This is a genomic window from Wolbachia endosymbiont of Oedothorax gibbosus, from assembly GCF_936270435.1.
Classification (GTDB): domain Bacteria; phylum Pseudomonadota; class Alphaproteobacteria; order Rickettsiales; family Anaplasmataceae; genus Wolbachia.
In genome coordinates this window covers 173015-230685 of record NZ_OW370567.1, presented here as the reverse complement: position 1 = coordinate 230685, position 57671 = coordinate 173015, and the positions used below count along the sequence as shown (strand labels likewise).

44 protein-coding genes, 1 tRNA gene and 17 pseudogenes are annotated in these 57671 nt (G+C 35.1%); 23 read left to right on the top strand and 39 right to left on the bottom strand.

Features of this window, described 5'->3' with window-relative positions; genetic code table 11:
• Window positions 1–84 precede the first annotated feature (84 nt).
• On the bottom strand, window positions 85–1149 hold the full coding sequence (locus tag NBW39_RS01180) for an AI-2E family transporter (protein ID WP_250295375.1): 1065 nt from the start codon (window positions 1147–1149) through the stop codon (window positions 85–87).
• A 486-nt stretch (window positions 1150–1635) separates the two neighbouring features.
• On the opposite strand from NBW39_RS01180, the gene ispD reads away from it, so the two are divergent.
• The 4 genes from ispD to NBW39_RS01160 all read left to right on the top strand — a co-directional run bounded on the left by ispD (window position 1636) and on the right by NBW39_RS01160 (window position 5646).
• A complete protein-coding gene (gene ispD / locus NBW39_RS01175; protein ID WP_458695379.1) occupies window positions 1636–2847 on the top strand; it encodes a 2-C-methyl-D-erythritol 4-phosphate cytidylyltransferase in 1212 nt (403 codons plus the stop codon).
• 509 nt (window positions 2848–3356) lie between these two features.
• A complete protein-coding gene (locus NBW39_RS01170) occupies window positions 3357–3581 on the top strand; it encodes a hypothetical protein (RefSeq protein ID WP_250295373.1) in 225 nt (74 codons plus the stop codon).
• A gap of 244 nt (window positions 3582–3825) precedes the next feature.
• On the top strand, window positions 3826–4425 hold the full coding sequence (gene recR, locus NBW39_RS01165; RefSeq protein WP_250295726.1) for a recombination mediator RecR: 600 nt from the start codon (window positions 3826–3828) through the stop codon (window positions 4423–4425).
• 3 nt (window positions 4426–4428) lie between these two features.
• Window positions 4429–5646 carry a KAP family P-loop NTPase fold protein gene (locus NBW39_RS01160; RefSeq protein WP_250295372.1) on the top strand — a complete coding sequence of 406 codons (1218 nt, stop codon included), beginning with the start codon at window positions 4429–4431 and terminating at the stop codon, window positions 5644–5646.
• Window positions 5647–5691: 45 nt separating this feature from the next.
• Here the strand turns inward: NBW39_RS01160 and NBW39_RS01155 are convergent, their stop codons facing one another.
• Window positions 5692–5859 (bottom strand): hypothetical protein, encoded by a 168-nt coding sequence (locus tag NBW39_RS01155; RefSeq protein ID WP_250295371.1) that lies wholly within the window; start codon window positions 5857–5859, stop codon window positions 5692–5694.
• Window positions 5860–5897: 38 nt separating this feature from the next.
• On the opposite strand from NBW39_RS01155, the gene NBW39_RS01150 reads away from it, so the two are divergent.
• Window positions 5898–6757, top strand: a protein-coding gene (locus NBW39_RS01150) for an IS630 family transposase (protein WP_250294642.1) whose coding sequence is annotated in 2 segments (ribosomal slippage) — window positions 5898–6222 and window positions 6222–6757 — 861 coding nt in all. Because the reading frame shifts where the segments join, the coding sequence is not laid out codon by codon here.
• Here the strand turns inward: NBW39_RS01150 and NBW39_RS01145 are convergent.
• Window positions 6730–7257 carry a hypothetical protein gene (locus NBW39_RS01145; protein ID WP_250295370.1) on the bottom strand — a complete coding sequence of 176 codons (528 nt, stop codon included), beginning with the start codon at window positions 7255–7257 and terminating at the stop codon, window positions 6730–6732. The genes NBW39_RS01150 and NBW39_RS01145 overlap by 28 nt on opposite strands.
• Before the next feature lie 78 nt (window positions 7258–7335).
• Window positions 7336–8664, bottom strand: coding sequence for a dihydrolipoamide acetyltransferase family protein (locus NBW39_RS01140; RefSeq protein WP_250295725.1), 1329 nt, complete (start codon window positions 8662–8664; stop codon window positions 7336–7338).
• A gap of 73 nt (window positions 8665–8737) precedes the next feature.
• Here NBW39_RS01140 and NBW39_RS01135 point away from each other — a divergent pair, with 73 nt between their 5' ends.
• Window positions 8738–9208, top strand: coding sequence for an SH3 domain-containing protein (locus tag NBW39_RS01135; protein WP_250295369.1), 471 nt, complete (start codon window positions 8738–8740; stop codon window positions 9206–9208).
• Here NBW39_RS01135 and NBW39_RS01130 read toward each other — a convergent pair.
• From NBW39_RS01130 to NBW39_RS01100, 7 genes are all read right to left on the bottom strand, one after another.
• Window positions 9205–9690 (bottom strand): WBM0748 family T4SS-associated protein, encoded by a 486-nt coding sequence (locus tag NBW39_RS01130; protein ID WP_250295368.1) that lies wholly within the window; start codon window positions 9688–9690, stop codon window positions 9205–9207. The genes NBW39_RS01135 and NBW39_RS01130 overlap by 4 nt on opposite strands.
• Window positions 9691–9802: 112 nt before the next feature.
• Window positions 9803–12769 (bottom strand): hypothetical protein, encoded by a 2967-nt coding sequence (locus tag NBW39_RS01125; protein ID WP_250295367.1) that lies wholly within the window; start codon window positions 12767–12769, stop codon window positions 9803–9805.
• A complete protein-coding gene (locus tag NBW39_RS01120; protein WP_250295366.1) occupies window positions 12750–15104 on the bottom strand; it encodes a VirB4 family type IV secretion/conjugal transfer ATPase in 2355 nt (784 codons plus the stop codon). Before NBW39_RS01120 ends, NBW39_RS01125 begins: the two co-directional genes overlap by 20 nt.
• A gap of 48 nt (window positions 15105–15152) precedes the next feature.
• A complete protein-coding gene (locus tag NBW39_RS01115) occupies window positions 15153–15542 on the bottom strand; it encodes a hypothetical protein (RefSeq protein WP_250295724.1) in 390 nt (129 codons plus the stop codon).
• Window positions 15543–15643: 101 nt separating this feature from the next.
• On the bottom strand, window positions 15644–16963 hold the full coding sequence (locus NBW39_RS01110; RefSeq protein WP_250295365.1) for a hypothetical protein: 1320 nt from the start codon (window positions 16961–16963) through the stop codon (window positions 15644–15646).
• Window positions 16964–17086: 123 nt separating this feature from the next.
• A complete protein-coding gene (locus tag NBW39_RS01105) occupies window positions 17087–18115 on the bottom strand; it encodes an NAD(P)H-dependent flavin oxidoreductase (RefSeq protein ID WP_250295364.1) in 1029 nt (342 codons plus the stop codon).
• A gap of 5 nt (window positions 18116–18120) precedes the next feature.
• Window positions 18121–18642 (bottom strand): cytochrome b, encoded by a 522-nt coding sequence (locus NBW39_RS01100; protein WP_250295363.1) that lies wholly within the window; start codon window positions 18640–18642, stop codon window positions 18121–18123.
• 550 nt (window positions 18643–19192) lie between these two features.
• On the opposite strand from NBW39_RS01100, the gene NBW39_RS01095 reads away from it, so the two are divergent.
• Window positions 19193–19456 carry a hypothetical protein gene (locus tag NBW39_RS01095; protein ID WP_250295362.1) on the top strand — a complete coding sequence of 88 codons (264 nt, stop codon included), beginning with the start codon at window positions 19193–19195 and terminating at the stop codon, window positions 19454–19456.
• Window positions 19457–19477: 21 nt separating this feature from the next.
• Here NBW39_RS01095 and gyrA read toward each other — a convergent pair whose 3' ends face one another.
• The 3 genes from gyrA to NBW39_RS01080 all read right to left on the bottom strand — a co-directional run bounded on the left by gyrA (window position 19478) and on the right by NBW39_RS01080 (window position 23250).
• Window positions 19478–22168, bottom strand: coding sequence for a DNA gyrase subunit A (gyrA, locus tag NBW39_RS01090; RefSeq protein WP_250295361.1), 2691 nt, complete (start codon window positions 22166–22168; stop codon window positions 19478–19480).
• 52 nt (window positions 22169–22220) lie between these two features.
• Window positions 22221–22293 (bottom strand) — tRNA-Val (locus NBW39_RS01085).
• A gap of 81 nt (window positions 22294–22374) precedes the next feature.
• Window positions 22375–23250 (bottom strand): tetratricopeptide repeat protein, encoded by an 876-nt coding sequence (locus NBW39_RS01080; protein ID WP_250295360.1) that lies wholly within the window; start codon window positions 23248–23250, stop codon window positions 22375–22377.
• 381 nt (window positions 23251–23631) lie between these two features.
• Between NBW39_RS01080 and NBW39_RS01075 the strand changes: the two genes are divergently transcribed.
• On the top strand, window positions 23632–24504 hold the full coding sequence (locus tag NBW39_RS01075; RefSeq protein WP_250294632.1) for an IS982 family transposase: 873 nt from the start codon (window positions 23632–23634) through the stop codon (window positions 24502–24504).
• On the opposite strand, the pseudogene terL reads toward NBW39_RS01075, so the two are convergent.
• Window positions 24443–25462, bottom strand: a pseudogene (terL, locus tag NBW39_RS01070) (phage terminase large subunit); the annotation flags it as partial. The gene NBW39_RS01075 and the pseudogene terL overlap by 62 nt on opposite strands.
• Before the next feature lie 55 nt (window positions 25463–25517).
• Between terL and NBW39_RS01065 the strand changes: the two are divergent.
• Window positions 25518–26310, top strand: a protein-coding gene (locus NBW39_RS01065; protein WP_250294670.1) for an IS5 family transposase whose coding sequence is annotated in 2 segments (ribosomal slippage) — window positions 25518–25781 and window positions 25783–26310 — 792 coding nt in all. Because the reading frame shifts where the segments join, the coding sequence is not laid out codon by codon here.
• 6 nt (window positions 26311–26316) lie between these two features.
• Here the strand turns inward: NBW39_RS01065 and NBW39_RS01060 are convergent.
• The 3 genes and pseudogenes from NBW39_RS01060 to NBW39_RS01045 form a co-directional block, all read right to left on the bottom strand.
• Window positions 26317–26802, bottom strand: a pseudogene (locus NBW39_RS01060) (phage terminase large subunit); the annotation flags it as partial.
• 889 nt (window positions 26803–27691) lie between these two features.
• Window positions 27692–28081 (bottom strand): DUF1284 domain-containing protein, encoded by a 390-nt coding sequence (locus tag NBW39_RS01050; protein WP_370273678.1) that lies wholly within the window; start codon window positions 28079–28081, stop codon window positions 27692–27694.
• Window positions 28078–28605: a biotin transporter BioY gene (locus tag NBW39_RS01045; RefSeq protein WP_250295357.1), complete on the bottom strand. Its 528-nt coding sequence runs from the start codon at window positions 28603–28605 to the stop codon at window positions 28078–28080. Before NBW39_RS01045 ends, NBW39_RS01050 begins: the two co-directional genes overlap by 4 nt.
• 85 nt (window positions 28606–28690) lie before the next feature.
• On the opposite strand from NBW39_RS01045, the gene NBW39_RS01040 reads away from it, so the two are divergent.
• The 5 genes and pseudogenes from NBW39_RS01040 to NBW39_RS01020 all read left to right on the top strand — a co-directional run.
• Window positions 28691–29278, top strand: a complete 588-nt coding sequence (locus NBW39_RS01040; protein ID WP_250295722.1) for a nitroreductase family protein — start codon at window positions 28691–28693, stop codon at window positions 29276–29278.
• On the top strand, window positions 29259–30047 hold the full coding sequence (dapF, locus tag NBW39_RS01035; RefSeq protein ID WP_250295356.1) for a diaminopimelate epimerase: 789 nt from the start codon (window positions 29259–29261) through the stop codon (window positions 30045–30047). Before NBW39_RS01040 ends, dapF begins: the two co-directional genes overlap by 20 nt.
• 460 nt (window positions 30048–30507) lie before the next feature.
• A protein-coding gene (locus NBW39_RS01030) for an IS630 family transposase (protein ID WP_250294642.1) occupies window positions 30508–31367 on the top strand; the annotation gives its coding sequence in 2 pieces (ribosomal slippage) (window positions 30508–30832 and window positions 30832–31367; 861 coding nt in all).
• Window positions 31368–31658: 291 nt separating this feature from the next.
• Window positions 31659–31904 (top strand): annotated as a pseudogene (locus tag NBW39_RS08800) (PD-(D/E)XK nuclease family transposase); the annotation flags it as partial.
• A 656-nt stretch (window positions 31905–32560) separates the two neighbouring features.
• A pseudogene (locus NBW39_RS01020) lies at window positions 32561–32825 on the top strand (integrase core domain-containing protein); the annotation flags it as partial.
• Window positions 32826–32861: 36 nt separating this feature from the next.
• Here NBW39_RS01020 and NBW39_RS01015 read toward each other — a convergent pair.
• Entirely contained in the window at window positions 32862–34460 is a 1599-nt protein-coding gene (locus tag NBW39_RS01015; protein WP_250295355.1) for an ABC transporter permease, read from the bottom strand.
• Between the two features lie 129 nt (window positions 34461–34589).
• Here NBW39_RS01015 and trhO point away from each other — a divergent pair, with 129 nt between their 5' ends.
• Complete coding sequence (trhO, locus tag NBW39_RS01010) at window positions 34590–35417, top strand: oxygen-dependent tRNA uridine(34) hydroxylase TrhO (protein WP_250295354.1); 828 nt, start codon at window positions 34590–34592, stop codon at window positions 35415–35417.
• Window positions 35418–35870: 453 nt separating this feature from the next.
• On the opposite strand, the gene NBW39_RS01005 is transcribed toward trhO, so the two are convergent.
• From NBW39_RS01005 to rsmH, 5 genes are all read right to left on the bottom strand, one after another.
• Window positions 35871–36059 carry a hypothetical protein gene (locus tag NBW39_RS01005; RefSeq protein ID WP_250295353.1) on the bottom strand — a complete coding sequence of 63 codons (189 nt, stop codon included), beginning with the start codon at window positions 36057–36059 and terminating at the stop codon, window positions 35871–35873.
• 59 nt (window positions 36060–36118) lie between these two features.
• Window positions 36119–36439 (bottom strand): transposase, encoded by a 321-nt coding sequence (locus tag NBW39_RS01000; RefSeq protein ID WP_370273739.1) that lies wholly within the window; start codon window positions 36437–36439, stop codon window positions 36119–36121.
• A gap of 143 nt (window positions 36440–36582) precedes the next feature.
• Window positions 36583–36972, bottom strand: coding sequence for an IS630 transposase-related protein (locus NBW39_RS00995; protein WP_250295351.1), 390 nt, complete (start codon window positions 36970–36972; stop codon window positions 36583–36585).
• Between the two features lie 229 nt (window positions 36973–37201).
• Complete coding sequence (gene ftsL, locus NBW39_RS09140) at window positions 37202–37507, bottom strand: cell division protein FtsL (RefSeq protein ID WP_458695378.1); 306 nt, start codon at window positions 37505–37507, stop codon at window positions 37202–37204.
• Entirely contained in the window at window positions 37504–38448 is a 945-nt protein-coding gene (rsmH, locus tag NBW39_RS00990; RefSeq protein ID WP_250295350.1) for a 16S rRNA (cytosine(1402)-N(4))-methyltransferase RsmH, read from the bottom strand. Before rsmH ends, ftsL begins: the two co-directional genes overlap by 4 nt.
• 220 nt (window positions 38449–38668) lie before the next feature.
• On the opposite strand from rsmH, the gene NBW39_RS00985 reads away from it, so the two are divergent.
• Complete coding sequence (locus NBW39_RS00985) at window positions 38669–39916, top strand: MFS transporter (RefSeq protein ID WP_250295349.1); 1248 nt, start codon at window positions 38669–38671, stop codon at window positions 39914–39916.
• Window positions 39917–39943: 27 nt separating this feature from the next.
• On the opposite strand, the gene map is transcribed toward NBW39_RS00985, so the two are convergent.
• From map to NBW39_RS00965, 4 genes and pseudogenes are all read right to left on the bottom strand, one after another.
• Window positions 39944–40726, bottom strand: coding sequence for a type I methionyl aminopeptidase (map, locus tag NBW39_RS00980; RefSeq protein ID WP_250295720.1), 783 nt, complete (start codon window positions 40724–40726; stop codon window positions 39944–39946).
• A 374-nt stretch (window positions 40727–41100) separates the two neighbouring features.
• Window positions 41101–41262: a nucleoside triphosphate pyrophosphohydrolase family protein gene (locus NBW39_RS00975; protein WP_250295348.1), complete on the bottom strand. Its 162-nt coding sequence runs from the start codon at window positions 41260–41262 to the stop codon at window positions 41101–41103.
• Window positions 41263–41303: 41 nt separating this feature from the next.
• Window positions 41304–41570 (bottom strand): annotated as a pseudogene (locus tag NBW39_RS00970) (cell division protein FtsA); the annotation flags it as partial.
• 21 nt (window positions 41571–41591) lie between these two features.
• Window positions 41592–42383, bottom strand: coding sequence for a hypothetical protein (locus NBW39_RS00965; RefSeq protein WP_250295347.1), 792 nt, complete (start codon window positions 42381–42383; stop codon window positions 41592–41594).
• A 169-nt stretch (window positions 42384–42552) separates the two neighbouring features.
• On the opposite strand from NBW39_RS00965, the pseudogene NBW39_RS00960 reads away from it, so the two are divergent.
• From NBW39_RS00960 to NBW39_RS00950, 3 genes and pseudogenes are all read left to right on the top strand, one after another.
• Window positions 42553–42762: pseudogene (locus tag NBW39_RS00960) on the top strand (IS66 family transposase); the annotation flags it as partial.
• An 89-nt stretch (window positions 42763–42851) separates the two neighbouring features.
• Window positions 42852–43724 (top strand): IS982 family transposase, encoded by an 873-nt coding sequence (locus NBW39_RS00955; RefSeq protein ID WP_250294632.1) that lies wholly within the window; start codon window positions 42852–42854, stop codon window positions 43722–43724.
• A pseudogene (locus NBW39_RS00950) lies at window positions 43725–44544 on the top strand (IS66 family transposase); the annotation flags it as partial.
• 34 nt (window positions 44545–44578) lie between these two features.
• Here the strand turns inward: NBW39_RS00950 and NBW39_RS00945 are convergent.
• Together NBW39_RS00945 and NBW39_RS00940 are read right to left on the bottom strand one after the other, a co-directional pair.
• Window positions 44579–44849, bottom strand: a pseudogene (locus tag NBW39_RS00945) (integrase core domain-containing protein); the annotation flags it as partial.
• A gap of 33 nt (window positions 44850–44882) precedes the next feature.
• Window positions 44883–45506 (bottom strand): annotated as a pseudogene (locus NBW39_RS00940) (IS256 family transposase); the annotation flags it as partial.
• Between the two features lie 93 nt (window positions 45507–45599).
• Here NBW39_RS00940 and NBW39_RS00935 point away from each other — a divergent pair.
• Window positions 45600–46472, top strand: a complete 873-nt coding sequence (locus NBW39_RS00935; RefSeq protein WP_250294632.1) for an IS982 family transposase — start codon at window positions 45600–45602, stop codon at window positions 46470–46472.
• A 14-nt stretch (window positions 46473–46486) separates the two neighbouring features.
• Here the strand turns inward: NBW39_RS00935 and NBW39_RS00930 are convergent.
• Window positions 46487–47107 (bottom strand): annotated as a pseudogene (locus NBW39_RS00930) (IS256 family transposase); the annotation flags it as partial.
• A 71-nt stretch (window positions 47108–47178) separates the two neighbouring features.
• A pseudogene (locus NBW39_RS00925) lies at window positions 47179–47478 on the bottom strand (DDE-type integrase/transposase/recombinase); the annotation flags it as partial.
• Window positions 47479–47539: 61 nt separating this feature from the next.
• Between NBW39_RS00925 and NBW39_RS00920 the strand changes: the two are divergent.
• A protein-coding gene (locus NBW39_RS00920) for an IS630 family transposase (protein ID WP_250294642.1) occupies window positions 47540–48399 on the top strand; the annotation gives its coding sequence in 2 pieces (ribosomal slippage) (window positions 47540–47864 and window positions 47864–48399; 861 coding nt in all).
• Window positions 48400–48426: 27 nt separating this feature from the next.
• On the opposite strand, the pseudogene NBW39_RS00915 reads toward NBW39_RS00920, so the two are convergent.
• From NBW39_RS00915 to NBW39_RS00885, 5 genes and pseudogenes are all read right to left on the bottom strand, one after another.
• Window positions 48427–48922 (bottom strand): annotated as a pseudogene (locus NBW39_RS00915) (helix-turn-helix domain-containing protein); the annotation flags it as partial.
• Between the two features lie 132 nt (window positions 48923–49054).
• Entirely contained in the window at window positions 49055–50794 is a 1740-nt protein-coding gene (recJ, locus tag NBW39_RS00910) for a single-stranded-DNA-specific exonuclease RecJ (RefSeq protein ID WP_250295346.1), read from the bottom strand.
• 73 nt (window positions 50795–50867) lie between these two features.
• Window positions 50868–51185 (bottom strand): annotated as a pseudogene (locus tag NBW39_RS00905) (Rpn family recombination-promoting nuclease/putative transposase); the annotation flags it as partial.
• Window positions 51186–51540: 355 nt separating this feature from the next.
• Window positions 51541–52686: pseudogene (locus tag NBW39_RS09135) on the bottom strand (IS3 family transposase).
• A gap of 221 nt (window positions 52687–52907) precedes the next feature.
• Window positions 52908–53409: pseudogene (locus NBW39_RS00885) on the bottom strand (integrase core domain-containing protein); the annotation flags it as partial.
• Between the two features lie 105 nt (window positions 53410–53514).
• Between NBW39_RS00885 and NBW39_RS00880 the strand changes: the two are divergent.
• Window positions 53515–54582: pseudogene (locus NBW39_RS00880) on the top strand (IS3 family transposase).
• A 480-nt stretch (window positions 54583–55062) separates the two neighbouring features.
• Window positions 55063–55449 carry a reverse transcriptase N-terminal domain-containing protein gene (locus NBW39_RS00875; protein WP_250295345.1) on the top strand — a complete coding sequence of 129 codons (387 nt, stop codon included), beginning with the start codon at window positions 55063–55065 and terminating at the stop codon, window positions 55447–55449.
• 234 nt (window positions 55450–55683) lie between these two features.
• Here the strand turns inward: NBW39_RS00875 and NBW39_RS00870 are convergent, their stop codons facing one another.
• Both NBW39_RS00870 and NBW39_RS00865 read right to left on the bottom strand, forming a co-directional pair.
• Window positions 55684–56556 carry an IS982 family transposase gene (locus NBW39_RS00870; RefSeq protein WP_250294632.1) on the bottom strand — a complete coding sequence of 291 codons (873 nt, stop codon included), beginning with the start codon at window positions 56554–56556 and terminating at the stop codon, window positions 55684–55686.
• Between the two features lie 69 nt (window positions 56557–56625).
• Window positions 56626–57657: pseudogene (locus NBW39_RS00865) on the bottom strand (IS3 family transposase).
• Window positions 57658–57671 lie beyond the last annotated feature (14 nt).

Below are 57671 nucleotides of genomic sequence, written 5' to 3'. Positions count from 1 at the left end.
GAAATTTACTTACGCTCCTCAAATATCTCAGGTATTCTGGGCTCATTTCTCTTCTTACCATAAATTGATTATGCAAAAGGTCTGTTAGCCGTTTTTATAAAGGTCACTTTTAAAATATTTATTGATTGCATATTCTACTGATACATTGAACATTGCTATTATTGGAATAAAAAGTAATATACCTGTAAATCCAAAATATGAAGCGCATATAGTAATTCCCAGAATAATTACAGTTGGATGTATATGAACTTTTTTTCCTATTAATAAAGGAACTAATATGTTTGAATCTATTAATTGCCCAACACCAAATAATAGCAAAACAGCAGCACTTTCAAACCATCCACTAAATTGAGTGATAGCGCTCAAAAACCCAATAATGGTATATAATAATGGCCCTACGTAAGGTATGAACGTTAACATTCCTGATAAAATTCCAATAACAATAGAGTGTTCCAATCCGATTATGCTCAGGCTCACAGAGTAAAAGACCATCATGACAATACATACATTTACCTGCCCCTTTAGATAATTAGATATAATGAAATCCACTTTGGAAAAATAATTTGCAACTTTTTCTCTATAAGGCATAGGAATTAATTTACTAGCTTTTTCTATAATTAAAGGCCAATCACGTAATATATAGAAAAACACTACAGGAGTAATTACCATTAATGATAACGTGTTAAAGCTTGAACTTAACACTTGGATTATAAAGTTACTAGCAATATCAAGAGCATTCATGAAATAAGATACATAGTCGCTGTAATTTTCTGCTAGATTTTTAGATAAGTGATCAAATAAGCTATCCTCGATTTTTATATTAAGAAATTCTAATACAGAGGGGATTACTTTAAGCTTTAATGAAGGCACTTTACTCACTAAGAAATTTAATATTGAAGTAATTTGAACATATATAATAGGCAAAACAAATGTTATAACTAGTATAAAAGCTATTAATAAAACAAGTATTATAAAAATAACAGAACATGAACGCGGTATTCTATACTTTTCAAACTTGACCACTAGCGGATTAAACAAATATGCAATAATAATAGATATTAAACATGGAAAAATCATAGGACGCATCAGGAATAACATCCCTATTATAAAAAGCAGTATAAAACAAATAGTTATATGACGTTTTTGCATGCTTTTAGCATAGCTAATTTACTGAAAAATATGCAATTTATTTTTCCTATGTTGAAAGTATTTTACGATTTGTAATACTATTTATTACTTCTGTTAAGTAGTAGTTTTTTGTTAAGAATATGGAATTTTAGGCATAGAATTCCCCCATGTGAAAAAAAATTCAGAAAAAATGCAGTGCCATACGACAGAGATTAAGCATGTGTGTGCACCCACATACGCTGAAGAAGATACGCTACATTTTTAACTGAATTTTAGATGCGTAATAGAAAGGCCTGCAGGCAAAGATAGATTTTGAGCTCTCTAAATATCTCTTTTGCTATTATAATTATGCTAATTAAGTAGGGGAAGTAATTTTTTATATAAAGTCAAAAATTTTTTTTGAAAAGAATTTGGGGTAAAGAGGGAAGCCTCTGCAAAGAGAAAATAGGCCTCTTCTTAATCCTATTGAAATTTTAGATAGCCTGCTATTATACACTCACGCTAAAAGTGATAAATATGCACACTAACAGACTTAAGAAATACAAAATAGCAGCATTAATAGTTGCAGCGGGAATAGGCAGTAGATGCAGTTCTACGATTCCTAAGCAATATGTAAAACTTGCAGGTAAATCTGTTTTATTTCATACAATTAAAAGATTTCTGGCTAACCAATATATAGATTACATAAGAATAGCAATTAATAGAGACCATGAAAATTTCTATGAGAAAGCTATATCGCCAATTACAGATACTAAATTACTAAGCCCTGTATACGGAGGAGAAAACAGGCAAAGTTCAGTTAAACTAGGGCTTGAAAGCTTACAAAAAGTTAACCCAGATTTTGTAGTTATACACGATGCTTGTAGGCCTTTTGTGTCAGATGTTCTGATAGATAACTTGGCTCAGTTCATGATTAATGATCAATATACAGGAGTAGTTCCAGCAGTAGAAGTCGAAGACACTATGTCATTGGTGAGTAATAGTTTTATTGAATCTACGATTTCGAGAGAAAAGCTCAGAGCCATACAAACTCCTCAAATTTTTAATTTCAAAGAATTATTATCATGCCATCAATCAGTCAAAGAATTTACTGACGATTCATCACTAATGGTAGAGCACAAAAAACATGTTGCGATTATTAAAGGTGAGAAAAGCAATTTTAAGTTAACCACAAAAGAGGATATCAATATGGCAAAGCTTCTCTTTGAAGAGCCAAAATTTCGTGTCGGAGCTGGTTATGATATACATAAGTTCATTAAAGTTCAAAATGGTGCTGAGAGCTTTATAAAAATTTGCGGTGTGAAAATTGAGCACAACATGGCAATAGAAGCACATTCAGATGGTGATGTTGCAATACATGCAATCGTTGATGCAATACTCGGAGCACTAGGATGTGGCGACATAGGAGAGCACTTTCCTCCTAGTTCCTCTGAATGGAAAGATTGCAATTCATCTCACTTTCTTGACTTTGCTGCTAAAAAAGCAAAGGAAAAAGGGTACAGCGTGTCTAATTTAGATATTACTATAGTTTGTGAGGAGCCTAAAATATCGCCTTACAAAGTAGAAATGAAGAAATTCATATCAAAAGCATTAGAGATTGATGATGAATTTGTAAATATCAAAGCAACCACTGCAGAAAAATTAGGTTCTCTTGGAAGAAATGAAGGAATAGCAGCATATGCTTCTGTGTTATTGCATACAAACTTTTATTGGGAATAGAAACGAAAAAATTACTTTACAAACTCCGCCAGCCTTCTTATCATGAAACTGAAGGTATTCAGTTATCTTCATCTGTGCAGATTAAACAGCAAGAAAACAACGTAGTTGGCGTCTTATTTTTAATTTTTTGCACTATGTGCACCTTATGTCTTTATCAAATTTCTAGGTTTTTGCCTACACAAGCTGAAACGCGCTGTTTAAGACAGTATAGTACGCCAATTTGCAGGATTAGAGAGTGAACACTAATTACCACGGGGTTTCTTTTGCCTTTTTTTCTGCTTAGTAAATTTCTTAAACATTTTAGCTAAGGTTAGTTGCATTTAAAAGCAGCTAAATTGCAGTGTTTAAGACTTAAAAAACGCCAAATACTGAAAATAAACAATGACCAGGGCTTCTTTTGCCTTTTTTTTGTTTGGTAAATTTTTTAATATTTATAGCAACATGAACTGGGCAGGAAGGTGTCATTCCAGTGCTCCTTTTTTTGTCATCCCAGTGTCTGGGCTACTTTGATGACACCATTCTTTCTTCTGGATCCAAGTAGTCAAGCTACTTTGATGACGGGAGAAGGAGGCACTGGAATGACAGGAGAAGGAAGCACTGGGATGACAGAAGAAGGAGGCACTGGGATGACACCCTTTTGGATAGATCCCAGTGTCAAGCACTGGAATGACATCATAGGGGCTTGCATGACATCATTCTTTTTTCTGGATCCCAGTGTCTGGGCACTGGGATGACAAAAAAGGAGGCACTAGGATGACAAAGGAGAGATACTCGGATGATACCTTTTTTCTACTTAGTTTGGGTTATGCAAGAAGTCTATTATAATCAGGCTTTAAGTATGCGGAAGTAATTTTTTTCGTTAGAGTAAAAAATTTTTTCTATAGCTAATCAAAGTGAGATTAAGAGAAACTTACCACTTTCTTTACAAAGGGTTTGATGTTACCATTTGACTGCCTATTTTGAATTTATTGAATGAACATTAACATAAAGAATCTAGTTCATGCTTTTTCTAAATTGCCAAGTTTAGGGCCATCATCATCACGCAGGTTAGTTATACATTTACTCCAAAACAAAGAAAAAGTTATGCTACCGCTTGCATCTTTGATTAAAGAGCTAGCAGATCTTATAATAGAGTGTGAAGTTTGCGGAAATCTAGATACTAAGTCACCTTGTTCTATTTGTACTAACCCAAAACGTGACACTAAGTTACTGTGTGTAGTAGAAGAATTAGGTGATCTATGGGCATTTGAAAAAGGAAGTATATATTCAGGTTTATACCATGTTTTGGGGGGCAGATTGTCTGCAATAAACGGCATAGGTCCAAAAGAACTTAACCTTGATACTATTCTGGAAAGAGTGACAAAATCTAAAGTTGAAGAGATAATTATTGCAATTAATCCGACATTGGAGGGTCAAGTTACTGCACAATATATAATTGAATTGCTAAAAAACTTGAATGTGAAAATATCACGTCTTGCTTGCGGCATACCAATGGGCGGAGAAATTGACTACCTAGATGAAGGAACGCTGAGGATAGCACTTACTTCAAGACAAGAATATGAGTTAAATGTAAAATAAGGTATGTACTTAAAAAAACTTATATCATGGATGACATTTAAAAAGAAAGAAGCAGCACCACTACCCGAGGTGGTGTGGGAGAATGACTATCTTGGCTATAAGCAATTTTCAGGCAAATTCAACACTATAATTAAAACGATTGATCAGTCTTTTACAATAATATCTTTAGAAGGATATGATGGATGGGGCAAGACGTTTTTTTTGAAAGAATGGGTAAAAGAGTTAAAACAGCAAAATGAAATTGCAGCTTATTATAGTGCATGGGATATCAATGCATTGGACCAACCACTACCCTCTTTTTTAAATTTTCTATTTGAAGATTTATTTGCGTCGTACGAAGTAAAAAGAAGCGTTATACAACAGTTCAAGAACATAAACCAAGAGCTATTTTCTCTAAACACACTAGGAAAGCTGATCAGTAAATCTCCACTTGCTATGCTTTCAGTATTTCTTGATGCTGCAAAAGAGGCTGATAAAAAAGACATAGGTTTTGTCTTGAGTGAATTAAGTCTTCTCCAAAGAAGAAAAGAGAGTACTAGAGATTTTAAAACACAGTTAGCGGATGTGGTTAATAAAATCAGAAAAGACAAAAACATTTATATAATGGTGGATAATCTTGATGTGTGCCGTCCTAAATTCGTTGTCGATTTTTTGGAATCTATAAAGCATATGCTTGATGTGGAGGGGCTGGTTTTCATTATTTCTGTAAGTAAAGATAAGAGTAATGTACAGAGAGCAATCAGCACAATACTTGGACCGAATTTTGATCTAAAATCTTTTACTGATCTCTTTTTACATTTACCAAAACAACCGATAGAAAAATTTACAAAAGAACTATTTGAAAATATTAAATTACCGAAAAAATCAAAAAGTTTAATTATAGATAGTTTTATATTTTATGCAGAAAGCCTATCACTATCGCTGAAAACAATAGAATATTGCACAAAAAAAATAAAACTATGTCTTCTGAATTATATAAAGGAAGAATTACCTGATCCGAATTTGTTTTCATTTTTGGTAATACTGCAATCGATAAATATTGATATATATGAAGAATTAGATTTATCGTATCAAAAAGCGCTGGAGAAGATTGAGAGTGAGTATAAGTCTCTAATTTTGGCTCAAATAAATGGTCAAGAAGAATGGGAAAGACTTAAAATTTCTCTAGAAACTGCCTTTGCAGAAAAAATTAACAAAGCTATGAAGGATATGATGTTTTGAAAAGATACCCTACCTTTGCATATACAAAGATAGGGTAACATTTGATTAACGCCCTTTTACTATATCATTACCTTGTTCAAACTTTTTGATTAATTCGCTTACGTTGACATTAGATAATTTTTTGCCTGCAGATTTGTCATTATGTGAAGCATCAGGTTTACGAAGGTCTTCCTTACTGTTACTCCTAGTATAGTACTTTTCATAATAGTCCAAATAAGGTAAAATAAGGATTTGTAGTAGTGAAGGTAGGTATGCCAGCAGCATATAGTTATGACTTAAGGAAAAAAGCAATGGAAGCTCTAGACGAGGGAGAAAGCAGAGAAACAGTGGCAGCAAGATTTAAAATTGGACGAACTACTTTGTGGGAGTGGCAGCAAAGAAGAAAAGAAACAGGTGACTTTCAATCAAAAAAACTTGGAAATGGAGGTTACAATCACAAAATTACCGACTGGGATGCCTTTGCTAAATTTGCCAGAGAAAACGGAGGAAAGACTCTATTGGAAATGGCTAAACTTTGGAGCAACGTTAGTATCCAAACTATCCACCGAGCCCTGAAAAAAATTGGATTTACACGCAAAAAAAGACCTATGGGTACAAGGAAAGAAGCGAAGAAAAACGTGCTAAATTCTTGAAAATTATAGCAACAAAAGAACCTAAAAACTTAGTGTATATAGATGAGTCTGGCATTGACAACACTGAAGACTACCCCTATGGATATTGTCAGAAGGGACAGCGGTTTTATGCCCTAAAATCTGGGAAGAAAACTCAACGAATCAGTATGATTGCAGCTTTAAGTGAAAGAAAAATAGTTGCTCCATTAACCTTTGAAGGCCACTGTAATATGGATATTTTTAATGGATGGTTTGAGCAATTTTTGATACCGACCTTGGAACCTGGACAAACTGTCATTCTTGACAATGCTACTTTTCATAAGTCTGATAAGATCATTAAGCTTGCTAAAGGGATTGGTGCAGAAATTTTGTATCTGCCACCGTATTCTCCAGATTTTAACAAAATTGAACATCATTGGTTTGCTATAAAAAACAGAGTCAGGAAAAACATTCCTCTATTCAAGTCTTTTCGTCATGCTGTTGATTCTGCCTTTCTATGATCTGTTCGGATTATTATGAGAAGTGCTATAATATTACATCTGACAATGTTTGAATTATTAGACTTATCGCTTATATCTGAAATATTACTTTTTTCACTGTACGAAGACGAGTTGCTTGACATATTGTCTAAACTAAAACGCTTTTTACCTTGATAGATTGGATTCCAATCAAGTGGATTATAAGCTTTAGCTTTTTTATCAAGAGTGCTGCTACTAACATCACTATCCCCTGAATCACGGCGTTGTTTGTTAGGAGTGCTATAAATATTGTCTTCCATGAGTTTTCGCATTGTTGGGCCAAATGTTCTTCCAAGATTGCTACTCACTGTTTTATTACTATCATTTGCTTGAGAATGAGATGCATTTCGCTCAAAAATCGCTTTTATTCCAGCAAATTTAGCTTGGGAAGATTTTGGAGGAACAGGTGGAGCAACCATACCTTTCGAGTTTTCATTTTTAGGAAAAATTTTTGGATTATTTTTTTCTACTGTAGTATTCATTTTTTTACCTCTAAACCTATTCACTAATAAAAGTATAAATTGAGAGTATTAATTTTATAATAACGATGCTAACAGGTTTCAAATAAGCATCGCCAGAGGATTCTCTATATAATGCTTAAAGGCATTTAAAAATTTTGCTCCGAGTGCCCCATCAACCGTCCTGTGGTCAACAGAGAGTGTTACTGTCATTATTTCTGCTATCTCTATTTTCTCATTTATAACAATTGGTTGTTTTTTGGATGCACCAACTGCCATTATGCAAGATTGCGGTGGATTGATTATAGCACTGAAGGCTTTTATACCAAACATTCCTAAATTAGAAATAGTAAACCCTCCTCCTTGAAACTCTTCAGGTTTCAATTTTCCAGATCTTGCTCTGCTTACTAAATCTTTCACTTCTTTTGATATAGATAAAATACCCTTTTTATCAGCGTTTTTCACTATAGGAGTAATTAATCCATCTTCAAGTGCCACGGCGATTGAAATATCTACATTCGAGTATTTAAGTATTTTATTATCTATCCACGAAGAATTTATATCAGGAAATTTTTTCATGCTAAAAGCCACAGCTTTTATAACCAAGTCATTGATTGTTACTTTATTGTTTTCATCTGCTGAGTTAATCTCATTTTTGAGCGATATTAACTTATCAACTCGGCAGTCTACAGTTAAATAAAAATGTGGAACATTCTGTTTGGATTCAGTCAGGCGCTGCGCTATCACTTGGCGTATGTTGCTTACTTCAACTATCTCAGGACTTTCAGTGCATATACCACTGCTTAAAGACTCTAACACATCAGCTTTGATAATACGGCCATATGGACCTGTACCTTTTAATCGCTTTACATCAACACCTTCATTTTGAGCTATTTTCTTAGCTAATGGGCTTATTTTTGTTCTACCTTCTGTTGTCTTAGTATCTTCTTCTTTTCTAGATCCCAGTGTCAAGCACTGGGATGACATTGAGGGGTTGGATTCCAGTGTCAAGCACTGGGATGACATCAAAGAGTTGGATGACATCGAATGGTTAGATGACATTGGAGGGTTGGATGACATTGAGGAGTTGGATGGCACTGAGGGATTGGTTTCAACTTCTTTCTTAGCTTCAATATTGGTAGCAGAAGTTGAAACATAGTTACCGAGTGCACTTTCATCTTCTCCTTCTTCCAGCATTAAAGCTATCAGTTGATTGACAGGCACGCCGCTTGTTCCTTCTGTTACTAAAATTTTTGCTATGATTCCTTCATCCACAGACTCAAATTCCATTATGGCTTTATCAGTCTCTATCTCGGCAATTACATCGCCTACTTCAACTTTGTCTTGTTCTTTTTTATGCCACTTGACAATTTTTCCTCCAGTTTTGCTCATTGTCGGAGAAAGAGCAGGCATTAATATTTCTATAGGCATTGATTTTGCATTTAAAGATCTATTCAATTTTTAATTTACTCTTTATCTTATGTCAACCTAATCGTGAATTATGATGAATAAACTATCCCTCACGTCATCCCAGTGCATGACACTGGGCAGTACTATTATCCTATTGTTTTTATTATTTAGCCATAGCTTGTTTGCTAATAACTTTGTTTCAACCAAATCAAATAAAATCAACATGAGAACGGGGCCAGGGTTTCACTATCCTGTAAAATGGATATACACTTGCAAAAATCTGCCCCTGAAAGTGATAGAAGAGTTTGAGAGTTGGAAAAAGGTCTGCGATATAGATGAAGACTGCGGATGGATAAAAGGCAATCTTCTTAGTGATAAGCGCTACGCGATTGTAAAAGAAGATACTTATGGATATCAAAAACAGAGTGTAGACAGCAAGATTACTATGAAAATAGACAAGTTTGTTGTGATGAAGATAGAAAAATGCAACGAAGAATGGTGCTTTCTTTCCACCCCAAAACGCAAAGCATGGGTACAAAAAAAACATATATATGGGGTTGATTAGGTTGACAAAAGATCTGAATTAACACTAGTTTCTGGGCCTTCTGTAGCATGCTCTTCAGATGAAGCAGAGGGTTCTTGAGGCTCTGGAGACTGTACAGGGCTATCACAGAAACTCCTTAACATCTCCTCAGCGGATGAATCTAAAATTTGTACAATAGACTTTTCACTCTGCTCTTTTAGCGATTGATCAAACCTAAAGATCAACTTAGAAAACTCGCTACCTGATTTTTCAGCTTCGCTTTTTATTTTACTTTCTATGCTTGCAATATTATCTTGTTCAATTTCTTCTTTTTTTATGTTGAATGAATTTGCAATATCTTGATATCTAATCTTACAATTTCCACAACCAATTATACAAAAAGCAATAGAGTCAGATATTTCACTTGCAGCCCACTTATGTATAGTGTAAGCCAAATAATTGTCATGGTATTTAATGCTAAATTGTTGTTCTATTAACTCAGAAATTTTATTCTTTAGAGACATAAAGTACCCTCCTTACATTCGTTATACCTTTTTGTTAAGATACACCATTTACTACATGCTTTGTTTTAATTAATTATTAAAACAAGAGCATCATTTCCAGAGCTATATCTTTTTACCTTAATAATTCTTTTTTGATTTCCTCTTCAATCATCTTAATTATACTCGTGTCAGCATCACCTGTCAAAAAATCCCTAACATTCCCGAGATCATATCGATTTCCTATCCTTTTTTCAATAGCATCATCTATTATGTCTATGTCAAATCCCTTTATAATAGGCGTTATCTTCACATACCCTGCAGAGCCTTTACCATAAATTCCTTTGCTTTTATCAATGCAACCACCTGTACCAGGTTTACTGCTTCTAAAACCCTTTCTACATTCTACTGTTTCATACTTGATTTCACCATTTTCTATATATGCTATCCTATTATCTTCAGTAAACTGCAATCCTTTTACTATAGTTTCTTTTTTTAATTTTACACTATCATCAATTATTGTTTCCATATAATCCCTATACCGACCTTTATATTCATAGTCTTTATAGATGCCTCCACCTCCCATAGTGATTAAATCCTTGCACTCTTGTTTGCCTAAACGACACTTTCTTATAAAAATAGGACCACCATCCTTATCTGTGTATCTCGTTTCTCTGTTACCTCCTCCCTCTGAAACTTCAATGTCAATGATAGGATAATCAGGATCAATTTCCAATTTAGCTTTAATATAATCTCCTGGCATTCCTGCTCTAGTTTCAGTGGAACAGGCATTCTTCTTGGTGGCATCATCTACATAAGATCCGCAGTAAGTGGGTGTATCTTTTATGTGACCTGCTTCACCACATCCCCACACTTCTATTTCAACACGGCTAGATGTTATTTGTGAGCCATCCACATCATGATTTCCACTTCCAAAATCATGGGACTTTTCGCTCTTTTTTTCCAGTTCTTTCTCGATTATCTCTTTTAATTTCTCTTGTAATTTTTTCTCTTTTAATTTTTCTTTTAATTTCTTTCTTAAACCTTCCAAATCAAACCTACACAATTTATCAGCGTAAAAGACCTCTGTTCTATCTGCTTTAATCGGTTGATCTTTTAATTGTGTACACTTTTGTACTTCATTTTTTTCATCTCTTAATACTTTACCATCCTTATCTTTACAATCCACTTCCTCATACCTTAAGTAAAATTGCTTATCATTTTCATTTTTATTTTTATTCAAATATTGTTTTGAACGGCTACACTTTCCATCAAAGCAGATGCAACCATCATTACCTTGCTTACATCCTTCTTTATGCTCTGTATCTATCAACTTATATACTACTTTGACTTTGTTGTTTGCAAATTGTTCATCTATGTCTTTATCGTAATTCACGCAGTAACTGCATTCTCCCTTCTTCTGCTTATTTTCGTCAGGGAAGAAAACGTATCCTTGCTTATTAAATATTATTTTATCCAACCGATTTTGAGGTTCTTTCAAAAGGTCAACTATTTCCTTGCTTGGAAGATAATAGAACTGATTTGATTCCTTGGAGTAAACAGCATTGTATTTAATATATTTTGTTCCCATTAATTTTAGTGGTATTATCTCATTTTCTCTTTTAAGAACAAACTCCTCTGGTTCTGGCTGCCAACCAGAAAGACAAAGCATTTTACTGTTAGAATTTCCTTTATACTTTACTTCTATTTCTGGTTGTCCTAAGTTGTTCAATTTGCACTTATTCCCCTGAAACTCTTTACATTCCGTTTCAATATCAGGAACATAGCCATATTCTTTCAGAACTTTAAATTGTTGCGGATTACTTTCTAATATACCTTCTATAATATTATCAATATAATTTTTTTTGTTATTACTATCAGTCGTTTTTGCTACTATTGCTGGTTTTACTACTTTTAAAGATAGAGGGCCAATATTTACAGGATGGTTGGTAACATTAAAAGTACAGGAACCATTACTGTAGGTTCCGTGTGCTCTACAAGTGCTCTCGCTCATCTTCATTTCTATTTCTAGCGTGTTTTCATTTGCTACCTTCACTATCTTAGGTTCTGGAGCAGGTGGTGCCGGGAAGCAGCGGACGAACTGTGGATTTTTTCCATCTATACTTTGAGTTCCATGGTATTCAGCGCAGAGCTTATCTTTTTCTCTATAAGTTGCGAAGTAATGTGTCGTGCCATCTTTATCCAAAATAGGATACTCCCTAACAACTTCATCCGAAGTAAGGCGCTCCCCAGCTTTATCTTTTTTGTATTTTCTGGGAAAATCTAATTCTTTTCCAATCTTTCTGTCTTCTTCTATTAGATCACCAGCTATTACCTTAACTTTAGGGTTAAAGTAATCATTGTCTTTATCTGTTATAGGAACAATTCTAACTTGTGGAGGTGACATTGCAAGTTGCTCACAGAACGGAGGGGGGCCAGGTGCAAGTGGCACAGGGGCACATTTTATCTTTTGCTTTCCTTTATTCCATGATGAACAAGTATCACAAACGTTTTCCATATCCCCTGGACGGAAAATATTTTCTCCCTGAAGCACTCTTGAAAACCATGCAGAACTACCCATACAAGCGCCTTTTTGGCTACAAGCACATATTTTAGGAGACTTAGCAAACTTCGTTTTTTCTTCATCAGTAACATTGTCTGCCCATTCCCACTCAAGACTATCTGCTATTTTTGCATTAACAGATGTTTTATCTCCTTCCCAATCAATAAACACTGCTGCAGAGACTCCACCTCCTGTATCTTGTGTACCATATATCTGGCGGCAGGATGTTCCACTAGGTAATATATAACAATTATCTTTTCCTTCATAATCACAGACTTGAATCTTTGGATTAAAATAACCATCAATTCCTTGGTCTTTTACTTGTCTTACTGTAATATATTGGTATAGCTTTTCATCAACTTTAAAACTACCTTTAGTACCAAAAGTAAAAATTGCTAAAAAACCCTCCAAAGCTTTTTTGCCTCCAGCTTCAAGTATAGTATTACTCTCTACAAGAGGCGGACAATCAGCATATCCTTGATACGAAAGACCAAATGTCAAAAAGAACATCAATAAGAAATTAAGCTTTACACTTTTCATAGAACACCGGTAACCACTCATTAACTTCTTCTCCTTTTTCTTTTATTGCCTCATACATGTACTTTATAGTCTCTTTATTAGCTGAAAGTACATGTATTTCTTGCATATTCTTTAAATCTAAATTTAAAGTTACTAACCCCTTATACTGTTTTATCAAAAATAAACCTTCCTGTGTTGGCGTCTGCAGAATTATATTCAGTTCCTCTTTCGATAGAGAAAATGCTTTCATGTATAATCTATTTGCATTGACGTTCGGCATCAAGATTCTTGTATCAACATGTTTATCTAAATATTGAGTAAATTTGCTAGCAAATGCGAGGTTTAAATTTTCAGTACTTAGGATTACCACAATATTTAGTTCCGTCATTCTTTGCATCCAGTTATCAAACTCTTTCTCTGTAGGAAAAATATTACTTATCTCCCATGCTTCATCCAAAACAAGTATTGCAGGCAAGCCATCACATTTTGCCTCAAAAGAATATAAAAAATAGTAAAGTATCACGGACATACATTCCTTTTGTTTTGTAAGGTTTGCGGTGTTGAGAGATATAATTTTTGTTTCCCAGTCAATATCTGATTCATCACCATCTTGAAATAAGTAAGCAAAGTCACCATCGTCACACCATCTACTTATCTTACCCCCAAGGAGCAAGAGCACCTCAGAAATTTGTGAAATAGAACGTGATTCCTTGGGTATAGCAAATATAGAATCCACAATTTTTCTTATCTTTTCTTCTACGTCCACCAAGCTCGTATCGGCTACCATTCTTTTGATCAGTTCAACCAACATATTGCGATTGGAAGCACTATCTTCAATGTTTAGTGGATTAAATTTTAGGCTTTTGTCCTTATACTTCGGATCGATTATATAATATTTACCACTCACTGCTTTAGTAAAAATTATTGATTTTCCAGTGTTATCCAATATGACAATTCTTGGGTTAAACTTTCTTGATTCTGATAATAGGAAATTAATGAGTGAAGTTCTGCCTGAATTTGGAGCTCCAAGTATCGTAGTATGGCCATTATTTCTTTTTCCATGAAAATTAAAGAAGTAAGGATTTCCTTCTTTTGAGAAAAAAACTGTTACCGCTTCTTTCCACCTTCCTCCTTTTAATGTACCTGACGTAAAATCGTGCAGCATAGCAAAACTGCAAGCATATTTTGCTAATATATTTTTCGGTTGCGTAATAAAAGCAAAATTGCCTGGAAGTTGTGCCCAAAAATGACTTTCCATATGTAGATCAGTTCTAAATATCATGAAGCCAATCAATGACATTATAGAAGATAAATCACTAATATTTTTGGCTAACTTATTCCTATCGTCTGCAAATATTGTAAAAATAATTTTCTGTTGGCAGAAGTCTAGACTAGAGGTCTTTTCAAGCTCTATTATTTCTTCAATTCCTGAGCTTTTAAGTAAGGTATTATCCTCACTAATTTGCAGCATGTTAATTTGTTTATTAAATTCTTTTATTGCCTTACTATTACTAGTAAATATCATTATTTCTGTAATGATAAATTCAGATTCAAGCTGCAAGCACCTATCTATATTGCCTAAGGAGATTTCTCGGTATTCCTTTATGCTGAAAACAGAGCCAAATTTCTGTTGATTTTTAAAGATTGTCTGAAACGTATTGAAACCAAAAGCTATTTTAAAATTTCTAATATATTGCGACAGGTCCCTTTCATGTATTGGATAATCTTTGTGCGTTAATGTAACAATATAGTGGAGAAATTCTATCATTTCAGAATATATTTTACCTTCACTAAATCTTAGACCCAGTTTTTTAGCTCCAAAAGGTCCTAAATCATCGTGAATTAAGTCAGTTATCTTTTGCAACTCCTGGTGACTTTCTTGTAAAGACAGCTTATGCTTATTCTTTATTCTATTAAAAAAAAATGAATTATTAGTATGCTTACCAAAATCGCTAAACAATATTACAATATATAATTCATTTATATACTGTAATTTACTATCAGTGAGTTTATCAAACCGCGCTGAATGTAGCTTATCAGAGAAGTCTTCAGTTTTATTCCATTTTAAGCTCAATTTATTGCGCTTTCGGACAGTATGAATCCAAACGGTAAAATATAGGCTATTAATATTTTTTGATATGCTTTTTCTAATTTCAGTTCTAAGGTCGCTGTAATTATCAACAGAAGAATAATCTTCTAACTTGATTATTTTTAACAACTCTCCCTGTTTTGTTAGTATAGTTTCTTCATTGTAATGACAAGCATAAGGAATGAAATCTAAATCAATGCTCTCTAGTAATGCTAGACTGCTCTTTTTTTTAGGCTTAAAGCTAGTAGCCGGTACTTTTGATTGCATACAACATCATGTGTATTTAATAGATAGTAGAAAAAACACTATCTCCCATCATAACTTATTATTCGATGTGTTGTTAGTTTTAAGTTGCGTTGGTTCATCATACTGCTTTTCTTTCTTCCTGTTATCTAATGCTGAAATTGCATCTTTTGCCTTCTCTGTACTTCCAAACATCATGATCAGTACACCAAACATTATCATAAAAAAGATTAGACCTCTGAACACTACTGCAAGTATCACCGCAGCTATACACAACCCTATGATTGTTGAAGGACTCATATTTTCTACAGTATCTTTAATTGAAAATGAAGAAATAAAATCTCTTACCGTTTCTTGTATACCCTTTAATTCATCACTCACCGAAGCTTCGCTAGAATATGATGCAAAAATGAAACTTAATAAGGCTATAAAAACCAAAACTTTATTCAATTGAATGCGCATCAACTAAATACCCTTTAAATATTCCTCAAATATAACAACTTTTATATCAACAAGCAAGAACTGAATTCACTTATTCACTATAAGTAACACATATTTAATTTTTATAGACGTGAACATGCTGTAAGCTCTTTATCATCAACAAGAGGTTCCACATTAATGGATGTTAATTTACTTGATAGGAAGTTTGAATGCAATTCAGCTACTGCTGCTATAGCAAACACTGCAGCCATAGCAAGTAGTCCTGCTCCTACCAGTCCTGATGTCATTGCTCCTGCAACAATGCACCCTATTGTAGAGAGAGCACAACCTGCTACAAGTGCAACGTGAAGATTTCTGTTATTGGGTTGTTTCTCAGGTGGCGTACCTTTACTATTGTTTTTGTTTGCAGAAGGTTTTTGCACAATGGGAGCGGTGTTCTTTTTTTCTTCAGGTTGCAATGGCTGACTACCTGTCATCTGAGTAGCCTGACCATCTGGATCCATATTTTTTTCTCTCTGAATCTCAGTGTCAGCTACTTGGATGACACCTGGGCTGACTCCATTTTTAACTTGATCTTCAATCTTTTTATTATATTTAGAAGGAGATCTTCGTCCACTTGGCCCTTTGGACCTTGTTTTAGTTAGGTGTGCTAATTTTGTCTCTCCTTCATCCTCTGGTTGTAAGCCATTATCTCCTTCAACAGAGCTCAATGTTGAGTTTAAACTTTCCTCAGATGAAGTGCTTGTTACTAAAGTTAAACTGCTCCTTCTGCTACTTACTGGTGATTCTAAATTTTCTTCACTCGGTTTACGTGAACTTACTCCACTATCTGAATCACTACTGAGCTTAGGAGTATTTGTATTATCTTGTCTATCTATTTGACTATTTCTACGACCGTTTTGATTTTGAATAGTGCTACCGGAATCATTTTCATTGATGATCTTGCTAAGATCGTCTGAAATTTTCAGTTTCATAATTATTGCTTTTAAGTTTGGCTCGTTTAATTTTGTTTCTAACTCTGAAAGGAAGCGTTGAAAACGCTCATATTCTTCTTCGCCGGCCTGTTTAATAGCATCTGAAATTATTTCTGCTATTTTCTTTTTCTCTTCTGTTTCTAGGTTTTTTGATTGCATTATTTCTCCTAGCAACGCTGGAAGGAAGTTCTCGATATAATACTTATAATGTTTTCGATATTCCTCTTGTTTTTCCGGTGATTTTTCTAATTCAATTCGTTCTCTCAGCGATTTTTCTAATTTAGTTAATACCTTAGGATCATCCCCTTGCTTGAACAACTCTATGCATTTTTTGATAGTTCCACCTCCATTTTTTTTTGGGCTTTTATGATTATGTGTTTTTTTTGTTACCTTGTTGTATATAATTTCATGCAATGATTGGTTAATATCTCCTTCCTTACTCTTAGGTTTTTTAAAGGGACTGTGCATAACATTCCTCCATACATAATAAAATGTATAGATACCTTTTTAGCGTTAATTTTACATTAAAACTGGGCAATTATGCCATATTATAAATAATTGCGGCAACTTGCTTATTGGAAGGTCGCTTAACTATTTGCTTTCTGGGCTTTCTACTTCTACAGATTTGCTATTAATATGATTCTTTGCTTGTTGAACTAACATATCCACTACTTCTTTTACAGGCTTTTCCCTATCAACCATGCCAACACTTTGGCCGGCCATTAGAGATCCCGTTTCAACATCTCCATCAATTACTGCTCTCCTTAAAGCTCCAGCCCAGAACTTTTCTATTTCAAGCTGCCCATCTTCTTTTGAGATCTGTCCCTTTTGGTATTCATCAATAACTTTTTTTTGATGCTTCATAAAATCATCACTTGCTTTGTTGGCTATAGCTCTTACTGGAATTACAGGAAAATCAGCACTTATTTGCACAGAAGACACTGCATTACGCGCAGCTGATTTAATAAACACTTTCTTAAAATTTTTGTGGGCAATTGACTCATTAGTGCAGACAAATAATGTACCTATTTGACAGCCACTTGCCCCCATTTCTAAGTAATTAACTATCATTTCACCTCTTCCTATTCCACCTGCAACAAACACTGGTGTTTGTTCATTTTTAAAATGAGGCAATATCTCTTGTGCGAGAACAGAAGTGCTAACTGGCCCTATGTGCCCGCCTGCTTCCATTCCCTCTATTATTAACGCATCTACTCCCATTTTTACTAACCTTTTCGCAAGGCTTAATGCTGGTGCAAAGCACATAACTTTAATGCCTGCACTCTTAATTTTTTCTATATTAGGCTTCGTTGGTAATCCGCCGGCAAGCACTATATGGCTTACTTTCGTTTCAATACACACATCTATCAACTCACTCAACTTTGGGTGCATAGTAATTAGATTTACACCAAATGGCTTGTTAGTTAATTTCTGTGTCTCTATGATTTCTTTTTCCAGTAAATCTGGGAACATTGCGCCACATGCAATTACACCGAAACCACCAGCATTTGAGATTGCCGAAACCAAATTTCTCTCTGAAACCCAGCTCATAGCACCACCCATTATCGCAAACTCACTACCAAGAAAATCTGTTCCTTTTTTCCAGAGGCTACTTAACATATAACCTATATCATACGTTTAAAAATATTTTGTTTATCTATAAATGTGTGTTTCAAAGCGCCAAGTATATGCAAGATTATAAAGAGTACCATAAAATATGCAAACATCGAATGTAGCTGATTAGCCGTGTTAGCTAGATCTTTGTTTTGATTAATCAACAAAGGGATATGAAAAAAATACTTGATCTTTTTGCCAGAAGCAGAAGACATAACATAGCCAGATAGTGGCATTAGCACCATTAAAGAATATAAACCAAAGTGTACCGTTTTGCTCGCATTGATTACAAACCGAGAAAAATTTGCTGGAAGTCGTGGAACATAAGTAAAGACGCGAAAAAATATGCGTACTATGATTAATCCAAGAATAGTGATACCGCAAGCCTTATGAATAGCGTATATGTTGAACTTAATTTCATTGCTAAGTGGCAAGCTCTTCATATAAAGTCCAGAACAAAGCATACCGATAATAAAAGCAGCCATCAACCAGTGGATAACTCTTAAACCCAGGCTATATTTATTGTCTTCCATTTTGATTACTCTAAAGTAGCATTTATATAATAGAAAAACTATTTTTCAATCAAAATTATTAAAGCAATTTAGATTTACCGACAATGTAAATTCAAGAGCAATCCTGCCATCTAGGTAGCTGGTAGAAACGAAAAACTTCCTTGACAAACTCCGCCAGCGCCCTTATCATGATACTGAAGGTATTCAGTTATCTTCATCTGTGCAGATTAAACAGCAAGAAAACAACGTAGTTGGCGTCTTATTTTTAATTTTTTGCACTATGTGCACCTTATGTCTTCACAGTATTGCTAGCTATATAAGCTGAAACGCGCTGTTTAAGACAGTATAGTACGCCAATTTGCAGGATTAGGAAGTGAACACTAATTACCACTCGATTTCTTTGTCTTTTTTTTCTGCCTGGTAAATTTCTTAATGTTTACAATTTAGGTTAACTGCACTTAAAAGCAGCTAAATTGCAGTGTTTAAGACTTAAAGAACGCCGATACTGAAAATAAACAATGATCGGGGCTTCTTTTGCCTTTTTTTTCATTTGGTAAATTTCTTAATATTTATGGCTAAAGATTGCATGAATGTTGCAATTACAAAAGCGATCTCTACTAGGGAGGCCAGTGCTCCTTTTTTTTTCATCCCAGTGCGTGACACTGGGAATTTTATCAAGTATAAAAGTTATGTTAAAATGCGCCATTTTATGGAAACTAGATCCCAGACTGGGATGACAAGAAAGGGGGCTACTTGGATGACAAGAAAGGAGCACTGGGATGACAAGAAGAGGGCTACTTGGATGACACCGAAAAAGTCTATTGGCTACCTGTAAATTATGCATAGATAGTTTGTATTACAACTGAGACTCAGAAATACTATCTTCAGTAGAATCAGGATCTTCAATTTTTGCTACTGACACCACCTTTTCTTTACTCTCTGTTTTAAACAGAGTGACTCCCTGAGTGCTGCGTCCTGCAATTCTGATATCATTTACTGAAATGCGAATTAACTTTCCTTTATCTGTAATAAGCATTATATTATCACCCTGCTCAACTGGAAAACTAGCAACAACATTACCGTTTCTGCTAGTAGTAAGAATATTGGTGATACCAACACCACCCCTGTTAGTTATTCTATACTCATACGCAGAAGTTCTTTTACCAAAGCCATTTTCGGTAATAGTTAATATAAACTCCTCATTCACTGCAAGTTTTAAGAACAATTCGTTATCTATTCCTAAATCATTCAAAGTCTTTTCCAATTTAGAATCAATGGAGTTATTAATTGCAGTCCCCAGTCTTTTTGCAAGTGGAACTTTTAAGTAAAGTTCTTTTGTTTCTGTTGCTACACCTATCCCATTTAATATGGTCATGGATATCACGCTATCATTCCTTACAAGTTTGATACCTCTTACGCCATCTGAATTGCGACTCTTAAATTGACGCACATCACTTACAACAAATCTGATACTTTTGCCGAATCTTGTTGAAAGAAAAACATGATCAATTTCATTGCATACTTTAACTGATATTAACTTATCTCCTTCATCGAGCTTGATTGCTATTTTTCCATTGCTTGGAATATAGTGAAAATCCGCTAAAGAGTTGCGCCTTATGTTCCCATGAGCAGTAGCAAAAACTATGTTTTGATTTTCGTCATTTTCACTTGGTAATGGCATTATATTAGTTATAGTTTCACCATCGCTAAGCGGGAATATATTAACAAGTGCTCTTCCACGTGCAGTTGGCTCTGCAAGAGGTAATTTATAAACTTTTAATCTATAAACTCGGCCAATATTAGAAAAGAATAAAAGGCTAGTGTGGGTATTTCCAACAAATAATTTTGTAATTACGTCCTCTTCCTTTAACCCCTGTCCTAACTTTCCTTTTCCACCACGATGCTGAGTTCTATAGTGAGAGAGCTTCACGCGCTTAATATAACCATTCATAGTTACAGTTATCACCATGTCCTCTTGTGGAATTAGATCTTCAGCTTCAATGTCCGTATCTAATTCCTCTATTAAAGTTTTTCGCGGCACAGCAAATCTGTTCTTTATTTCTTGTAGATTGTTTTTTATTTCTTTCATCAACTTCTCTCCTGAGCCAAGAAAAGCGATATATTCTTTTATCAGGTTGATCATTGAACTTAGCTCAGCTTCTAATTTGTCTTTTTCAAGGCCTGTTAAACGTTGCAATTTCATGTCAAGAATAGCCTTAATTTGTAGCTCAGTTAATCTATACACTCCATCTTTCAAAAAGCTCGCGCTATCTGAAATCAACTCAATAATAGTGTTGATTTCATTCGAAGTTTTCCATTCTTTATTTAAAAGTTCTCTACTTGCTTCCGCAGGATCTTTTGCACCACGGATGATTTTTATCACTTCATCTATGCTGAGGACCGCAATGTAGAGCCCTATATATATATGAGCTTTTTCCCTCGTTTTTCTTAGACGAAATTCTGTTCTCCTGATTAATACTTCTTTTCTAAAATCAATAAAGGCCTCTATGATTTCCTTTAATGACATCAAAGCAGGCCTGTTGTTGTTGAGGACTAAAGTGTTAACACTAAAACTACTTCTTAGTGGAGTTAGTCCTAATATTTGATTAAGTATAAAACTTGCTTCAGCATTTCTTCTGAGGTCAATTACTACTCTAATACCAGACTTATCAGACTCATCCCTAATTTCTGTTATGCCATCAATTCTTTTTTCTTTTACAAGCTCACCTATCTTCTCAATTAATTTTACTTTATTTACCTGGTAAGGTATTTCATCAATAACTATTGCTTGCCTATCTTGTGGCAAGTCTTCTATGTGAGTCTTGCCTTGCATAACAATTGATCCACGACCAGTTGCAAATGCTGATCTTATTCCAGACCTTCCAAGAATCGTTCCCCCAGTTGGGAAATCCGGCCCTGGCATCACTTCAAGTAACTCATCCAAAGTAACTTCAGGATTATCTATATATAACATACAAGCATCTATTATTTCCCCAAGGTTGTGAGAAGGAATATTGGTTGCCATACCAACTGCAACACCGCTTGCACCATTTACCAATAGATTCGGAAACTCTGCAGGCAGCACAACAGGCTCTGTTTCATTTCCATCGTAGTTTGGCCTAAAATCAACTGTATCTTCATCAATATCATTCAGTAAAAAGTGCGACACTTTTTGAAGTCTTGCTTCTGTGTATCGCATTGAAGCTGGTGGATCTCCATCTATCGAACCAAAGTTACCTTGCCCATCAACAAGTGGTAAAAGAAGAGAGAAATCTTGAGCCATCCTAACCAAGGAATCGTAAATAGCTGCATCACCATGTGGGTGATATTTCCCCATTACGTCCCCAACTATACGAGCAGCCTTTTTATATGGCTTACCGGCATCGAACCCAGCTCTTGACATTGCATATAATATGCGCCTATGAACAGGTTTAAATCCATCCCGCACGTCAGGTATAGCCCGACTTATGATAACGCTCATTGCGTAGGAGAGATAAGAATCTTCCAGCTCTTTTACTATTGAGATTGGTACTATATTATCTTGCATTTTCTATATTTTGATTGAAGTAATTAATAATATTAACATTCAGTTAAGCAAATGGGCAATGACAGACTTGAACTGCCGACCTCCTCGGTGTAAACGAGATGCTCTACCAGCTGAGCTAATTGCCCCTTTAGATGTAATTCTATAGCTCAATATTATTATTGTAAACAAAAATAGCGATAAATTAGATTTAGGTAAGCTATAAGCTTTTATGAAATCTTTGGGTGCGTGCTGTGGAGTTTTATAAATTTTAGTCTTGCTGTCACTTTGTATAAAGGTATTTTTTCACTCACATCTTTCGAAGTTGTAGCCATGTTCAACAACTTTAAGTAGAATATTGTAGCATTTTTAAAATCTGAAAGTTTATCTAGAATAACAGCTAAATTATAGGTATAAAAAATATTGTTTTCATCAAGGGAAATAGCAGTTGTCATATACTCTTTACCTTTTACATAATCCTCCTTTTTCATATAAATCAGACCTAAATTTGCTAATAAAGGAGCATAATTTTTATGTATATCATACAATTTCAACATTTCACTCAACGCCAGATCAGGATCATATTGTGAGATTATCGTCAGAAAATTTTTTAATATGTAAGGGTTACTAGGGTATTCTTTTAACAGTCTTGTGTAAATCTCTACAGCTTTTTTGTATTCTTTATTAGCGTAATAAATATTCCCCAGTCCAATCAAAGCATTTTTATGATAAGGAAACTTTGCGATAATCTGATTAAGGAGAGAAATAGCTGTTTCATTATCTCCTGACTCAAAGGAATCTTTTGCTTTTTTTAAAGTAGAGTATATGTCAAAACTCTTGCCAGAATTCTGCGCAATTTTGATATTAAATTTGTCACTTTTTCTCTCAATAACATCAAGATCTTTATACTTTTTATCAGCTTTTATATGCTTGACAACACTATCAAAGGCCTTCTGTATCTCCAAATTTTCACTAGCATAGGTAACAGAAGACCTCCATAAAATCACAACGCAAATTAACATGCAGACAAACATAGATCCTAGTGTTGTGGCATTGGCTGCAGCGTGTAACCAGTAAACCTTATTTCTTTGAGCTATGCGTAACACATTACAAATTCATAAATGCTAAATTACCTATCTCATACAATAATAAAGATATTATTAATTAGCGATGCTGCGTAGAATGCACTTATCTTTTGTCTTCCATATTTCGCTCTATTAGACTTCTTGCATAACCCAAACTTAAGTAGAAAAAAGGCAAATAGTTCTAAGTTTACCGACACCGTCATTCGAGTAGCTCCTCCCTGCCATCTAAGTAGCCTTCTTCTCCTGTCATCCAAGTACTCGGATCGGTAGGCTCAAATCACAATGCCCGTACAGATGCGACCCTAGAGACCTCAGTTATGGATTAGAAAATAGATAAAAGTATAACTAAGAAGAGGGAAACAGGGTAAACTCGAGTATTTTAGTAATAATAAGAGGTTACCCATGAAGAAAGATATTACAGAACTGTACTGTTGCGTCGAGGATTTTTGTCGTGCGGTAGATGATAATTTTGCAAATAGGTTCTTATCAAACGGCAAAAAACCAACCAGAGTACCAGAAATAGCGCACTCAGAAATTCTAACCATAATCCTATTATACCATAAATCACCATGTAAAAACTTCAAGGCTTTTTATCTTTGTTATCTTCAGTTATTCTATAGATCAGAGTTTTCAAAGCTGCCTTCATATCACAGATTTATTGCCTTAAAGCCGCGAGTTTTGTGGTATTTAGCATTACTTTTGCAATGGTTTTGTGAACAAGCAAAAATGACCGGGATTTCCTACATAGATTCTACTTCAATAGCAGTATGCCATCGAAAAAGAATCTCAAGAAATAAGGTTTTCAAAGGATTAGCAGAGTTAGGAAAGAATACTTACGGCTGGTTTTTTGGTTTTAAATTACATGTAGTAATCAATGAAATAGGTGAAATTCAAGGTGTTACGCTAACCAGAGGTAACGTCGATGACAGAAAACCTGTACCAACTCTAACCAAAAAACTAACTGGACTTTTGTTTGGAGATAAGGGCTATATAAAGAAAGAGCTCTTTGAGAAACTATTCGATAGAGGTCTAAAACTCGTCACTAAAGTGAAAAAAGGTATGAAAAATGCACTGATTTCGCTGAAAGAGAAGATTTTACTAGGGAAAAGATCGATTGTTGAAACGGTTTTTGGCTGCCTAAAAAACAAATTTGAACTTGAGCACACTCGGCATAGATCCACAGTAAATTTCTTGGTACATATTTTTTCTACCCTCATTTCTTATTCAATGCAATCGAAAAAGCCCTGTATTTCTCAGCTTTACTTCGTTGGTTAATCCATAACTGGGGTCTAGAGATACTGTTTCTCACCCACTGGAGATATTGCACGGTACTATCCACTTGGTCGTCGTGGTGCGTTTCAGGGAACATTAAAATCTCATACTCAAAATCGTTCAGCCATACTGCTTGATGTGGCAGAAAAACCTTGCCAGACTCTATCATCGGAGCAATCCGGTGGAATCGAGTGAGCTTACCATCATGTGGCACTATTTCGATAATGGGTAAATCACTGTTTGCCTTCAGCTCTTGTGCTAATTGCTGACCACTTGTTTTGGCTTCGATCAAAATCGCGTGTGGTGACCATCTTGCAGCTAGTGATAAAACTTGTTCTTTAAGCTTTGGATACTCAAGCTTTGCGCGATATACATCAAGTAAATAGAATTTATTATCTATTTTTGCCCAGGTGGTGCAGACACTAAAGTTGCTCATGTTGCTTGTTGAAACTGCAGTGTCCCAGCTCTGAGTGACATATGAGAGATTATCAGGAAAATTTCTATAGCGCTTCAGCCACTCTCGTTTAATTATACCACTTGAAAGTGGCAGAGGGTTCTGTTGATATTGTGCAGCAAAAGCGTAACTCCCAAGTTCGACTTTTATCATCTTAACTTCTTTTTTTCCTCCATAGAGGGGATATAATAGCTGGCCTTCTTCTCTTGAGTATAACATCTTTGCAGGTCTAGCACGCGATGCTGTTTTATTACTGGTTGTAGTTACTTGGATGACAGAAACAGGATGCGCTGGCTTTTTGATTGAATAGATAATCTTCTTATTTTCAGAAATCATCGGTAAGCAAATATGATGCCATATATTTTTTGGCTTGGAGAGAAGGTGTCCGGTTAAGTCCTCCTGGTGTAGCCTGTGCATCACAAGAACAATGACTCCTTTTTTTCTGTCGTTGAGCCTCGTTACTAGAGTCTGATCAAACCAGTTTGTGGCACGCTTTCTAAGAACCTGTTCATAATCTCAAAAAAGTGATAAACTATGAGATGATGTATATGAATAAGGATATATGAGAAATTTATACCCAAGTGACATAAGTCGAGAACAATTTGAAAAAATCAGATCAATTCTGGAGAGTAGTAGGAAGAAAACAAAACCAAGAAAACTTGATTTGTATGATGTATTTTGTGCAGTGCTGTACGTCCTAAAAAGTGCCTGTCAGTGGAGAATGCTGCCAAAAGATTTTCCAAAATGGCGAAGTTGTTACGAATATTTTAAAAAATGGAGTGAAAAACCAAGCGAAGATACAGAAAGTACTTTGGAGCGTGTATTAAAAAAAATTAGTTGGAGAGACACGTATCAGCAATGGTCGGAAAGAAAGAACTAGTTTTTGTATAATTGATGCTCAGAGCGTAAAAAATGCAGATACTGCTGAAAATAAGGGCTACGATGCAGGTAAAAAAATTTCAGGAATAAAGCGCCATATTGCAGTAGATACACAAGGTTTACCACACGCGATTTATGTAACAACGGCAGAAGCAACCGACCGCAGCAGTGCCATGAAAATGGTCGAAAATGCTAAAGAAAAACTCTCTGAAGTTAAAAATATACTTGTTGATGCAGGCTACACTGGAGAAAATTTTGCAACACAAATAAAAGCAACTATTGGTTCGACGGTCGAAGTAATAAAGCGAAGTGAATTACACACCTTTGTTGTACTGCCAAAGAGATGGGTTGTTGAGCGCTCTTTTGCTTGGTTGGAAAAATGTAGGCGTTTGTGGAAAAATTGCGAGCGGAAACTCAACACTAGCTTACAAATGGTCGTTCTTGCTTTCACTTCTTTACTCCTTAAAAGATTATGAACAGGTTCTAAGCGTTTCACTCAAAGCTTGAGCAGAACTGAGCGGATCATCCACAATGATAAAATCACCGCCTTCACCGGTTAGTGTTCCTCCAACTGATGTTGCGATTCTGTATCCTCTCTGCACTGTTTGAAATTTGTATTTGGTATTCTGATCTTTGGATAGTTCTACCTCTGGAAATAGCTCTCTATACCAACTAGACTGCATTATACACCTTGTATCGAGCGAGTGTTTTTCGCTAAGCAGCCGGGAGTAACTTGCAACTATTATTCTTGCAGTGGGCTGATTTCCCAGTATCCATGCGGGCCACGCAACGCTTATGCACAGGGACTTCATTGAACGCGGAGGCATATTGAATATTATTCGCCTCATTTTGCCAACATTTGCCGCTTCAAGTCTGTCTGCTATGACTTTTATATACTGATAATCATTATACTCACACCCCGGCACTACCGTTTGAAAGCATAACTCAATGAATTTTAGAAAGTTCATGATATAATGTTGAAAGATGTCATCCAAGTAGCCCTCTTCTTGTCATCCCAGTCTGGGATCCAGAAGACTTAATTTCAACCAAGTGGCTGCATAATAAAGGCTGGATTCCAGTGCCAAGCACTGGAATGACAGCAATCTACGTCATACCGTCGCGGTATCTCTAGATCCCGCTGCGGGATGACGGTTGTCAGGGCCAGCGCCCCTATGATGTCATCCCAGTCTGGGATCCAGTTTTTAATTTAACGTAATCAAGAACGTTGTAACCACTTTCTATGTTAGTTTACAAGCAAACTTTCCTGGATCCCAGACTGGGATGACACCCTAGTAGAAATCGTTTTTGTAATTGCAACATTCGTGCAATCTTTAGCCATAAATATTTAAGCAAATAAAAAAAAGGCAAAAGAAGCCCTGGTCATTGTCTATTTTCTGTATTGGCGTTTTTTTAAGTCTTAAACGCTGCAATTTAGCTGCTTTTAAATGCAACTAACCTTAGCTATAAATGTTTAAGAAATTTACTAGGCAGAAAAAAAGGCAAAGAACCCCCAGGGTAGCCAGTATTCAAATTCTCCCTTGTTCTATTTGACGTCTTTTGATGTCTTGAACGCTTTATAAGCGCGTTTCTGCTTGTATAGGTAGAAACCTAAAAGTTTTATAAAGACATGAGGTGCACATAGTGCAAAAAATTAAGCATGATTTACGCCAAATACAAAGTTCCCTTTGTCGTTTTAATCTGCAGACTGCGAAGATAAATAAATAGCTTCAGTTTCATGATAGTGGGGCTGGCGAGGCTTGTCAAGCAAGTTTTTCGTTTCTATTGAATGACAGTTGTGGCTTGGGCAAGAAATCTATTTCCACAAAAATGCTTCAATTTATCTTAACATTTTGTCAACTACCTTTGTAGATTTAAAAGGGCATTTTTACATATTCCATATGGCTGCCAGTTGCACCCCTCACATGCGTAATCAAATTTCTTTAAAGACATTTTCTCTCTAATCTTTTCTACCGCTTCACTCCAGGTCAAAGTCTCGCCAATTTTTATTCCTAAAATTTCCATATGCCTTCTATCTAGCTCTAAAACTTTAGCTTGTGTGGTGCATTTACCTTGTTTAGTCTGGTTTGGGCAAGCACTACAAATACTATCAAGATTACCAACTACTTCGATTTGAGTACTAATTACTTTGCTTGCTATCTTTTTATAATTTTCTACAAAACCCTGAGAATACCCATATCCCCGAAACGCGAGGGTGCACATGAAATGATGAGGGCGGAATTTTATCATTTTTTCAAATATTGCAAAGCTGCTACAAGTAGAAAAATTTTTACCAAACCAAGAAGGATAAATGGTAAAACACCCACCATTATTGCTTGTCCCATACCCACGTGAACAGCAAGCCAACTGGCACCACATATAAAAATCATAGCTGTGCCAACTATACAACTAAAAGAATTGCGTGCGAGTAATTCACATTTAAGACTTAAGAGTTCATTGACTTCGTCCATCACTATGACAGCAGCTAAAAAGCCAATTAAATATCCACCTGTTGGTCCGAGAAAAATGTGATAACCACCAGAAAAATTCGCAAAAACAGGAAATCCTATTGCACCAAGTGATAGATATGTAAGCACAGAATAGAATGCTGTTCTGCGGTTAAATTTAAGCCCAATAAGCATTACTCCTAAAGTTTGCAATGTGATAGGCACAGGCTGCAATGGTATGCTTATTTGAGCCATTAAGAATAAAAGTAAAACGCAAGACAATATTTCAGCCAGTGTTGATCTACTGCTAGATTGTGTTATAAACATACCTTCCCAATAAAAATAACTTATTAAATGTAATATATGTGTATAAGAGGTTTTGCAATTTAAATTTTACTTATATTGTGCTACAATAAATTATTTATGCACTATTAAATTAAAAATGATGAGTAAACAAGATCTATTATCGTTGATGAAAGCAAGACACAGCGGACGTTCATACGATCCTACAAGAGCAATATCTCAGGAAGACATGGATATTTTAATGGAAGCTATAAGGCTGACTCCCTCATGTTTTGGTGATGAACCCTGGAGATACGTAATATGCAACAAACAGAACAATCAAAGCGCATGGGGAAAATTGCTCAATTGCCTTGATGAATCTAATCAAAAATGGGCAAAAGATGCACAAATACTAATTATATCTCTAAGCGCTAAGAATTTCCGTAAATCTGACAAAGGTGAAAATTTTTGGGCTAATCACGATACTGGTGCAGCAAATTATGCACTTATGCTACAGGCTGCAGCTATGAACTTAATGGCTCATCAAATGGGTGGATTTGATAGAGATAAAATAGTAGAAAGATTCAATATATCCGATGATTTTAATGTAATGTCAGTGATAGCGGTTGGTTACGAAGAAGAGGGCGCTGAAACAAGTAAGAAAAAAAGAAGACCAATAGAAGAAATATTTTTTTATGATGAGTGGCCAAGGTCCTAAAAATTTTATCAAGATGCACGGTACTGGCAATAATTTTGTTATCATAGACTCACGTTCAACAAACAATTTAGACTGGAACTATAGACAAATTGCTGATCAAAGCAGTTGTGATCAAGTGATAATTATAACAATGTCTAATGCTGCAGACTGCTTTATGCATATCTATAATGCTGATGGTAGCAAAGCTGAAATGTGCGGAAACGCAGCACGCTGTGTTGGATATTTGATAATGTCAGAAAAAGGTGCTGAATACTCCACTATTGAGCTAACAAACAAGCGCATTTTAGAGTGTTTTAAAGTTGGTGATAAATCCATAAAGGTTAACATGGGTAAACCTTTGCTAAAATGGCATGAAATTCCCTTGTCTACTGAGTGTGACACTCTTCACTTACCTGTAGAGCTTGAAATGCTAAAAGATCCTGTTGCAGTAAATATTGGTAACCCTCATATAGTTTTTTTTGTTGATAACATAAGTGAAATACCATTGCGAAATTTAGGACCAAAGCTGGAAAATCACGAATTATTTCCTCAGAAAATTAATATTAGTATTGCACAAGTTGAAAAGTCTGGAGAAATAGCTTTAAGGGTTTGGGAAAGAGGTACAGGCATTACTGCATCATGCGGTAGTGCAGCCTGTGCGGCACTTGTTGCATCCACACTACGTGGATATCTGACTGCCCAACAGACTTCAGTAGATTTACCAGGAGGTAAGTTATTAATCGAATGGGCAAATAACGTATTCATGACCGGTGATATAGGATTTTTGTGATAATTGTTTTCACAATGCAAAACTACTTGACAAACTCCGCCAGCCCCCTTATCATGAAACTGAAGCTATTTATTTATCTTCGCAATCTGCAGATTAAAACGACAAAGGGAACTTTGTATTTGGCGTAAATCATGCTTAATTTTTTGCACTATGTGCACCTCATGTCTTTATAAAACTTCTGGGTTTCTACCTATACAAGCCGAAACGCGCTTATAAAGCGTTTAAGACATCAAAAGACGTCAAATAGAACAAGGGAGAATTTGAATACTAGCTACCCTAGGGTTTCTTTGCCTTTTTTTCCGCTCAGTAAATTTCTTAACGTTTATAATTTAGGTTAATCGCATTTAAAAGCGGCTGAATCGTAGCGTTTAGAATAAAAAACGCCAATATTTTGAAGTATAGTACTTTTCATAATAGTCCAAATAAGGTAAAATAAGGATTTGTAGTAGTGAAGGTAGGTATGCCAGCAGCATATAGTTATGACTTAAGGAAAAAAGCAATGGAAGCTCTAGACGAGGGAGAAAGCAGAGAAACAGTGGCAGCAAGATTTAAAATTGGACGAACTACTTTGTGGGAGTGGCAGCAAAGAAGAAAAGAAACAGGTGACTTTCAATCAAAAAAACTTGGAAATGGAGGTTACAATCACAAAATTACCGACTGGGATGCCTTTGCTAAATTTGCCAGAGAAAACGGAGGAAAGACTCTATTGGAAATGGCTAAACTTTGGAGCAACGTTAGTATCCAAACTATCCACCGAGCCCTGAAAAAAATTGGATTTACACGCAAAAAAAGACCTATGGGTACAAGGAAAGAAGCGAAGAAAAACGTGCTAAATTCTTGAAAATTATAGCAACAAAAGAACCTAAAAACTTAGTGTATATAGATGAGTCTGGCATTGACAACACTGAAGACTACCCCTATGGATATTGTCAGAAGGGACAGCGGTTTTATGCCCTAAAATCTGGGAAGAAAACTCAACGAATCAGTATGATTGCAGCTTTAAGTGAAAGAAAAATAGTTGCTCCATTAACCTTTGAAGGCCACTGTAATATGGATATTTTTAATGGATGGTTTGAGCAATTTTTGATACCGACCTTGGAACCTGGACAAACTGTCATTCTTGACAATGCTACTTTTCATAAGTCTGATAAGATCATTAAGCTTGCTAAAGGGATTGGTGCAGAAATTTTGTATCTGCCACCGTATTCTCCAGATTTTAACAAAATTGAACATCATTGGTTTGCTATAAAAAACAGAGTCAGGAAAAACATTCCTCTATTCAAGTCTTTTCGTCATGCTGTTGATTCTGCCTTTCTATGATCTGTTCGGATTATTATGAGAAGTGCTATACATATAAATAACTAGTCACCAACGGGGCTTCTTTTGCCTTTTTTTTCGTTTGGTAAATTTCTTAATATTTATGACTAAAGTAATTTAGGCCTACCGACAACCGTCATCCCGCTACTTGTTAGCGTGATCTAGAGATACCGTGACGGTATGACGTAGGACTCCGCTGCTTGTTAGCGCCGCGGCGGCATAGCTATAGCTATCTTCAAAAATATGGTTGAATAATTGTGTGTATAATTATTAATATTTTTAAGCATTTTGGCTATGGCTTTATCTAAGTTTCTCGACCCTAAGCTGGATTTGACCTTCAAAAAAATATTTGGAACGGAAAAAAATAAGAATATTCTCATACATTTTTTGAACGATATTTTAGGGTTTACTGAGATAAATCCAATACAAGAAGTTGAGTTTCTTAGCACTATTATGGATCCCGAAGTTGCCTCTGATAAACAAAGTATTGTTGATGTTCTCTGTACTGATTCCACTGGAACTCAGCTAATAATTGAAATGGTGCGACCTGAAAGTCTTCGGTCATATTGTTTAAAAGGAGAGGAATTCATTCAGAAAGAAACTGAAAGGATTCTAAAACTTATTAAACCAGATGTTTTGCCATCTGAGTCTATGCATCAGTGCGAATCGGGCAACCAGTTGGTGCCGAGCGATGCGGACAATGAACCTCCTCTTGAAAAAGAAGATGCTCAATCGTGAGAGAAAGCATAAACTACAAGCATCATGTGGTTGGAGGGCTAGGCTTAGTGGTATGGTGAACGCAAGTGAAGTTTCATAAGTATCGTAATTACGAAAGAGCTAAAGATGCTGACAAGCTCTGACCAAAAGGTAATGTGACATTTTTCATTTCTGGATGTACGCAAATCACCGGTATAGAGAAGCCACCTAACCCACTGTTGTATGATAGAAGGAACAGGGTAAGCCTGTATTTCGCCTATATGGCAAGCAAACCGCAAGGAATGCTGATGAAGGTGCAGGTAAAGGATAATGGAGAAAGCGAATGCCAGTTTGTAATGAAATGGATAGACATTAATTCGCGTGAAAACGAGCAGACTTCCATTTGGTCCTTCGTGACAAGAAACTTTGTCAACCACTTAAGGTAGGAAAGCAGATGATTACAAGTAAAACTGTAAGTGCACTTACCAACAACTCCGAAGCATGGCATATGTGAAAGGTTCCACAGAACTATGCAAGATCAATATTATCTTTAGAAAGAAAATTTACACCTCTTTGGCAGAACTTCAGTTAGATGTAGACCATTGGGTGCATTCTTACAATAGATCTAGACCGCATTCAGGTAAATATTGCTATCCTATGCAAACCTTTTTTGATAGTATGCATATTGCTTATCAGAAAAATATTGATAGCATTAAACAGGATGCTGATTTTGGTTTTGACTTTGTCAATTCTTCTGTCAGTTAATTCACGCCTGTCAGATCAAGTCTAAACTATTACAGTTTATTTTTTATCCTTATCATCAAGTGTAAATAAGGTTATTGTAGAGATTAAGCCTATTATAACTATTATTAACGAAAATGGGGCAGCTTCTCTATAGCGCTCATCGCTTACAAGTTCATATATTCTAGTTGATATAGTTTCAAAATTAAATGGTCTTATAATGAGTGTTGCTGTGAGCTCCTTGATAGTATCCATAAATACGAGCAAAAATCCCGATAATATACTCTTCTTGATGAGAGGGATATGAACATTCAAACATGTGGAAATAGGCCCATGACCCATGGTATATGCAGTCCACTCAATTTCATTTGGTGTTTTTTTGAGCCCTGACTCTACCGCCTTGAAAGATATAGCAAAAAAACGAAATAAATATGAGTAAACTAAAGCGCCAATAGTCCCTACCAAGCTAATTTCCACAATATATTGAGTAATGAAAGAGGATATTCTGCTTAAAAATATTATTATGCTAATTGCGATAATTGCATTTGGAATTGCGTAGCCTAAAGAAATGAGACGTGCTACATTATTGATTACCTTATTTTTACGCGCCGTATATCCAATTATTATTGCAATGCTAATTGAGATTAGTGCAGTAATAACTGATAAACTAATGCTATTTGCTATTATATTATAGAACCTTGCTTCGTATATGAAAAACCCCTTCTCTATGCTCCAATATATGAGTGGAATCATTGGCAAAATAAAACCTATCAATATTGGTAATGCACACATAATATAAGTGCAAATTAACGGTATAGCACCACTTACACTCCGTTTGTTGTGATAATCTGAATTGGTATTGATTGAAGAGTAGGATATTCCTTTTTTTTGTAGTTTTTTTTCGATAGCTATTAGTGTTACAACAAAAATCAATTCTGCAACTGCCAAAACAGTAGTTGAATATTTGTCATGCAGTAAAAACCAGGTGCGATATATTCCTGTCGTAAAAGTATCGATAGCAAGAAACTGTGGTGTGCCAAAATCCGTAATTACCTCCATTAGTACCAAGGACAACCCAGCTATAATCGATGGGCGTATGGAAGGTATGATGACAGAAAACAGGCTCTTCAATGAGGAGAACCCAAGTGTTGATGCAATAGTGACTGAGTTACTAACATTCTTTAGACTTGAGCGGACTAACATATAAACGTATGGATATAGGCTAAATCCCATCACTAATATTCCACCACCTAGGGATTTTATTTCAGGAAACCAATAGTCACCTTTGCTCCACCCTAAAATGTCTCTTAATGAGCTCTGCACCGGACCTGAAAACTCTAGTGTATTTACATAGACGAACGCTACTATATATCCGGGAATCGATATCGGAAAGAACAAAGCAATCTCAAAAATTTTACTTCCAGGAAATGAAAAAAATGTGGTGAGCCAAGCTGGAATTACTCCAAATATGAAAGATATTCCCCCCACTCCTATCATCAAAATTAACGTACTCAGTATATATTCAGGGAAAAGTGTGCTGATTACCCATCCAGAATTTGCTGATTCTGTAAATAGAATCGATATTAACGATAGTATAGGACAGACGAATAATATACTTACTAAAAATAAGAATATATTTTTAAATACTCTCAAAAACATTAATTTGAATCTATATTTGATATTAAAATGTTATATGTAAAAACTGAAGATATCCAGTAATTAACAGCCGTACTATTGAATATCTTTGTAATTTTGTATATCATGTTTTTAGTTGATAAGTGAATAATCATGAGCTTCGTCATTGCAACTTTCTATCACTTTGTAGAACTCTCTAATTATTATGACATGAAAGACGAAATAAAAACTGCATGCGACAACGTTGAATTAAAGGGTACTATACTCCTTGCAGAAGAGGGTATTAATGCGACTATATCTGGTGAAAGAAACGCGATTGATAAAATATTCGATTTTCTACGTTCTGATTATAGGCTAAGGGACCTTACATGGAAAGAGAGTGCAGCAGAATATCAACCATTTAGCAAGATGAAGGTAAAATTAAAAAGAGAGATTGTGAATCTTGGTGTAGGCAATCTTGATATTTCCCTTAAGGGTAAATATGTTGATCCAGAGCATTGGGATGATTTTACTTCTCAACCTGACGTTTTAGTAATAGATACACGAAATGAGTATGAGGTTGAGTTAGGCAAGTTTAAAAATGCAATCAATCCACATACTCAGCGTTTTCGCGATTTCCCTGAGTGGGCAAAGTCTTTCTCTGAGAGTAAAGACCTGAAAGTAGCTATGTACTGTACTGGTGGGATTAGATGCGAAAAATCTACAGCGTACATGAAAAATCTTGGATTTAACAATGTGTACCACCTGAAAGGCGGCATTCTTTCTTACCTTGAAAAAACTTATAATAAAAATGGTAATTGGGAAGGTGAGTGTTTTGTTTTTGATGATAGAATTACTGTTGATAACTCACTTACTCCAAGCAACACAATAAAATGCATATTCTGCTCAAATCAAGTTTCAACTAATGAACTGAAGTCAGTTCCACGTGGCCAAGTGGTTTGTTCTGGTTGTAAACTTCAGTGTTATAGCTATAATAAGTAAGATCTCTCTACGTCATATTCCAACTATGTGTCAATCTCTCAAAATCTCTTGATAAAGGAGAGTAGACCGCATAAGTGTTGAAAGTGTCAGAAATGGTGTCATATAAGGTGATTAACGGCATCTCCTGATATTAGACAATTGAGCGTATAAAAGAATCATTAAGATCTAATGTAAACTGTAATAGTGCTATTTTAAATCCATGTAAGTTGTTTCTGATCTTATAAACAAGAAATAATAAAGCCGTAATAATTATCATGTAAATATACACCTTCATGCCATTCATGGTATGACTTAAAAAGTCCAAGGTTTTGCTTTATAAATTTAAACTATGTCCCACCTGCGCCTATATAGCTCTGTTACTTGCATAGCCGGCATTTCAAACAAGTTGGTCAAAAACCATATTTCATCTCCGGCTTTGTTTCTAATTTTTATTAAACGTAGGTCATTGCTACTTTACTTTTTGCTTGATAGAGATTGACTATTATGTCCTCCAAAATTTCTTGGTTGTTGTTTTTGAGTAATTTCATTTTCTCTTATAATGTCGTACCTTCTTTTTAAGTGCATTCTTGTAATAAATTTATATTCCTTTTCGTCAAACTCAACGAAAGTTCCTGTTTTTGCAATTCCCCTATCAAATAACAAAATATCCTCTTTTTCAACTTTAGCTTCATTAATCGCTCTTACCAGTACTATAGTACTTCCTAAAATAAATGATAAACTTCCGTAATAGCCTTACCAACAAGAAGGAAGAGGTTATCTTGTTGATAAATGCGAGGTCTGAGCCAGCTTTTAATGGTATGCCAACAGTGCTCAATCGGATTGAGATCTGGTGAGTACGCGGAAAGATAAAGCAAATGGCAGCCCGCACCTTCTATTAACTCTCTTGTCTTAGCAGTTTTATGGAAAGCAGCATTATCCATAACTATAGTTGTACCAGCAGGCAGTTCAGGCAGTAATATCTGCTCCAGCCACGCATTGAATACATCTTTATCGCACCCTCCAGTAAAGGTCATTGGTGCAATGAATTTCTTCTGAATCCACCCATGCTGATTCTCTCTCGTTTTTTACCAGGCATAAATTTTCTCTCCTCGCAGAGCTCTTCCATATTCCCGATATAGCCTATTGTCAACTCCTGTTTCATCTATGTAAACAATGCTAGAACAGTCTATTTTAGCGATTTTTTCGATAAATTTCTGCCTATCTTCATGGCTCCGTTCTCGGTAAAGCGTGGTCTTTTTTTTCTTGTGGTTTTTAGCTGCTTTAGCCTGTACCAAATCGAGTTTATTCCGAATCCAAGGTTTTGTTTCATCTCCATTAGCGTGTGATCTGGGTATTTTTTAACATACTCTGCCAGCATTTTCGGGTCTATTTTTCGTATAAAACCACTCATTTTTGCTGGTTTCAGACTCTCACCAGCAGCTTTCTTTTTCAGCCAGAGATATAACGTTGCTATTCCTATTTCTAATAGTTCCGCAACCTCTTCCTTTGGCTTTCCTTTTTCAACCAAAGATACTGCTTTTTCCCGCAAATCCACACTGTATGCCATTTCTTTCATTCTCTAAAATAGTCATTATACAGTTATCATTTACTTTGGGAAGTACTATAGACCCAGTACTGAAGTGGCAAGAGTAGAACACAAGCGTCTTGTGGCAACACAGCAATTATAGTAGTAAACAATTCGTACTGCTATAGACCAGGTATAAAGTTGCATAAAAGGTACATCTCTCTTATATCAATTGTAGTTTTGATTTAACAGGTTTTTGCACACTCTCTCACAAGCCAGTTTAGTGCTGGATTTTAAGTTGTGCTAACACGCTGCGGCCATTTAAAGAGTCAAGATTTTTAACCTGGCTAGCCAGTATTAAAGAGTTATTTTTTAGGTACTTCTTTACAAGGCTTGCAAGTCTCTTTGGATTATTCAAATAGCTCCATTCTGCTTGTAAAACTTTTATATCACTTTGTACTAAATTAATTTCACTTTTTATTTTTATTAGCTCTCTATTTAACGACTGAACATGTAATTTTACCTTAAATAGTCCTACAATGCTAAGAAAAAACATAACTATTGAGATGATGCAGAAAGTTCTCACGACAACTTCTGTATAGCTCTTAGTTTTGCTGAGCGTGAACGAGGATTTGCACTTACTTCTTCTATACTTGCTTCGATCACTTTTTTATTTAGAAGAGAGAATGTCTTGCAATCAGTAGCACATAAATCTTTAAAAAAAGTTTTGACTATACGATCTTCTAAGGAATGAAAGGTGACGAGAATTAATTTGCCATTCTCACTTAAAATCTCAGATGCAGCTTTAATGCCCTTTTCAAGTTCTCCCAGCTCATCGTTTACCCATATTCTAATTGCCTGAAATGTTCTAGTTGCAGGATCAATTTTGCTTTTTCCACGAAATACCACAGAGCGTACAATATTCGCAAGCTCAAATGTAGTTTTGATAGTTTTTTTCTTTCGTGCATTTACTATTGCTCTTGCAATTTTACGAGAATGATGCTCTCCTCCGTAGTTATATATAGTATTTGCAATTTCTTCTTCACGTAAAGCGTTAACAAACGTTGAAGCGTTTATATAAGAAGAGTTATCCATGCTCATATCAAGTGGACCATCATGCAGAAATGAGAACCCTCTATCTCCGTTATCAAGCTGCATAGATGAAACTCCGATGTCAAAAACCACTCCATCCACTCCGTTTGATGTCATTCCAGCGCGTGACCAGTTATTTTTTCCAGTATCAAGTACTGGGATGACAGGAGATGGCTCAACGCTGCTTAGTATACTTTTAATATTACTAAACTTCTCAATGAATAGTTTTATTCTATCTGGATATCTAACGCTTAAATCATCATAAAACTTAGTTACCGTTTCATCTCTATCAATTGCATATACTTTGCAATCAGCTGACTCCAATATTGCTTTGCTATACCCCCCAGCTCCAAATGTGGCGTCCACGTATATGCCACCATCCTGAGGTGAAAGTTGTGATAGCATCTCTTTTAACAAAACTGGAGTGTGTGTCATAATGCTCCATCAAGAGACTCTGTGCATACAAATAAAAATAGCTTCCCACTAAAACATATGGAAATATATAGGCAATAATATAAAAATACTTGAATATAGTCAATGATATAAAAATATTAAGATTTAATGAGATACTATTATTAATATAATGTTCAAATTTTTCTATTATATAAAAAAAAGTAATGTATATTACTAAATACTAAACAAACTATAGAAAATTATGCAACAAATAACAAAAGTAATATTTTCAAGTTTGATTTGTAACACTTTATTGTGGTATGACCACATGCTTTTTGGCCACTTAATAAACATAATAGGTGGTATGTTTTTTCCATCGGATGATCAACTAACCAGCATATTGAAGGCTTTTGGAGTGTTTGCAGTGGGTTTCTTAATGAGACCAGTCGGCGCTGCTATATTTGGTCACATTGGTGATAAGCATGGCAGAAGAGTTGCCTTATTGCTCTCGATTATATTAATGACTTTATCAACCGTATTAATTGCTTTTGTTCCAGGTTATCAAAGCATTGGAATACTAGCGTCAATACTGGTAGTTTGTTTAAGGTTATTGCAGGGTATATCTCTTGGAGGGGAAGCAGGAAATGCACCATTTTTAATAGAACACGCTCCTAAAAACAAAAAAGGATTTTTTGGCAGCATTGAAGTATTAAGTGCAATTCTTGGTTCAATATTAAGCCTGATAGCGGTACTCATATGCAAAAAAGTATCTGATTTTGAATCTTGGGGGTGGAGATTACCTTTCATTTTCAGTTTAGCAATGGGATTAATTAGCATATATATGAGATATATACTTGATGAAAGCCCAGAGTATAAAAGACAAAAAAATCCGTCTAAATTGCCATTAAAAGAGTTATTAAACAATTACAAAAAGCCTGTTCTAATATCAATAGGTATTGACTTGGTTGAAAATGCGTCTCTCTATATATATTTGGTATTTTTCAATGTGCTTACATCAACAATAAATACTCATTTTAACCATATGGTAGAAATACTAAGTCAAATTGCGCTCGGAGGATTGACAATATTGTGTGCAATACTTTCTGATAAGATAGGAAGAGAAAAAGTTATGAAGTTTGCATTTATAACTTTTGTGATAGTGAGTTATCCAGTTTTTTCAATGATACTAAGTGGTGATAATTTGCTAACCATAATCGCACACATTCTTTTTATAATTCCAATAGCTGCATCGCTTGGTCCTGTCAGTGCATTTATGTGTGAATTATTTCCAACAAAGGTTCGGTACAGCGGATTTGGTTTGTCAAGAAATATAGCTGCTGGATTTTTTGGTGGTCTTGCACCATTTATATGCACAACAATTATCAAGGTTACAGGACAAGAGACTTCAGCTAGTTTTTACATGATTTTCTGTGCATTAATTGGGCTAGTTGCTATATCGCAAATTAAGGGTGAGCTTTCTTCAAAATCACCCAAGGTAAACCAAGTATAGTTGCAGTATAGCAGAGTTTAAAAAAATCTAATTATAAGGCGGGAAGTGCCAATTTTTAGGTGATAATGTGAATATTTCAGCACCATCTTTTGTTACTCCGAGCGTATGTTCAAATTGAGCAGAAAGTGAAAGATCGCGTGTTGTCACTGTCCAATCATCGAGTTTACTGAGCAGAGTCTCATGTTTTCCAGCATTAATCATTGGCTCTATTGTAAAGAACATACCTTCCTTCAAGACGAGATTTTCATCTTGATCATAGAAATGCACTACATTTGGTTGAGCATGAAAGACTTTTCCTATACCATGTCCGCAGTAGCTGCGTACGATAGAATATCCAAAATCTCTAATATATTTCTCTATAGCAAGCCCTATTTCATTTAACTTATTGCCGGGTTTAACTTGTTTAATTGCTTCCATCAATGCATGATAAGTAGCGTCACACAAACGTTTTGCTTTTATTGATGGCTTGCCAACCCAAAACATGCGACTTGTATCACCATGCCAACCATTTAAAATCACCGTGACATCAATATTTAAAATATCTCCATCTTTAAGCGGTTTATCATCGGGAACACCATGGCACACAACTGCATTTTTTGAAGTGCAAATCGATTTTGGATACCCCCTATAGTTTAGTGGTGCTGGAATTGCACCTGCATTGATTATAAATTCATGGCATAGATCATTTAACTCATTAGTTGTCACTCCTACCTTTACGTATGGTGCAATGAAATCAAGAGTTTCAGCAGCAAGCCTGCCAGCTTTGCGCATAAATTCAAAATCTTCTTGTGAGTGTATAGTTATGTTCATATTTTCCATGTTTTATTGTAATTGGTATGCTTACTTGCAAGTACATAAATATAATAACTTTACGTATTATGAAAATAAGCTCTATGGATCCTAGTGTCAAGTCATTTGTATGAAAGGTGGTCAAGCAAGAAGTCTATTTAATAATCTGAACTATACAACTACTATCTCAGGATAATCTGAAGATTTTTTGTGATAGTAATCGATGCTCTTACTCAATGTAAGTATTGTAGATACGATTCTCAAAACCACCTCTCTCTTGTTTTTTAGAGATACGCTTTTTTTCAATTTGTTCTATAGATAGTCCACTTTCTTTGCCTAATGCATGTATAACCTCGAGTAGATCAGCTAATTCTTCAAGTGTTTCATCTGGAGTTTTAGAGTTCCTTTGCTTCTTCTAAAAGTTTATCTTTGAGACGTTCAATGTATTCATCTTTTTCCATCACCCTCTCATAAACAATAATTCCATGGGAACGTATAATTTCAGTTGTATGATCACGAACAAGTTTATTAATTTTGAAACAATGTTTTTTATTCATAATGTTTCCTTTGATAGATATAAGAATTTCATTCAGTAAAATTAAACTGTAACTTTTGATTTAACCCAATGGTACAACTTACTTATTTTACCATCTTGACCGAGCATTCCAGAGTGATTTTTATAAAAAGTGTCAACTATTAACTTGATAGAGCCTATAGCAGCAGAAAATACAGGGTTTTTATCATATTCCCCATCAAGGCCACTGCATGATTCAGGATACCCAATTCGAACTTGTTTATTGAATATATAGCCTGCAATTTCCTTCATGCTTGTGAGTTGACTAGTTCCACCTGTGATCACTACTTTTGCTTCAAGTCTTTCTTGTTTCTACAGACGGTAGCTCTCTATAAATGCTGCTAGAGAAATAGCCTCTAATTTTGACACCGGACTATTTGTAAAACTTGCACTTTTTGCGAATAGCTCTTTAGCAAGACCAGGGGGAACTTTTTTATTATTTCTAGTGTTTTCACTAAAAAATTCAACAGCTTGTGTTTGTATTCTCTTCTCATCAAGCAAATCATCAATGGTAATGTCTTCAATTGCTCCTTTTTGATATAGTACTAAAGCTAATCGGCAATTTTTTAGGAGATAATTTGAACTTTCTGCGTATTGAGAATGACTTATAAGCTCCTTTATACCGTTAGCACCTAATACTTCTACCAAATCATCTATATTTAATATCATTATTGTCAAAAAAGGATTATCTTTCATATTTGCTGTAAGGTTTCCATATTCTAGTACTTCACCTAAATTGTTGACAAGATCTCCATACCTTAACACATCATTTAAATCGTCAACATCTCGTATAATTCTCTTATTGATCATGTTTAATATTATTGCTGTCAAAAAAATGTTATTTTGCATATTTGTTGCAAGGATTCTATCCGTGCGTACTTCACGTAAATCTTCAACATTACGTACAATTCTTTTTTCGATTAGGATTTTTAATAAACCATTATGGTTCATGTTATCAAATCTTTTGATTTGCTCTGGAGTAATATTTGCAATAACATAAAACATGTCAGTCACAGTTATACCTAAACCTTCAAAAATTTTGTCACATAACTTATCATGAATTTCTTCAGTGCTACTTTCTTTTACACTGAGTAAGTGATTCAAGAAGCAACTTATATTTGTATTTTTCACTGCAAGATTGACTATAATGTTAAGCGATTCAAGGCTAATACTATTTAACCTATTTACTTTCTCTCTAGTAGTATCCGTTCAGCGGAGCGGTAAAATAAAAAGTAGACAAGGAGTGCTAAAAACATAATATCGCAAGTAGTATGTGTGGTCTGATCTACTAGCTAGTCTTCTCAAGCACTGTGAAAGCTTTCAAATAGAGATAGAGCAACTAAAAGCAGAGATAAAGAGGTTAGAGATAGAAAACGAAAATTTTAGATCTGAGAATAAGGCGCTAAGAATCGAAAATGCTGAATTAAAGGAAAGACTTGGTTTAAACTCGAAAAATTCATCTCTACCAAGCTCTAGAGACCTCAGTTATGGATTAGAAAATAGATAAAAGTATAACTAAGAAGAGGGAAACAGGGTAAACTCGAGTATTTTAGTAATAATAAGAGGTTACCCATGAAGAAAGATATTACAGAACTGTACTGTTGCGTCGAGGATTTTTGTCGTGCGGTAGATGATAATTTTGCAAATAGGTTCTTATCAAACGGCAAAAAACCAACCAGAGTACCAGAAATAGCGCACTCAGAAATTCTAACCATAATCCTATTATACCATAAATCACCATGTAAAAACTTCAAGGCTTTTTATCTTTGTTATCTTCAGTTATTCTATAGATCAGAGTTTTCAAAGCTGCCTTCATATCACAGATTTATTGCCTTAAAGCCGCGAGTTTTGTGGTATTTAGCATTACTTTTGCAATGGTTTTGTGAACAAGCAAAAATGACCGGGATTTCCTACATAGATTCTACTTCAATAGCAGTATGCCATCGAAAAAGAATCTCAAGAAATAAGGTTTTCAAAGGATTAGCAGAGTTAGGAAAGAATACTTACGGCTGGTTTTTTGGTTTTAAATTACATGTAGTAATCAATGAAATAGGTGAAATTCAAGGTGTTACGCTAACCAGAGGTAACGTCGATGACAGAAAACCTGTACCAACTCTAACCAAAAAACTAACTGGACTTTTGTTTGGAGATAAGGGCTATATAAAGAAAGAGCTCTTTGAGAAACTATTCGATAGAGGTCTAAAACTCGTCACTAAAGTGAAAAAAGGTATGAAAAATGCACTGATTTCGCTGAAAGAGAAGATTTTACTAGGGAAAAGATCGATTGTTGAAACGGTTTTTGGCTGCCTAAAAAACAAATTTGAACTTGAGCACACTCGGCATAGATCCACAGTAAATTTCTTGGTACATATTTTTTCTACCCTCATTTCTTATTCAATGCAATCGAAAAAGCCCTGTATTTCTCAGCTTTACTTCGTTGGTTAATCCATAACTGGGGTTAGAGAGTTGTACAAAATAAAAAAGGACAAGCCAAAGAGCGACAGAAACGTCGGTGGTCAGGTTGGTCATAAAGGAAGTTTTCGCGCCAAAATGGATGCAGATGAGGTGATAAAAGTAAAGTTGTCATCTACTTGTGAATGCGGAGGAGAGATTGCAATATGCAAGGGACCGTACATTCATCAAAAAGTTGATCTTCCGTAAATTAGGCCTTATGTAGTGGAATATCAATGGTCGTTGCCGGAGATGCGGGAAAAGAAGAAGCAGTAAGTTACCAGAAGGTGTTACATCAGATACATTTGGACCAAAAGTTAAGTCAACAATCGCGGCGCTGAGCGGATTTTACAAGAACTCGAAAAGAGAAGTAGCAAATATTATAAAAAATATTTTCAACCTGGACATCAGTGTTGGTAGCGTGTCAAATAGCGAGGCTAGAGTTGCAGAAAAATGTCAAGAAGCGTATGAGCAAATCGAGCAAGAAGTAAGTACAAGTAAGGTTCTACATATTGACGAAACCAGTCACTATAACAAAGGTAAACTCGGTTGGTGTTGGATGTTTGCTAGCAATGAAGCTAGTTTTATAAAATTCAAGAGGAATGAAGGTTTTACAAAATAGTAAGTTCTGCAATCGCAATAGTTTACGACAGGTATGCAGCATACAATTACTTTGCTGATAAAAACAGGCAAATCTGTTGGATCAAGAGATTTTGAAACATAGTTGAAGTCAAAGTTCTGGTTAAGAAATGTTGCTGCTGAGTTGTTTGCACTGAAAAAAGCTCTGTTAAAAAATGAGATAGATGTTTTTAGATGTAATAGTTTAGACTTGATCTGACAGGCGTGAATTAACTGACAGAAGAATTGACAAAGTCAAAACCAAAATCAGCATCCTGTTTAATGCTATCAATATTTTTCTGATAAGCAATATGCATACTATCAAAAAAGGTTTGCATAGGATAGCAATATTTACCTGAATGCGGTCTAGATCTATTGTAAGAATGCACCCAATGGTCTACATCTAACTGAAGTTCTGCCAAAGAGGTGTAAATTTTCTTTCTAAAGATAATATTGATCTTGCATAGTTCTGTGGAACCTTTCACATATGCCATTAGTCTGGGAATGTTCAAAAAAGTGTGTCAAACCGCATTTTTAATTCAACTCAATTTTCAATCTACCAGGAAAGAAAATATCAAGTTGAGATATAGTTAAAGCCCAATTAGGTATAGCCATAATCCAATTTTGCTCTGCCTTTTTTATAGCACAATATACCTGTTTGTACAAGGCATTTGTACTAGTAAATGAGCCCTTAGTTTTAGTGAATTTTCTAATCTGTCTATGCAACCCCTCAATAGGATTGGTGGTATAAATCAGCTTTCTAACTGGCCCAGAATACTTAAAATAACCAGATAAATTTTCCCAATTATTTTGCCACGATTTTATAACCAAAGGATATTTTTCACCCCATTTTTCTTCCAGCTCAAGCAAATAATTCTCAGCGATTTCTTTACTTGAAGCACGATATATTTTCTTCAAATCGTTCATGAAAACTTTCACATCTTTGCTGGATACATATTTCAATGAATTCCTTATCTGATGCACTATACATAGCTGTACTTCTGCTTTAGGAAACACACTATTTATTGCTGCAGGAAAACTTTTTAGACCATCGACGCAGGCAATCAGAATATCCTCTACTCCTCTCTCTTTTAGGTCATTTAATACCCCTAACCAGAAGTTGGCTCCCTCACTTTCGGCTAAATAAAAGCCTAGTAACCTCAGTTATGGATTAGAAAATAGATAAAAGTATAACTAAGAAGAGGGAAACAGGGTAAACTCGAGTATTTTAGTAATAATAAGAGGTTACACATGAAGAAAGATATTACAGAACTGTACTGTTGCGTCGAGGATTTTTGTCGTGCGGTAGATGATAATTTTGCAAATAGGTTCTTATCAAACGGCAAAAAACCAACCAGAGTACCAGAAATAGCGCACTCAGAAATTCTAACCATAATCCTATTATACCATAAATCACCATGTAAAAACTTCAAGGCTTTTTATCTTTGTTATCTTCAGTTATTCTATAGATCAGAGTTTTCAAAGCTGCCTTCATATCACAGATTTATTGCCTTAAAGCCGCGAGTTTTGTGGTATTTAGCATTACTTTTGCAATGGTTTTGTGAACAAGCAAAAATGACCGGGATTTCCTACATAGATTCTACTTCAATAGCAGTATGCCATCGAAAAAGAATCTCAAGAAATAAGGTTTTCAAAGGATTAGCAGAGTTAGGAAAGAATACTTACGGCTGGTTTTTTGGTTTTAAATTACATGTAGTAATCAATGAAATAGGTGAAATTCAAGGTGTTACGCTAACCAGAGGTAACGTCGATGACAGAAAACCTGTACCAACTCTAACCAAAAAACTAACTGGACTTTTGTTTGGAGATAAGGGCTATATAAAGAAAGAGCTCTTTGAGAAACTATTCGATAGAGGTCTAAAACTCGTCACTAAAGTGAAAAAAGGTATGAAAAATGCACTGATTTCGCTGAAAGAGAAGATTTTACTAGGGAAAAGATCGATTGTTGAAACGGTTTTTGGCTGCCTAAAAAACAAATTTGAACTTGAGCACACTCGGCATAGATCCACAGTAAATTTCTTGGTACATATTTTTTCTACCCTCATTTCTTATTCAATGCAATCGAAAAAGCCCTGTATTTCTCAGCTTTACTTCGTTGGTTAATCCATAACTGGGGTTAGTACCTCTTTTCTGCCATTTTGATCTACGCCTAATATATTATACATGCATTTACTTACGCAATGCCCGTCCTCCTTAACTTTGAAAAACATGCCATCCATGAACACTATTGGGTACACAGACTGCAATGGGCGACTACGCCATTCGTTGATTACCGGTAGCAATTTGTCGGTAATACTTGATATCTCTGCCGCCGATATTTTGTGATCATAAATTTCCTCAACGTGTGACGCTATATCTCTATAACTCATACCACTGGCAAATGTGCTCAAGATCTTCGTTTCAAGCTCTGGATGTAAGTTTGTTTGCCTTTTTTTGACTATTTGCGGCTCAAAACTTCCTTCTCTATCCCTTGGCGTCAAAAGTTCAAATGAACCGGCACTTGTCCTTAAAGTCTTTCCATTTCTCCCATTTCTTCGATTATTTTCTTCGCTTTCAGCCAACAAGTGATTTTCTATTTCACCTTCCAAACTTGCCTCCAGCAGCTTTTTTATCAATGGTGTTAATACTCCGTCCCTTCCCGTCAGCGGCCTTCCTTCTCGTATAGACGACAGGATATTTGTTTCTAATTCTTTATAATCTACCAATCCAGTAGTTTTATTTGCTATTCTTTGATTCATATGTGAAACCTCCATTTTTTTTATATCAATTTATTACTTTTTTTTCGGTTTGACACACTTTTTTGAACATTCCCATTAGTCTGTGGAGAACGAGCTTTGGTTCGAGAATGATCAATATTTTCTACCCCCAAATACAGCTGGTAAGCGTGATTTTCCGGTCTGCCACAATACTCTGTACCACGATCCGTCAAAACGCGTAGTAATGATACTTTCTGTTCATCAAAAAACGGTATTACCCTATCATTAAGAAGATCTGCACCTGTGATAGCAGTCCTTTCTGTGTAAAGCTTAGCAAAAGCAACTCTAGAATAGGTATCAACAAAGGTTTGCTGGTAAATTCTTCCAATACCTTTGATATTACCCACATAATATAGTACTTTTCATAATAGTCCAAATAAGGTAAAATAAGGATTTGTAGTAGTGAAGGTAGGTATGCCAGCAGCATATAGTTATGACTTAAGGAAAAAAGCAATGGAAGCTCTAGACGAGGGAGAAAGCAGAGAAACAGTGGCAGCAAGATTTAAAATTGGACGAACTACTTTGTGGGAGTGGCAGCAAAGAAGAAAAGAAACAGGTGACTTTCAATCAAAAAAACTTGGAAATGGAGGTTACAATCACAAAATTACCGACTGGGATGCCTTTGCTAAATTTGCCAGAGAAAACGGAGGAAAGACTCTATTGGAAATGGCTAAACTTTGGAGCAACGTTAGTATCCAAACTATCCACCGAGCCCTGAAAAAAATTGGATTTACACGCAAAAAAAGACCTATGGGTACAAGGAAAGAAGCGAAGAAAAACGTGCTAAATTCTTGAAAATTATAGCAACAAAAGAACCTAAAAACTTAGTGTATATAGATGAGTCTGGCATTGACAACACTGAAGACTACCCCTATGGATATTGTCAGAAGGGACAGCGGTTTTATGCCCTAAAATCTGGGAAGAAAACTCAACGAATCAGTATGATTGCAGCTTTAAGTGAAAGAAAAATAGTTGCTCCATTAACCTTTGAAGGCCACTGTAATATGGATATTTTTAATGGATGGTTTGAGCAATTTTTGATACCGACCTTGGAACCTGGACAAACTGTCATTCTTGACAATGCTACTTTTCATAAGTCTGATAAGATCATTAAGCTTGCTAAAGGGATTGGTGCAGAAATTTTGTATCTGCCACCGTATTCTCCAGATTTTAACAAAATTGAACATCATTGGTTTGCTATAAAAAACAGAGTCAGGAAAAACATTCCTCTATTCAAGTCTTTTCGTCATGCTGTTGATTCTGCCTTTCTATGATCTGTTCGGATTATTATGAGAAGTGCTATAACTGTCTTGGCTACCCAAGTATCCTGGATGCTCTGTTTCAATTTCTCCATGGGCCTCTTTTTCTTCCTTAGCCTTCTCTAGAGCTGTTATCTGCTCTTCTGTTAAAATGCTGAGCTACTTTTGCTTCTAATGCCTTTAACCTCTTTTTGAAATTTTCAAGATTGTTTCTTTGCCACACTGATCTTATTCCACTTGCAGAGATGAGAATTCCTCTCTTCGTTTGCTGCTCTTTCTTGTCCATATGCTGGAAATTCTATTGCTATTTCAATTACTGCTTTTTCTATATCCTCCGATACTCTATTTGCATATAATGGCTTGCTTTTCGCTCTTCTCCTCCTGTTTCATACAGTTCTTTGAAGCGGTAAAATGTATCCCTTGAATATCCCATTACCTTACACGCCTGTGATACATTTCCTAATTGCTTTGCAAGTTCTAGCAATCCCAACTTTGGTTTTAGTATTTTTTCTTGTGTTGCCTGACACTCCTTTAAAATTTGTTCATATTTTTATCTTACTTTGTTTGCCTGTCAGATCAAGTCTAAACTATTACACATTATATAAGTTAAGCTAATTCCTAAAGAGCCAACAATTGCAATTATTGGCTCTTTAAGTGCATTTATAGTCAATCAACTTATGGTTAACACATCCTCTATTAAAAATTGTATGAATTCATTGCCATTCCAGTAATTCATAGAGATTTTACCCAAAATGGCTTTAACATTACCCTGCATGATAGCAGAGCCAAGGTGAGTATTTGCAGAGCGAAATGCAATAGCTCTTACCATAACATTATCATCAGTAATAAAACATTTTATGTGGTCAACTCCTATAACTTCAGGCTTTCTTATCTTTGCTCCTTGGATAATAAACCTTGGTTCAGGATTCCCAACTCCAAATGGTCCTAAACGTTGCAGTTGATTCCACAGAGATAAGTTTATTGCTTTAGCAGTTACTATGCCATCAGCTTTTAAAATTTTTTCATTTATAGAGTTTGAAAATCTTTCAGTAAAAAAATCATGTAAGTCATTTATTTTGTCTTCTGCAATTGAAAATCCTGCTGCCATATTATGGCCACCACCTTCAATAATTAAATTTGTAAACTTTGCGGAAAGGACTGCAGCACCAATGTCAACTCCCAAAATTGATCTACAGCTTGCTTTTCCTATTCCATTATTTAAAGATATTACTATTGTTGGTAAGTGAAATTGCTCCTTTAGCCTTGATGCAATTATACCGATTATCCCCTGGTGCCAATTGCTGCTTACCATTATGAAATTTACACCTAATTGGGCAAATTTTTCCGCTTGTGTTGTAGCTTCCAAAATAGCCTCATTTTCTAGCATTTTTCTTGCATTATTCAAATCTATTAGTTTTAGCGCGATTGAATGCGCCTCTTCATCATCATCGGTGGAAAGCAACCTTGCACCGAGCGACGCTTCTCCAATTCTTCCTCCAGCATTTATGCATGGCCCAATACTAAACCCTAATCGTGAAACACTTGGTTTTTCAAGGATCCCCAAAGCATCAAATAAAACACGCAAGCCAACGTTTTTTCTTGCCGACATGACTTTTAGCCCTTGTAAAACAAAAGCCCTATTTAGGCCTGTGATCTGCATAACATCACAGACAGTTCCCAGGGCAACTAAATCGAGCAAATCAAATAAATCTGGTTCTTTTTTGTTGGTAAAAAATCCTTGCTCACGTAGGCTTTTATTAAGAGCAACAATTAGCAGAAATGACACTCCAACTGCTGCTAGGTTATTATAAGGAGAGCTCTCATCAAGGCGGTTTGGATTCACAACTGCTACGGCGCTTGGTAGTTTTTCTGTCCCAAGATGATGATCGACAACTATAATATCAAGACCAAAAGCCTTTGCATCTTCTATCGGTTGATATGCAAGCGTACCACAATCAACGGAAATACATAAATCGATCCCGTTTTTTTTAAGTTGTAATAAAGCATCTGTGTTTAATCCATAGCCCTCATCAACACGATCTGGAATGTAGATTATAGAGTGTATATCGATTGCTCTCAGGTACCTGTTAATCAATGCTGACGATGTTGCACCATCAACATCATAGTCACCAAATATTGCGATGTTTTCATTATTTTTTATTGCCCGTATTATACGAGAAACAGCTTTATCCATATCAAGAAGATGAAAGGGATCTGGTAATAGCGATCTGATTAGTGGATATAAGAAGTCGCTCGCATTTTCTATGTTAACACCACGAGTAACTAATATTCTTGCTAATATTTCTGGTAACTCAAATCTCTGTATAAGAGTTAAGATTTCCCTTTGATCTGCTTCTTGTAACTTCCACAATGCATTTATTATGCTGCGTTTTTCAATATCAAGTAGCATATTTTTTGTAAATAAAACTACTTTACCAGAATTTTTAAGCTTGTTCTATAATTGTATTAGACTTCTGCATAACCTAAACTAAGCAGAAAAAAGATACAAGGCCAGTACACTTGACAATAATGTTGACATCAACATTATTGTCCAGCATTGCTTTTGTGACTTCAATTTTCCCTTCCTCTTTACCGATTTTTTTACCTTTTTCAGTAGCAAGATCAAGTCTGTATTCAAGAATGGCTTCTTCTTTCCGTAGATCCATTATTCTTTCTTCGTAAGCTACTAAATCTTTTTCGTTCCAACGAAACTTGTCTAATTCATCATATGCTAGCTTTATTATTGGCGCTTTTTCTGCTATCTCTTTTAAGTCCTCTTCTGTTGTTTCTTCTGCGTATTGTTGTCTAAGTGAAGAAGGTCGCCCCTCCTCACTCGACTTCAAAACCTTACTATTACCCACAAATATGAACGTTTGTTGCATAGCTCTTAATGGTATAACTTTTGCTTGAAATAACTGTTTATATGGTGCAATTTACAGCTTTTAGTTGCTAAAATTATAACTCTTAATTTAATAATTTTAATCTAATAATCTTTCAAGTTAATAAAATTAAATTATTTGAGTAAATACAATACCATGTCTTTATTTGTGGGTAATAGTAAGCTTCAAAACCGTACGTGAGACTTTGCGCCTCATACGGCTTCTCTCTAATTTGACCTTGCCCAGAAAAAGTAGAGAGGAAGTTAAGACGTTTTTGTCATGAAAATGATGCATCAAATTGTTCAGGGATGCAATAGTTAATAGTAGAATGACGTCGTTGTTTATTATAAAAAATTTCAATGTATTCAAATATGGCAGTTCTAGCTTGTTGAGCAGAGTGTTGTGAAGGATCAATAAGTAGCTCTCTTTTGAGTGAGCTGAAAAAGCTTTCTGCAGGTGAGTTATCATAACAACAACCCTTATGACTCATGCTAGAGATAATATTTTTTTTATTTAATAAGAATTGGTAATTTTTAGAAGTATATTGTGACCCTTGATCACTATGAAACAGTAGATCTTTGGAGGGTTTGCGTTTATTAACAGCCATAAATAAAGCATCTATAATTAATTGTTTATCCATTGAACTACTCATTAACTACCATACGTGAATATAAGTCAATTATTGCTGCCAAATATAGCCAGCCTTCTTTGGTTTTTATATAAGTAATATCAGTTACCCATACCTTATTGGGCTGGTCCGTAGTAAAATTTTGATCCAGGATATTTGGAGCTATAATCCTACTGTCTGTTTGCTGTTTTTTAGTTTTGAATCTTCTTCTAAGCTTAGCTTGAATGCCATTTTTTTGCATTACATCTTGCACTGTTTTGATGTTATAATTTTTGCCTAAAGCTTTTAGTTCAGCATGGATTTTAGGAGCTCCGTACCTGCATTGTGATGCTTGATATATTTTTTGAATATCTGCTAGAAGCTCCTCTCTTGCTAATTCTTTATTACTTTTCTCCTGAGCAACCCATTTATAATAACCACAAGCAGATACATTTAAAAACCTACATAACTCCTGTATTTTATAGCTGCTTCTATGCTCTTTTATAAAAGAATATTTTACTCTTTTTGGCTGGCAAAATATCCCAGGGCTTTTTTTAAAATGTCTCTTTCCCTAGTTATTCTTGCTAACTCTTTCTTCAAGTCAAACCTTTCTTTGTCATAAGGAGCTAACTTTCCTTTGCCTGGAAATGCATCTACTCCGGACATTTTTTCATTATATTTTCTTACCCATCTGCTTAATAAATCTCCACTCATACCTAAATCTCTTGCTATTTTTGCTGACGGTTGACCTGTTTCTCTTACTAGTTTTATTGCTTCCAATTTAAACTCTATTGTATATTCCCTTCTGTTTCCCATATTACACCTCTTTGAAAAAACGTTCTATTTTACTTCAAAAACGTCTTAACTTCCTCTCTACTTTTTCTGGGTAAGGTCAATTTGGTGCTTGTCATGCACACCTCCTGTGTAATTCATCGTGACAATGCCCATGTAACAAAGATAAATTTTTGATCATATTGTTTCGTCTATTCCGGTCTTTATGATGTGTAATAGTTTAGACTTGATCTGACAGGCGTGAATTAACTGACAGAAGAATTGACAAAGTCAAAACCAAAATCAGCATCCTGTTTAATGCTATCAATATTTTTCTGATAAGCAATATGCATACTATCAAAAAAGGTTTGCATAGGATAGCAATATTTACCTGAATGCGGTCTAGATCTATTGTAAGAATGCACCCAATGGTCTACATCTAACTGAAGTTCTGCCAAAGAGGTGTAAATTTTCTTTCTAAAGATAATATTGATCTTGCATAGTTCTGTGGAACCTTTCACATATGCCATTAGTCTGTGGAGAACGAGCTTTGGTTCGAGAATGATCAATATTTTCTACCCCCAAATACAGCTGGTAAGCGTGATTTTCCGGTCTGCCACAATACTCTGTACCACGATCCGTCAAAACGCGTAGTAATGATACTTTCTGTTCATCAAAAAACGGTATTACCCTATCATTAAGAAGATCTGCACCTGTGATAGCAGTCCTTTCTGTGTAAAGCTTAGCAAAAGCAACTCTAGAATAGGTATAATGCACCCCATAAATTAGACCAAAAAAAAATGGTTAATCCGAGTAAAAAGGGAAAAGAATGGAGTGTAGTATGAGAACAAAAAAGCAGAGTTAAAAGCAAAGATAGCTTTGGAAGCAATAAAAAATCAAAAAAGCACAGCAGAGATATGTAGTAATACCATCAACAAATTTATATGATTGGCGTGATAGAGTATTAGCAAGATTAAAAGACCTATTTATAGAAGAAAGTGAGAGTATAAGAAAACAAAGGATATTAGGACAAGAAATAGAAAATTTGCATAAAGTTATAGGGGAATTGACGGTTGAAAATAATTACTTGAAAAAAAAATTACTGAAATAAACAAAAAAGATAGGATAAAACTTATAGAAAAAGACTCTGATCTATCAATAAGAAAACAAGCTAATTTATTGAGGATTTGCAGGTCTAGCTTATATTATAGTCCTATAATTAATGATGAAAGTGAGATAGCAAATTTAATTCAAGAAATATATTTGGCTTCAGACTGCCATTATGGATATCGAAAAATTACTGCTGAAATTATAGCAAATGGAATAGTAATCAACCATAAGAAGGTTTTGAGAATAATGAAAAAGATGGGAATTACTGGGTTATATTGTAGAAAAAAACATAACACTAGCATTAAAGATAAAAAACATAAAATATATCCTTATTTACTTGAAGGTTTGATTGTTTGTAGAGCTAACCAGGTGTGGGCCACTGATATAACGTACATTATGCTTGAAGGTAAGTTTGTCTATTTTGTAGCAATAATGGACTTGTATAGTCGCTATATTATTGCTCATTCATTATCACCATATCTTGATGCTGGATTTTGCATTCATACTCTCAAAGAAGCTCTAAAACAAGGTAAACCTGAGATTTTCAACAGTGATCAAGGTGTGCAATTTACAAGCTATAATTTCATTATGGAGTTAGAGCGTGCTAATATAAAAATCAGCATGGATCATAAAGGACGCTGCTTTGATAATATATTTATTGAACGCTTATGGAGAACTTTAAAACAAGAAGCCATATATTACTATAGACCAAACAGTATCAGAGATTTGGATGTTGTAATAAAGGATTTTGTTGGTTGGTATAACTATAGAAGGCGACATCAGTCTTTACATTATAAAACTCCTGCTGATCTCTATTATCATAGACAATGAATGAATATGTGCTTTAAATGTGTGTGGACGCACATATTCATTATTTTTTTTAGATTAGAACTTCTTTACAAAAAAATCGGATTACTTTGAAAAAAATGGTCTAGACAAATGGGTGCACTATAGGTGAACGCAAGTGAAGTTTCATAAGTATCGTAATTACGAAAGAGCTAAAGATGCTGACAAGCTCTGACCAAAAGGTAATGTGACATTTTTCATTTCTGGATGTACGCAAATCACCGGTATAGAGAAGCCACCTAACCCACTGTTGTATGATAGAAGGAACAGGGTAAGCCTGTATTTCGCCTATATGGCAAGCAAACCGCAAGGAATGCTGATGAAGGTGCAGGTAAAGGATAATGGAGAAAGCGAATGCCAGTTTGTAATGAAATGGATAGACATTAATTCGCGTGAAAACGAGCAGACTTCCATTTGGTCCTTCGTGACAAGAAACTTTGTCAACCACTTAAGGTAGGAAAGCAGATGATTACAAGTAAAACTGTAAGTGCACTTACCAACAACTCCGAAGCATGGAACCAGTTATCCTGGAAGAAATGCCAAAAAGTTGTTATGAGGCTACAGAGGCGTATTGTTAAGGCTGTCCAACAAGGAAGATGGGGTAAGGTGAAAACTTTACAACATCTTCTCACACGCTCTTTTAGCGGCAAAGCCTTGGCTGTTAAGAGAGTAACTGAAAACCAAGGAAAAACCACAGCAGGTGTAGATCGTCAACTATGGTCAACTTGCAATGCTAAATTTCAAGGAATAAAGCTGTTAAAACAAAGAGGATATAAACCTTCTCCGCTCAAACGAATTTATATCAGTAAATCTAATGGCAAAAGAAGGTATCCGTTCAGGGGTGTGGTTTAAGAAACAATAGATAGGAGATTGTGAAAGGGATTATAGTGCACCCATTTGTCTAGACCATTTTTTTCAAAGTAATCCGATTTTTTTGTAAAGAAGTTCTAATCTAAAAAAAATAATGAATATGTGCGTCCACACACATTTAAAGCACATATTCATTCATTGTCTATGATAATAGAGATCAGCAGGAGTTTTATAATGTAAAGACTGATGTCGCCTTCTATAGACCCCAGTTATGGATTAACCAACGAAGTAAAGCTGAGAAATACAGGGCTTTTTCGATTGCATTGAATAAGAAATGAGGGTAGAAAAAATATGTACCAAGAAATTTACTGTGGATCTATGCCGAGTGTGCTCAAGTTCAAATTTGTTTTTTAGGCAGCCAAAAACCGTTTCAACAATCGATCTTTTCCCTAGTAAAATCTTCTCTTTCAGCGAAATCAGTGCATTTTTCATACCTTTTTTCACTTTAGTGACGAGTTTTAGACCTCTATCGAATAGTTTCTCAAAGAGCTCTTTCTTTATATAGCCCTTATCTCCAAACAAAAGTCCAGTTAGTTTTTTGGTTAGAGTTGGTACAGGTTTTCTGTCATCGACGTTACCTCTGGTTAGCGTAACACCTTGAATTTCACCTATTTCATTGATTACTACATGTAATTTAAAACCAAAAAACCAGCCGTAAGTATTCTTTCCTAACTCTGCTAATCCTTTGAAAACCTTATTTCTTGAGATTCTTTTTCGATGGCATACTGCTATTGAAGTAGAATCTATGTAGGAAATCCCGGTCATTTTTGCTTGTTCACAAAACCATTGCAAAAGTAATGCTAAATACCACAAAACTCGCGGCTTTAAGGCAATAAATCTGTGATATGAAGGCAGCTTTGAAAACTCTGATCTATAGAATAACTGAAGATAACAAAGATAAAAAGCCTTGAAGTTTTTACATGGTGATTTATGGTATAATAGGATTATGGTTAGAATTTCTGAGTGCGCTATTTCTGGTACTCTGGTTGGTTTTTTGCCGTTTGATAAGAACCTATTTGCAAAATTATCATCTACCGCACGACAAAAATCCTCGACGCAACAGTACAGTTCTGTAATATCTTTCTTCATGGGTAACCTCTTATTATTACTAAAATACTCGAGTTTACCCTGTTTCCCTCTTCTTAGTTATACTTTTATCTATTTTCTAATCCATAACTGAGGTCTATAGTTATACCAACCAACAAAATCCTTTATTACAACATCCAAATCTCTGATACTGTTTGGTCTATAGTAATATATGGCTTCTTGTTTTAAAGTTCTCCATAAGCGTTCAATAAATATATTATCAAAGCAGCGTCCTTTATGATCCATGCTGATTTTTATATTAGCACGCTCTAACTCCATAATGAAATTATAGCTTGTAAATTGCACACCTTGATCACTGTTGAAAATCTCAGGTTTACCTTGTTTTAGAGCTTCTTTGAGAGTATGAATGCAAAATCCAGCATCAAGATATGGTGATAATGAATGAGCAATAATATAGCGACTATACAAGTCCATTATTGCTACAAAATAGACAAACTTACCTTCAAGCATAATGTACGTTATATCAGTGGCCCACACCTGGTTAGCTCTACAAACAATCAAACCTTCAAGTAAATAAGGATATATTTTATGTTTTTTATCTTTAATGCTAGTGTTATGTTTTTTTCTACAATATAACCCAGTAATTCCCATCTTTTTCATTATTCTCAAAACCTTCTTATGGTTGATTACTATTCCATTTGCTATAATTTCAGCAGTAATTTTTCGATATCCATAATGGCAGTCTGAAGCCAAATATATTTCTTGAATTAAATTTGCTATCTCACTTTCATCATTAATTATAGGACTATAATATAAGCTAGACCTGCAAATCCTCAATAAATTAGCTTGTTTTCTTATTGATAGATCAGAGTCTTTTTCTATAAGTTTTATCCTATCTTTTTTGTTTATTTCAGTAATTTTTTTTTCAAGTAATTATTTTCAACCGTCAATTCCCCTATAACTTTATGCAAATTTTCTATTTCTTGTCCTAATATCCTTTGTTTTCTTATACTCTCACTTTCTTCTATAAATAGGTCTTTTAATCTTGCTAATACTCTATCACGCCAATCATATAAATTTGTTGATGGTATTACTACATATCTCTGCTGTGCTTTTTTGATTTTTTATTGCTTCCAAAGCTATCTTTGCTTTTAACT

Coding starts and splice junctions, on each gene's coding strand:
- NBW39_RS01180 (WP_250295375.1), bottom strand. CDS start 1,149: ATGCAAAAACGTCATATAACTATTTGTTTTATACTGCTTTTTATAATA.
- NBW39_RS01170 (WP_250295373.1), top strand. CDS start 3,357: ATGACACCATTCTTTCTTCTGGATCCAAGTAGTCAAGCTACTTTGATG.
- NBW39_RS01160 (WP_250295372.1), top strand. CDS start 4,429: ATGTACTTAAAAAAACTTATATCATGGATGACATTTAAAAAGAAAGAA.
- NBW39_RS01145 (WP_250295370.1), bottom strand. CDS start 7,257: ATGAATACTACAGTAGAAAAAAATAATCCAAAAATTTTTCCTAAAAAT.
- NBW39_RS01140 (WP_250295725.1), bottom strand. CDS start 8,664: ATGCCTATAGAAATATTAATGCCTGCTCTTTCTCCGACAATGAGCAAA.
- NBW39_RS01135 (WP_250295369.1), top strand. CDS start 8,738: ATGAATAAACTATCCCTCACGTCATCCCAGTGCATGACACTGGGCAGT.
- NBW39_RS01130 (WP_250295368.1), bottom strand. CDS start 9,690: ATGTCTCTAAAGAATAAAATTTCTGAGTTAATAGAACAACAATTTAGC.
- NBW39_RS01125 (WP_250295367.1), bottom strand. CDS start 12,769: ATGAAAAGTGTAAAGCTTAATTTCTTATTGATGTTCTTTTTGACATTT.
- NBW39_RS01120 (WP_250295366.1), bottom strand. CDS start 15,104: ATGCAATCAAAAGTACCGGCTACTAGCTTTAAGCCTAAAAAAAAGAGC.
- NBW39_RS01115 (WP_250295724.1), bottom strand. CDS start 15,542: ATGCGCATTCAATTGAATAAAGTTTTGGTTTTTATAGCCTTATTAAGT.
- NBW39_RS01110 (WP_250295365.1), bottom strand. CDS start 16,963: ATGCACAGTCCCTTTAAAAAACCTAAGAGTAAGGAAGGAGATATTAAC.
- NBW39_RS01105 (WP_250295364.1), bottom strand. CDS start 18,115: ATGTTAAGTAGCCTCTGGAAAAAAGGAACAGATTTTCTTGGTAGTGAG.
- NBW39_RS01100 (WP_250295363.1), bottom strand. CDS start 18,642: ATGGAAGACAATAAATATAGCCTGGGTTTAAGAGTTATCCACTGGTTG.
- NBW39_RS01095 (WP_250295362.1), top strand. CDS start 19,193: ATGGCTAAAGATTGCATGAATGTTGCAATTACAAAAGCGATCTCTACT.
- gyrA (WP_250295361.1), bottom strand. CDS start 22,168: ATGCAAGATAATATAGTACCAATCTCAATAGTAAAAGAGCTGGAAGAT.
- NBW39_RS01075 (WP_250294632.1), top strand. CDS start 23,632: ATGAAGAAAGATATTACAGAACTGTACTGTTGCGTCGAGGATTTTTGT.
- NBW39_RS01050 (WP_370273678.1), bottom strand. CDS start 28,081: ATGATAAAATTCCGCCCTCATCATTTCATGTGCACCCTCGCGTTTCGG.
- NBW39_RS01045 (WP_250295357.1), bottom strand. CDS start 28,605: ATGTTTATAACACAATCTAGCAGTAGATCAACACTGGCTGAAATATTG.
- dapF (WP_250295356.1), top strand. CDS start 29,259: ATGAGTGGCCAAGGTCCTAAAAATTTTATCAAGATGCACGGTACTGGC.
- NBW39_RS01015 (WP_250295355.1), bottom strand. CDS start 34,460: ATGTTTTTGAGAGTATTTAAAAATATATTCTTATTTTTAGTAAGTATA.
- trhO (WP_250295354.1), top strand. CDS start 34,590: ATGAGCTTCGTCATTGCAACTTTCTATCACTTTGTAGAACTCTCTAAT.
- NBW39_RS00995 (WP_250295351.1), bottom strand. CDS start 36,972: ATGAAAGAAATGGCATACAGTGTGGATTTGCGGGAAAAAGCAGTATCT.
- rsmH (WP_250295350.1), bottom strand. CDS start 38,448: ATGACACACACTCCAGTTTTGTTAAAAGAGATGCTATCACAACTTTCA.
- NBW39_RS00985 (WP_250295349.1), top strand. CDS start 38,669: ATGCAACAAATAACAAAAGTAATATTTTCAAGTTTGATTTGTAACACT.
- map (WP_250295720.1), bottom strand. CDS start 40,726: ATGAACATAACTATACACTCACAAGAAGATTTTGAATTTATGCGCAAA.
- NBW39_RS00975 (WP_250295348.1), bottom strand. CDS start 41,262: ATGAATAAAAAACATTGTTTCAAAATTAATAAACTTGTTCGTGATCAT.
- NBW39_RS00955 (WP_250294632.1), top strand. CDS start 42,852: ATGAAGAAAGATATTACAGAACTGTACTGTTGCGTCGAGGATTTTTGT.
- NBW39_RS00935 (WP_250294632.1), top strand. CDS start 45,600: ATGAAGAAAGATATTACAGAACTGTACTGTTGCGTCGAGGATTTTTGT.
- recJ (WP_250295346.1), bottom strand. CDS start 50,794: ATGCTACTTGATATTGAAAAACGCAGCATAATAAATGCATTGTGGAAG.
- NBW39_RS00875 (WP_250295345.1), top strand. CDS start 55,063: ATGATTACAAGTAAAACTGTAAGTGCACTTACCAACAACTCCGAAGCA.
- NBW39_RS00870 (WP_250294632.1), bottom strand. CDS start 56,556: ATGAAGAAAGATATTACAGAACTGTACTGTTGCGTCGAGGATTTTTGT.